The 57,114-nt window shown below is 69.8% G+C and carries 49 protein-coding genes, 1 tRNA gene and 1 pseudogene (1 of these 51 only partly in view); 20 read left to right on the top strand and 31 right to left on the bottom strand.

The window, feature by feature from the left end; genetic code table 11:
* A protein-coding gene (locus NFT33_RS01420) for an NAD(P)-dependent oxidoreductase (protein ID WP_251672672.1) crosses the window boundary here: on the bottom strand, nt 1-236 show its 5' end (the start). Its footprint begins 646 nt before the window's first position; only the first 236 of its 882 coding nucleotides appear in the window; it begins with the start codon at nt 234-236; its stop codon lies off the left edge, out of view.
* 5 nt (nt 237-241) lie between these two features.
* On the bottom strand, nt 242-1,747 hold the full coding sequence (gene lysS / locus NFT33_RS01415; RefSeq protein WP_251672671.1) for a lysine--tRNA ligase: 1,506 nt from the start codon (nt 1,745-1,747) through the stop codon (nt 242-244).
* Nucleotides 1,748-1,906: 159 nt separating this feature from the next.
* Between lysS and NFT33_RS01410 the strand changes: the two genes are divergently transcribed.
* From NFT33_RS01410 to NFT33_RS01345, 14 genes are all read left to right on the top strand, one after another.
* A complete protein-coding gene (locus tag NFT33_RS01410; protein ID WP_251672670.1) occupies nt 1,907-2,965 on the top strand; it encodes a Gfo/Idh/MocA family protein in 1,059 nt (352 codons plus the stop codon).
* 25 nt (nt 2,966-2,990) lie between these two features.
* Entirely contained in the window at nt 2,991-3,575 is a 585-nt protein-coding gene (locus NFT33_RS01405) for an acyltransferase (RefSeq protein WP_251672669.1), read from the top strand.
* A 3-nt stretch (nt 3,576-3,578) separates the two neighbouring features.
* Nucleotides 3,579-4,853, top strand: a complete 1,275-nt coding sequence (locus tag NFT33_RS01400) for an AAA family ATPase (RefSeq protein ID WP_220786936.1) — start codon at nt 3,579-3,581, stop codon at nt 4,851-4,853.
* On the top strand, nt 4,853-5,362 hold the full coding sequence (locus tag NFT33_RS01395) for a hypothetical protein (RefSeq protein ID WP_251672668.1): 510 nt from the start codon (nt 4,853-4,855) through the stop codon (nt 5,360-5,362). The genes NFT33_RS01400 and NFT33_RS01395 overlap by 1 nt, the downstream gene beginning before the upstream one ends.
* 4 nt (nt 5,363-5,366) lie before the next feature.
* Nucleotides 5,367-5,639, top strand: a complete 273-nt coding sequence (locus NFT33_RS01390) for a hypothetical protein (protein ID WP_251672667.1) — start codon at nt 5,367-5,369, stop codon at nt 5,637-5,639.
* A 90-nt stretch (nt 5,640-5,729) separates the two neighbouring features.
* Complete coding sequence (locus NFT33_RS01385; RefSeq protein ID WP_251672666.1) at nt 5,730-6,956, top strand: AAA family ATPase; 1,227 nt, start codon at nt 5,730-5,732, stop codon at nt 6,954-6,956.
* 3 nt (nt 6,957-6,959) lie between these two features.
* The gene (locus NFT33_RS01380) at nt 6,960-7,691 is read left to right on the top strand and encodes a retron system putative HNH endonuclease (RefSeq protein ID WP_251672665.1); all 732 of its coding nucleotides are present in this window, start codon (nt 6,960-6,962) and stop codon (nt 7,689-7,691) included.
* Nucleotides 7,692-7,702: 11 nt separating this feature from the next.
* Complete coding sequence (locus NFT33_RS01375; RefSeq protein WP_251672664.1) at nt 7,703-8,827, top strand: DegT/DnrJ/EryC1/StrS family aminotransferase; 1,125 nt, start codon at nt 7,703-7,705, stop codon at nt 8,825-8,827.
* An 11-nt stretch (nt 8,828-8,838) separates the two neighbouring features.
* Complete coding sequence (locus tag NFT33_RS01370) at nt 8,839-10,095, top strand: lipopolysaccharide biosynthesis protein (RefSeq protein WP_251672663.1); 1,257 nt, start codon at nt 8,839-8,841, stop codon at nt 10,093-10,095.
* Between the two features lie 11 nt (nt 10,096-10,106).
* Nucleotides 10,107-10,724, top strand: coding sequence for an acyltransferase (locus NFT33_RS01365; RefSeq protein WP_149505103.1), 618 nt, complete (start codon nt 10,107-10,109; stop codon nt 10,722-10,724).
* 1 nt (nt 10,725) lies between these two features.
* Complete coding sequence (locus tag NFT33_RS01360; protein WP_251672662.1) at nt 10,726-11,865, top strand: glycosyltransferase; 1,140 nt, start codon at nt 10,726-10,728, stop codon at nt 11,863-11,865.
* 20 nt (nt 11,866-11,885) lie between these two features.
* A complete protein-coding gene (locus NFT33_RS01355) occupies nt 11,886-13,133 on the top strand; it encodes a glycosyltransferase family 4 protein (RefSeq protein ID WP_251672661.1) in 1,248 nt (415 codons plus the stop codon).
* A gap of 88 nt (nt 13,134-13,221) precedes the next feature.
* Complete coding sequence (locus NFT33_RS01350; protein ID WP_251672660.1) at nt 13,222-14,661, top strand: flagellin; 1,440 nt, start codon at nt 13,222-13,224, stop codon at nt 14,659-14,661.
* Between the two features lie 39 nt (nt 14,662-14,700).
* Nucleotides 14,701-15,462, top strand: coding sequence for a class I SAM-dependent methyltransferase (locus tag NFT33_RS01345; RefSeq protein ID WP_251672659.1), 762 nt, complete (start codon nt 14,701-14,703; stop codon nt 15,460-15,462).
* Here NFT33_RS01345 and NFT33_RS01340 read toward each other — a convergent pair.
* The 4 genes from NFT33_RS01340 to NFT33_RS01325 all read right to left on the bottom strand — a co-directional run bounded on the left by NFT33_RS01340 (nt 15,449) and on the right by NFT33_RS01325 (nt 20,951).
* On the bottom strand, nt 15,449-16,906 hold the full coding sequence (locus NFT33_RS01340; RefSeq protein WP_251672658.1) for a TolC family protein: 1,458 nt from the start codon (nt 16,904-16,906) through the stop codon (nt 15,449-15,451). The two genes, NFT33_RS01345 and NFT33_RS01340, sit on opposite strands and share 14 nt — an antisense overlap.
* A 34-nt stretch (nt 16,907-16,940) precedes the next feature.
* Complete coding sequence (locus tag NFT33_RS01335) at nt 16,941-18,290, bottom strand: HlyD family type I secretion periplasmic adaptor subunit (protein WP_251672657.1); 1,350 nt, start codon at nt 18,288-18,290, stop codon at nt 16,941-16,943.
* Nucleotides 18,287-20,395, bottom strand: a complete 2,109-nt coding sequence (locus NFT33_RS01330) for a type I secretion system permease/ATPase (protein ID WP_251672691.1) — start codon at nt 20,393-20,395, stop codon at nt 18,287-18,289. Before NFT33_RS01330 ends, NFT33_RS01335 begins: the two co-directional genes overlap by 4 nt.
* Nucleotides 20,396-20,618: 223 nt before the next feature.
* Nucleotides 20,619-20,951 carry a YkgJ family cysteine cluster protein gene (locus tag NFT33_RS01325; protein ID WP_251672656.1) on the bottom strand — a complete coding sequence of 111 codons (333 nt, stop codon included), beginning with the start codon at nt 20,949-20,951 and terminating at the stop codon, nt 20,619-20,621.
* Nucleotides 20,952-21,028: 77 nt separating this feature from the next.
* On the opposite strand from NFT33_RS01325, the gene NFT33_RS01320 reads away from it, so the two are divergent.
* The 3 genes from NFT33_RS01320 to NFT33_RS01310 are packed head-to-tail and all read left to right on the top strand — an operon-like array spanning nt 21,029 to nt 24,740.
* Nucleotides 21,029-22,231: a DegT/DnrJ/EryC1/StrS family aminotransferase gene (locus tag NFT33_RS01320; RefSeq protein ID WP_251672655.1), complete on the top strand. Its 1,203-nt coding sequence runs from the start codon at nt 21,029-21,031 to the stop codon at nt 22,229-22,231.
* A 23-nt stretch (nt 22,232-22,254) separates the two neighbouring features.
* Nucleotides 22,255-22,851 (top strand): sugar transferase, encoded by a 597-nt coding sequence (locus NFT33_RS01315; protein WP_251672654.1) that lies wholly within the window; start codon nt 22,255-22,257, stop codon nt 22,849-22,851.
* A complete protein-coding gene (locus tag NFT33_RS01310; protein WP_251672653.1) occupies nt 22,848-24,740 on the top strand; it encodes a polysaccharide biosynthesis protein in 1,893 nt (630 codons plus the stop codon). Before NFT33_RS01315 ends, NFT33_RS01310 begins: the two co-directional genes overlap by 4 nt.
* On the opposite strand, the gene NFT33_RS01305 is transcribed toward NFT33_RS01310, so the two are convergent.
* Nucleotides 24,724-25,941 (bottom strand): putative bifunctional diguanylate cyclase/phosphodiesterase, encoded by a 1,218-nt coding sequence (locus tag NFT33_RS01305; protein ID WP_251672690.1) that lies wholly within the window; start codon nt 25,939-25,941, stop codon nt 24,724-24,726. The genes NFT33_RS01310 and NFT33_RS01305 overlap by 17 nt on opposite strands.
* Nucleotides 25,839-26,909 carry an RNA-guided endonuclease InsQ/TnpB family protein gene (locus NFT33_RS01300; RefSeq protein ID WP_251672652.1) on the bottom strand — a complete coding sequence of 357 codons (1,071 nt, stop codon included), beginning with the start codon at nt 26,907-26,909 and terminating at the stop codon, nt 25,839-25,841. The genes NFT33_RS01305 and NFT33_RS01300 overlap by 103 nt, the downstream gene beginning before the upstream one ends.
* A 25-nt stretch (nt 26,910-26,934) precedes the next feature.
* On the opposite strand from NFT33_RS01300, the gene tnpA reads away from it, so the two are divergent.
* Nucleotides 26,935-27,354, top strand: coding sequence for an IS200/IS605 family transposase (gene tnpA / locus NFT33_RS01295; RefSeq protein WP_251672651.1), 420 nt, complete (start codon nt 26,935-26,937; stop codon nt 27,352-27,354).
* Here the strand turns inward: tnpA and NFT33_RS01290 are convergent.
* Both NFT33_RS01290 and NFT33_RS01285 read right to left on the bottom strand, forming a co-directional pair.
* Entirely contained in the window at nt 27,318-28,469 is a 1,152-nt protein-coding gene (locus tag NFT33_RS01290) for a PAS domain-containing protein (RefSeq protein ID WP_251672650.1), read from the bottom strand. The two genes, tnpA and NFT33_RS01290, sit on opposite strands and share 37 nt — an antisense overlap.
* A gap of 78 nt (nt 28,470-28,547) precedes the next feature.
* Entirely contained in the window at nt 28,548-31,031 is a 2,484-nt protein-coding gene (locus tag NFT33_RS01285; protein ID WP_251672649.1) for a putative bifunctional diguanylate cyclase/phosphodiesterase, read from the bottom strand.
* A gap of 266 nt (nt 31,032-31,297) precedes the next feature.
* On the opposite strand from NFT33_RS01285, the gene NFT33_RS01280 reads away from it, so the two are divergent.
* A complete protein-coding gene (locus NFT33_RS01280) occupies nt 31,298-32,329 on the top strand; it encodes a GGDEF domain-containing protein (protein ID WP_251672648.1) in 1,032 nt (343 codons plus the stop codon).
* Here the strand turns inward: NFT33_RS01280 and uvrA are convergent.
* Nucleotides 32,310-35,237, bottom strand: a complete 2,928-nt coding sequence (gene uvrA / locus NFT33_RS01275; RefSeq protein WP_251672647.1) for an excinuclease ABC subunit UvrA — start codon at nt 35,235-35,237, stop codon at nt 32,310-32,312. The genes NFT33_RS01280 and uvrA overlap by 20 nt on opposite strands.
* Before the next feature lie 150 nt (nt 35,238-35,387).
* Here uvrA and NFT33_RS01270 point away from each other — a divergent pair, with 150 nt between their 5' ends.
* Nucleotides 35,388-36,134, top strand: coding sequence for a Crp/Fnr family transcriptional regulator (locus tag NFT33_RS01270; RefSeq protein WP_251672646.1), 747 nt, complete (start codon nt 35,388-35,390; stop codon nt 36,132-36,134).
* Nucleotides 36,135-36,140: 6 nt separating this feature from the next.
* Here the strand turns inward: NFT33_RS01270 and NFT33_RS01265 are convergent, their stop codons facing one another.
* From NFT33_RS01265 to NFT33_RS01170, 20 genes and pseudogenes are all read right to left on the bottom strand, one after another.
* A complete protein-coding gene (locus NFT33_RS01265; RefSeq protein WP_251672645.1) occupies nt 36,141-36,833 on the bottom strand; it encodes a DUF1294 domain-containing protein in 693 nt (230 codons plus the stop codon).
* A 75-nt stretch (nt 36,834-36,908) separates the two neighbouring features.
* A complete protein-coding gene (locus NFT33_RS01260; protein WP_246607801.1) occupies nt 36,909-37,499 on the bottom strand; it encodes a DUF3299 domain-containing protein in 591 nt (196 codons plus the stop codon).
* An 89-nt stretch (nt 37,500-37,588) separates the two neighbouring features.
* Complete coding sequence (locus NFT33_RS01255) at nt 37,589-38,863, bottom strand: ABC transporter permease (protein ID WP_251672644.1); 1,275 nt, start codon at nt 38,861-38,863, stop codon at nt 37,589-37,591.
* Nucleotides 38,860-39,553, bottom strand: a pseudogene (locus NFT33_RS01250) (ABC transporter ATP-binding protein). Before NFT33_RS01250 ends, NFT33_RS01255 begins: the two are co-directional and overlap by 4 nt.
* Nucleotides 39,550-40,131 (bottom strand): ZrgA family zinc uptake protein, encoded by a 582-nt coding sequence (locus NFT33_RS01245; RefSeq protein ID WP_251672643.1) that lies wholly within the window; start codon nt 40,129-40,131, stop codon nt 39,550-39,552. Before NFT33_RS01245 ends, NFT33_RS01250 begins: the two are co-directional and overlap by 4 nt.
* 43 nt (nt 40,132-40,174) lie before the next feature.
* Nucleotides 40,175-40,966: a GGDEF domain-containing protein gene (locus tag NFT33_RS01240; RefSeq protein ID WP_251672642.1), complete on the bottom strand. Its 792-nt coding sequence runs from the start codon at nt 40,964-40,966 to the stop codon at nt 40,175-40,177.
* A gap of 132 nt (nt 40,967-41,098) precedes the next feature.
* Nucleotides 41,099-42,091: a metal ABC transporter solute-binding protein, Zn/Mn family gene (locus NFT33_RS01235; protein WP_251672641.1), complete on the bottom strand. Its 993-nt coding sequence runs from the start codon at nt 42,089-42,091 to the stop codon at nt 41,099-41,101.
* Between the two features lie 5 nt (nt 42,092-42,096).
* Complete coding sequence (locus NFT33_RS01230; RefSeq protein ID WP_251672640.1) at nt 42,097-42,981, bottom strand: metal ABC transporter permease; 885 nt, start codon at nt 42,979-42,981, stop codon at nt 42,097-42,099.
* The gene (locus NFT33_RS01225; RefSeq protein WP_246607805.1) at nt 42,978-43,673 is read right to left on the bottom strand and encodes a metal ABC transporter ATP-binding protein; all 696 of its coding nucleotides are present in this window, start codon (nt 43,671-43,673) and stop codon (nt 42,978-42,980) included. Before NFT33_RS01225 ends, NFT33_RS01230 begins: the two co-directional genes overlap by 4 nt.
* 79 nt (nt 43,674-43,752) lie before the next feature.
* Nucleotides 43,753-44,286, bottom strand: a complete 534-nt coding sequence (locus NFT33_RS01220; RefSeq protein WP_149502233.1) for a Fur family transcriptional regulator — start codon at nt 44,284-44,286, stop codon at nt 43,753-43,755.
* A 125-nt stretch (nt 44,287-44,411) separates the two neighbouring features.
* Nucleotides 44,412-48,632, bottom strand: a complete 4,221-nt coding sequence (rpoC, locus tag NFT33_RS01215) for a DNA-directed RNA polymerase subunit beta' (RefSeq protein WP_251672638.1) — start codon at nt 48,630-48,632, stop codon at nt 44,412-44,414.
* Nucleotides 48,633-48,644: 12 nt separating this feature from the next.
* Complete coding sequence (gene rpoB / locus NFT33_RS01210; RefSeq protein ID WP_251672636.1) at nt 48,645-52,772, bottom strand: DNA-directed RNA polymerase subunit beta; 4,128 nt, start codon at nt 52,770-52,772, stop codon at nt 48,645-48,647.
* A gap of 341 nt (nt 52,773-53,113) precedes the next feature.
* Nucleotides 53,114-53,494, bottom strand: coding sequence for a 50S ribosomal protein L7/L12 (rplL, locus tag NFT33_RS01205; protein ID WP_037481639.1), 381 nt, complete (start codon nt 53,492-53,494; stop codon nt 53,114-53,116).
* A gap of 54 nt (nt 53,495-53,548) precedes the next feature.
* The gene (rplJ, locus tag NFT33_RS01200; RefSeq protein WP_149502227.1) at nt 53,549-54,070 is read right to left on the bottom strand and encodes a 50S ribosomal protein L10; all 522 of its coding nucleotides are present in this window, start codon (nt 54,068-54,070) and stop codon (nt 53,549-53,551) included.
* Between the two features lie 310 nt (nt 54,071-54,380).
* Nucleotides 54,381-55,088: a 50S ribosomal protein L1 gene (gene rplA, locus NFT33_RS01195; RefSeq protein ID WP_149502225.1), complete on the bottom strand. Its 708-nt coding sequence runs from the start codon at nt 55,086-55,088 to the stop codon at nt 54,381-54,383.
* 2 nt (nt 55,089-55,090) lie between these two features.
* A complete protein-coding gene (rplK, locus tag NFT33_RS01190) occupies nt 55,091-55,525 on the bottom strand; it encodes a 50S ribosomal protein L11 (protein WP_037481634.1) in 435 nt (144 codons plus the stop codon).
* 110 nt (nt 55,526-55,635) lie between these two features.
* Nucleotides 55,636-56,199, bottom strand: a complete 564-nt coding sequence (gene nusG / locus NFT33_RS01185) for a transcription termination/antitermination protein NusG (RefSeq protein WP_149502224.1) — start codon at nt 56,197-56,199, stop codon at nt 55,636-55,638.
* Between the two features lie 40 nt (nt 56,200-56,239).
* The gene (gene secE / locus NFT33_RS01180; RefSeq protein WP_149502221.1) at nt 56,240-56,623 is read right to left on the bottom strand and encodes a preprotein translocase subunit SecE; all 384 of its coding nucleotides are present in this window, start codon (nt 56,621-56,623) and stop codon (nt 56,240-56,242) included.
* Between the two features lie 126 nt (nt 56,624-56,749).
* Nucleotides 56,750-56,825 (bottom strand) — tRNA-Trp (locus tag NFT33_RS01175).
* A 16-nt stretch (nt 56,826-56,841) separates the two neighbouring features.
* Nucleotides 56,842-57,114: EF-Tu C-terminal domain-related protein (locus NFT33_RS01170; RefSeq protein WP_473964562.1), on the bottom strand; the 273-nt coding region annotated here is incomplete at its 5' end.

Below are 57,114 nucleotides of genomic sequence, written 5' to 3'. Positions count from 1 at the left end.
CCGCCCGGGCCGCACAGCACCTCGTCGACCTGCGCCGCGTCGACCACCGCGATGATCAGCAGCTCGCAGGACTCGGCCACCGCCGCCGGCGTCGGCAGCACCCGCGCGCCCGACTTCGCGGCGATGCGCTCGGGCACCTTGCGCAGGTCGCGCACGTTGACGCCGTGGCCGCGATCGATCAGGCGCTGCGCCAGCCCCAGGCCGATGTTGCCGATGCCGATGACGCCGATGTCCACGCGACTCAGCCCTCGCGGCGCAGCGCCGGGAACAGGATCACGTCGCGGATGCTGGGCGAGTCGGTCAGCAGCATGATCAGGCGGTCGATGCCGATGCCGCAGCCGCCGGCCGGCGGCATGCCGTATTCCAGCGCGCGGATGAAGTCGGCATCAAAGAACATGGCCTCGTCGTCGCCGGCCTCCTTGTTGGCGACCTGCGACTGGAAGCGCGCGGCCTGGTCCTCGGCGTCGTTCAGCTCGGAGAAGCCGTTGCCGTACTCGCGGCCGGTGATGAACAGCTCGAAGCGCTCGGTGATCGTCGGGTTGGTGTCCGACGCCCGCGCCAGCGGCGAGACCTCGACCGGATAGTCGATGATGAAGGTCGGCTGCCAGAGCTTCTCCTCGACCGCTGCCTCGAACAGGCCGAACTGCAGCTGCGACAGGCCCCAGTGCTTCGGCGGCTCCTCGCCGAGCGACTTCAGCCTGGCGTGGATCGCGTCGGCGTCGTCGGCCTCGGCTGGCGAGAGGCCGGCGTGCACCACCAGCGAGTCGCGCACCGACAGGCGGGCGAAGGGCTCGTCGAGGTGGACTTCCTTGCCGGCGTAGGTCACGCGGGCTGCGCCGGTGGCGGCGATCGCGGCCTGGCGCAGCAGGTTCTCGGTGAAGTCCATCAGGTCATGATGGTTCCAGTACGCCGCATAGAACTCCATCATCGTGAATTCCGGGTTGTGCCGGACCGAGATGCCTTCGTTGCGGAAGTTGCGGTTGATCTCGAACACGCGCTCGAAGCCGCCGACCAGCAGGCGCTTCAGATACAGCTCCGGCGCGATGCGCAGGAACATCTCCTGGTCGAGCGCGTTGTGGTGCGTGATGAAGGGCTTGGCGTTGGCGCCGCCCGGGATCGGATGCAGCATCGGCGTCTCGACCTCGAGGAAGCCGTTGTCGATCATGAACTCGCGGATGCTCGACACCGCCTTGGAGCGGGCGCGGAAGCGCGCGCGCGCGGCGTCGTCGGTGATCAGGTCGACATAGCGCTGGCGGTACTTCTGTTCCTGGTCGGTCATGCCGTGGAACTTGTCGGGCAGCGGGCGCAGCGCCTTGGTCAGCAGGCGGATCGAGGTGACCTTGATCGACAGCTCGCCGGTCTTGGTGCGGAAGAGCGTGCCCTCGGCGCCGAGGATGTCGCCCAGGTCCCAGCGCTTGAAGTCGGCCAGCTTCTCGGGGCCGACATTGTCCTGGGTGATGTAGAGCTGGATGCGGCCGGTGCCGTCCTGCAGCGTGGCGAAGCAGGCCTTGCCCATGACGCGCTTGAGCATCATGCGGCCACCGATGCAGGCGCTGATCGGCGCGGCCTCCAGCGCCTCGTTGTCACGGCCTTCGGCGGCGGCCAGCAGGTCGGCGGCGTGGTCACGCGGCTTGAAGTCGTTCGGGAAGGCGACGCCCTGGGCGCGGATCTGGCTGAGTTTCTCGCGGCGTTCGGCGATCAGCTGGTTGTCGTCGGCGGGAACGGGAGTGGGGGCGGCGTGGCTCATCGTCGGCTCGGCTCGGCCCGGCCGCGGCGGGCGCGGCAGGCGGGTGTCGTGTGGAGGGAAGGATTTCGCGGCGATTCTAGGCCCGCCCGGGCCGCCGCCTAAAATCGATCGACCGCCCCGCCGCCCCTTCGCGGCGCCTCTGCCGCCTGTTTTGCCACCATGACCGTCGCCTTCCCCATCACCGACCGCAAGATCCGCTTCGCCCTGGTGGGCTGCGGCCGCATCGCGAAGAACCATTTCGGCGCGCTGGCGCAGCATGCCGACCGCGCCGAGCTGGTGGCCGTCTGCGACAGGCTGCCCGAACGCGCCGCGGCCGCCGCCGCGCAGACCGGCGCACGCGCCTTCACCTCGCTGGAGGCGATGCTGGCTGAAGTCGATGCCGACATCGTCGTGCTGACCACGCCCAGCGGCCTGCATCCGCAGCAAGCGATCCGCGCCGCGCGCGCCGGCCGCCATGTGCTCTCCGAAAAGCCGATGGCCACCAAGTGGGACGAGGGCATGGCGATGGTGCGCGAGTGCCGCGACGCCGGCGTGAAGCTCTTCGTCGTCAAGCAGAACCGCCTGAACGCGACGATGCAGCTGCTCAAGAAGGCGATCGACGACAAGCGCTTCGGCCGCATCCACATGGTCACGGTCAACGTCTTCTGGACCCGGCCGCAGAGCTACTACGACGAAGCGCCGTGGCGCGGCCGCTGGGACATGGACGGCGGCGCCTTCATGAACCAGGCCAGCCATTACGTGGACATGGTCGACTGGCTGGTCGGCCCGGTCGACAACGTGCATGCCTACACCGCGACGCAGGGCCGCGACATCGAGGCCGAGGATTCGGGCGTGATGAGCCTGCGCCTGCGCGCCGGGGGACTCGCCAGCATCAACGTGACGATGCTGACCTACCCGAAGAACCTCGAGGGCTCGATCACGGTGCTGGGCGAGCGCGGCACGGTGCGCATCGGCGGCGTGGCGGTGAACGACATCCAGCACTGGGAGTTCGACACGCCCCGCCCCGAAGACGAGCAGATCAAGGCCGCCAGCTACGCCACCACCTCGGTCTACGGCTTCGGCCACCCGCTCTACTACGCCAACGTCATCGACACGCTGCGCGGCGAGGCCCATGCCGAGGTCGACGGCTACAGCGGCCTGCGCTCGCTGGAGGTGCTGATCGCCGCCTACCGCTCGGCGCGCGACGGCGTGCGCGTCGGCCTGCCGCTGGTGTTCTGATCCCCCCTCGATCCGGAGAACCGACATGGACGCACCCGCCTGGCACCACGACACCGCGATCATCGACGACGGCGCCCAGCTCGGGCCCGGCACCCGGGTCTGGCACTTCAGCCACGTCTGCGCCGGCGCGCGCATCGGCGAGAACTGCTCGCTCGGCCAGAACGTCTTCGTCGGCAACGACGTGGTCATCGGCTCGGGCGTGAAGATCCAGAACAACGTGTCGGTCTACGACGCGGTGACGCTGGAGGACGACGTGTTCTGCGGCCCCAGCGTCGTCTTCACCAACGTCTACAACCCGCGCGCGGCGGTGTCGCGCAAGAGCGAATACCTGCGCACCGTCGTGAAGCGCGGCGCCACGCTGGGCGCCAACTGCACGATCGTCTGCGGCACCACGGTGGGCGAACACGCCTTCATCGGCGCCGGCAGCGTGGTCAACCGCGACGTGCCGGCCTTCGCGCTGATGGTCGGCGTGCCGGCCAGGCGCATCGGCTGGATGAGCCGCCACGGCGAACGCCTGGGCCTGCCGGTGCGCGGCGAGGGCGAGGCCAGCTGTCCGGCGACGGGGGAGCGGTATCGGCTCGTCGGCGACGTGGTGATCATGGTGGAGTGACGGATGACGAACGACTCCCTAAACCCACAAGCAGCGCCTGCCATCACGAGCAAGCGGGCTCGCGTCACCAGACCGGCGGCCGCTCCTCGCCTGCAAATCGAGCATCTTGGGCCGATCCTGTCGGCCGATGTGACCTTCGGCGACCTGACCGTGATCGTCGGCCCGCAGGCTACTGGCAAAAGCATCTTTCTACAAACACTCAAGCTGCTGATCGACCGCGATCACATTCACGACACCTTCCGCCATCACAACGTCAATGTGGCAGGAAGGGCCGAAGCCTTCTTGGAAGGCTATTTTGGCGGCGGCATGGCCGGGGCCTGGAACGCGGAAACCTCCGCGCTGACCTGGAACGGCAAGAAGATCAACCTGCCGGACTATGCCTCGCCCGGAAAGGCGCCCAAGAGTCGCATCAAGCACGAACGGCTTTTTTATATTCCTGCGCAGCGCGTCATGAGTCTGCCAGGCGGCGTGTCTCAGAATTTCGGGCAGTTCAATTACGGCGATCCCTACACCCTTCGCGTTTTTAGCGATGCCGTGCATGACCTGATCCAGAACGAATTCGGTGCCCAGGGAGAACTGTTCCCCTCCCCGCGGAAGCTCAACAAGAGTCTGCGCACCCCGATCCACCAGCATCTTTTTGGTGGTGGCAAGCTACTGATCGACGAGTCGAACTTCACGAAGCGTCTGGCGCTGCAGCTGGATGGCCAGTCCAAAGCGCTAGGCTTCTTGTCTTGGTCTGCCGGTCAGCGCGAATTCACGCCGCTGCTGATGGGCCTATACTGGCTGTGCCAAGTCCCCAACCCTCAGCGCATGTCAGGCGCAAGCCAGGACGAGGTGATCGAATGGGTGGTGCTCGAAGAGCCGGAAATGGGCCTGCACCCCCAAGGCATCTCCGCCGTGCTGCTGCTGGTTCTGGAATTGATGCGGCGAGGCTATCGGGTCGTCATTTCGACCCATTCGCCGGTCGTGCTGGAAATGATCTGGGCCATACAGGAGTTCAAGCAGCTTGGAGCCACGGAAAAAGACATCCGCGACCTGTTCAGCCTGAAGGCAGAGGACTCCGCCAAGAAACTGGCTCAAGCCGCCCTGTCGAAGGATTACCGTGTCTACTTCTTCGACCGCCAGAGTCCAGTCCGGGACATCTCGGCGCTGGACCCGGGAGCGCTGGAGCAGGCCGAATCCGAATGGGGCGGCATCACCGGCTTCTCATCCCGCGTGAACGCCACCATCGCCACCGCCGTGAACCGCGCAGCAGTCCGCACCGGAACCTCGATCTGATGGCCACCCGTCGCCAAGCCAGCGCTCGATCCGGGCAAGCCCCGTCCGACTTCGAGCACGCCTGCCGCCATGCGGAACTGGAGCCGCAACCCGGGCTGAGCGCCGTCAAGGGTGAATACCGTCCGGGCGTGGCGCTGAAGCCAGGTCACCGCCACACGGCAAGCGTCGATCTGGATGCCTGCCTTCTGGCCAGCGAGCCCACGGCAGCCCGGTGGGACTACGGCATCGGCATGCGCGGTGAGTCGGGCCAGGAACGTCTGGTCTGGCTGGAAGCCCACCCGGCATCCAGCACAGGAGAAGTGCAGAAGATGCTCGACAAGCTGGCCTGGCTGAAAGACAAACTGAACCAGCCCGCCTTCGAGCCTTTGCGCCGTCTCGAACACGAGGTCTCGGCCTACCGCTGGCTGGCCATGACCGGGGCCATCCGCATCCTGCCCCACAGCGCGGAAGCCCGGCGACTCGCCAAGGCGGGCCTGTCGTCTCCTCAGCGACGAGTCGAGCTGCCCTGACGCCATGCCCCTTGCCACCGTGTTCAGCCCATGGCGCCGGCTCCTGATCCTGGCCGCCACCCTGGCGCTGGCCTTCTGGACCCAGACCCAGCTCGCGCTGGCCGGGCAGCGCTGGCACCGCGAGCGGCTTCACCAGTTCGTCGGCAGCCCCTTCCCCTCGGCAGACGAGCTGCAGGCGATGGACTGGGGCACGCCGCTGCTGCTGGCGCTGCTGCCCTGGGTCGTGGCGCTGCTCGGGCTCGGAGTGCGCCGCTGGCGGCGCCGGCGAGCCGCCTGAGCCAGTCGGATCGGGGCGCTCTGCAACAATCCTCGGGCGCCTGCTGCACGCGCCTTTTTCCTCCGCCTTCCTCCGCTCATCCACTGCGCCATGTACATCGACACGATCCGGCTGGAGAACATCCGCGGCTTCCGGGAGCTGGAGTTCAGCTTCGACCGCGGCCAGGGACAGTACGCCGGCTGGACGGTGCTGACCGGGGACAACGGGTCGGGCAAGAGCACGGTGCTGAAGGCGATGGCACTGGTCCTCGCAGAAAACATCCGGGCGGCACTACAGCCCAGCTTTCGCGGCTGGGTTCGCTCAGGAGCGGGCGACGGAAGAATCGAGCTACACGCCATCGCACATGGCAGCACAGGCCATCGGGCACACATCGAGATCGTCGAGCACCCTGCAAGAGTGGGCGGTGTTCTCATGCCAGACGCCATGGGTGTATTCGATTCGCATCCGATAGATGGGTTTTCCTGCGGGTACGGGCCATTTCGCAGAATCTCCCGGGCAGCGCCGGACATGTCCGACCTGATGACCGCGCCGGTCATCGAACGGTTTGTCACCTTGTTCCAGGAAACGGCATCGCTCGTAGAAGTTGATCGCTGGCTCCGCAATCTGAACTACAAGCGACTGGAACAGAAGCCTGAGGCCGAGGCCACGCTCGCCATCGTTCTCGAACTGCTCAACGACGATTTCCTGCCCAATCAGATCACCGTCGATCGGGTCGATTCCGACGGGCTGTGGCTGAAGGACCGCGAGGGAAATGCGCTGTCCTGGGCCGACATGAGCGACGGCTACCGCGCTGCGCTGGCCCTGCTCGCCGACATCCTGCGTCACATGGTCAACGCCTGCGGCACGGACGATCTGACCGGACGGGATGACGAGGGGCGGCTGTTCCTGAAACCGGCCGGCGTCGTGCTGATCGACGAGATCGACGCCCATCTGCATCCCGAGTGGCAGCGGGAGATCGGTTTCTGGCTGAAGCGCCATTTCCCGAACATCCAGTTCATCGTCACCAGCCACAGCCCGCTGATCTGCCAGGCGGCCGATCCGAACGGCCTGTTCGTGCTGCCCGAGCCCGGCAGCGACGAGCCGGCCCGGGCGCTGACGGCGGAGGAATATCAGGAGGTGATCTCGTCGCGGCCGGACACGATCCTGCGCTCCGCAGCATTCGGCTTGCAGAACACCCGATCGCCCGTGGCCGTCGAAGCCCGGTCGGCCTTTGCGGACCTGCGCACCAAGCAGCGCGCAGGCGGCAAGTTGACCCAGGCCGAACAGGTGGAACTGGAACGACTGCGCCAGTACATCAACCCGGACGAAGAGCCCTGAGCGATGCGCCGCCTCACGCGCCCGCCTCTGCCCGCCCGGACCAGCGCCTTTCTGGCCCGCTGCCAGGAACGCGCCGACAACGCGCAGGAACAACGCACCCTCGACATCGAACGCGAGTGGCGCAATGCCCGCCAGCGCAAGGCCCTGACTGGCGTGCTGGACACATTGCGCACCATGAGCGGCCCGCACTGGCGCTGCATGTACTGCACCGACTCGCACGGCTGCGACATCGAGCATTTCCGTCCCAAGAAGCACTACCCGACCCATGCGTTCCACTGGCTGAACCTGCTGCTGTGCTGCACGACATGCAACCGCAAGAAGGGCGACCAGTTTCCGATGCTGAATGGCGCCCCGCTGCTGATCGACCCGACCGTGGACGATCCATGGGAACACCTGGACTTCGAGCCGGAGTCTGGCCTGATCAAGGCACGCTACGATGCCCAATCGGATCAGCGCTCTCCGAAAGGGCTGGAAACCGTACGCCTGCTGGCACTGGACCGCCGGGAAGTGACGGTCGGACACAGCAAGACGTTTCGGCGCCTGAAAAGGACGGTCGAGCGCGCACTGGATGCCGGCGGATCCGCACCGGCACTCATCGCCGAACTGCTGGAGGAGGACGACCACGGCCTGCTGCCCTGGTGTTTCGGCGAGATCAGCCGAACCGTCGAGCCTCTCTCCGACTTGCGTCTCCAACAACCTGACACCTGGATGGCCTGCGAAGCGGCCTTTCGTTGAGCACACTGCCCATGCAATTCATCGACCTCAAGACCCCCTACGCCGCGCTGAAGACCGACATCGACGCGGCGATCCATCGCGTGCTCGATCACGGCCAGTACATCATGGGGCCGGAGGTGAAGGCGCTCGAGGCCGCGCTGGCGACGTTTGCCGGCACGAAGCACTGCGTGACCGTCTCCAGCGGCACCGAGGCGCTGCTGATCGCGCTGATGGCGCTGGGCGTGAAGGCGGGCGACGAGGTGATCACCACGCCCTTCACCTTTGCGGCAACCGCCGAGGTGATCGCGCTGCTGGGCGCGCAGCCGGTCTTCGTCGACATCGAGCCCGACACCTGCAACATCGACCCGCGACTGATCGAGGCGGCGATCACGCCGAAGACGCGCGCGATCATGCCGGTGAGCCTGTACGGCCAGGTCGCCGACATGACTGACATCAACGCGATCGCCGCGCGCCACGGCCTGCCGGTGGTGGAGGACGCGGCGCAGAGCTTCGGCGCCACCTACCAGGGCCGGCGCAGCGGCGCGACCAGCACGATCGGCTGCACCAGCTTCTTCCCGAGCAAGCCGCTGGGCTGCTACGGCGACGGCGGCGCGCTCTTCACCGACGACGACGCGCTGGCCCAGGCCGCGCGCGAGATCCGGGTGCACGGCCAGAGCGCGCGCTACACGCACACCCGCGTCGGCGTGGGCGGACGCATGGACACGATCCAGTGCGCGGTCGTGCTGGCCAAGCTGCCGCGCTTCGAGTGGGAACTGCAGCGTCGGCGCGAGCTGGGCGCGCGCTACCACGCGCTGCTGGCGCCGCTGGCCGCGCAGCATCCCGGCTTCGGCCTGCTGACCGTGCGGCCGGACCGCGACTGCGTCTGGGGCCAGTACACCGTGTTCGTGCCGGAGCGGGCCAAGGTGCAGGCCGCGCTGCAGGCCGCCGGCATCCCGACCGCCGTGCACTACCCGAAGCCGCTGCACCACCAGGCGGCCTACGCCGCCGGCTGCTGTCCCGACTGCTGCCCCGGCAGCCTGGACGCCGCCGCCCGCGTGATGAGTCTGCCGATGAGCCCGGACCTGACCGAGGCCGACCAGGACCGCGTCGTCGCGGCGCTGGCCGAAGCGCTGGCCGGGCTGGCCGCGGACGCCTGAGCCGGTCCGAGATGAGCGAGTCTTCCGCGCCGCCGGCCGGTCGGGCCCCGGCCGGACTGCTGCGCGCCAGCCTGCTGCTGCTGCTGGGCAGCGCCGCGGCCCAGGCCATCCCGCTGCTGCTGGGCCCGCTGCTGACGCGGCTCTACAGCCCGGAGGAGTTCGGCCGCTTCCAGCTCTTTGCCTCGGTGGCGACCAATCTGGCGGTGCTGGGCTGCGGCCGCTACGAGTTCGCGCTGCCGCTGGCCCGCGACGAGGCCGAGGCCCAGGCGCTGCGCCGGCTGTGCTTGCGCCTGCTGATGGCGCTGACGCTGCTGTGCGTGCCCGGCGGCGCGCTGGCCGCCTGGCATCAGGACGAGCTGGGCTGGCTGGCGCTGCCGGCGGCGGTGGCCAGCGCCAGCCTGGCCTCGCTGGCCACGCTCTGGGCCACGCGCGAGCAGCGCTTCGCCGACATGGCCGCGGCGCGCTTCAGCCAGCACACCGGCACGACGCTGGTGCAGCTGCTGCTGGGCTGGCTGCACTGGGGCGTGGGCGGGCTGATCACCGGCAGCATCGCCGCGGTGGCGGGCGCGATCGCGCTGCTGCGGCTGCCGCTGGGCGGACTGCGCCACACCCCGGCGCCCGAGCGCACGCTGGAGCGCGAGATGGCGCGCCGGCACCGCGAGTTCCCGCTGCTCAACACCCCGCATGCCTTCGCCGGCGCGCTGCAGGACACGCTGGCGGTGGCGCTGATCGCCGCCCAGCTCGGGCCGGCGGCAGCCGGCTTCTGGGCGCTGTCGCTGCGCTATCTGAAGGCGCCGGCCACGCTGGTGGGCGGCGCGGTGTCGCAGGCGCTCTATCCGAAGCTGGTCGCCGCCGGCGGCAGCACGCCGGCGGCCCGCACGATGGTGCGCCGGGTGATGGCGGTGCTGCTGGCCGGCGGCGCCGCGCTGGCGCTGGCGCTGCATCTGCTCGCACCGGCGCTGTTCGGCTGGTTCTTCGGCGCGCAATGGCGCCCGGCCGGCGAGCTGGCGGCGGTGCTGGCGCCCTACATCGGCGTGCACTTCGTCGCCGCGCCGCTGGCAGTGGTGACCATGGCCTGGCAGGCCCAGGGCTGGGCGCTGCGCCTGGCGCTGGTCGGGCAGATCGCCTTCGTCGGCGCGCTGGCGCTCGGGCTGCATCTGGGCGGGCTGCAGGGCGCCGGCCAGGCGGTGTCGCTGGCGATGCTGCTCTACTTCGGCTTCTACTTCTGGCGGCTGGCCACCTGGCCGGTTGCGGAGACCCCGCGATGAACACCCTGGCGCTGCGCGCTGCCCTCAACCGCTGGCGCCGCCGCCTGCTGTGGCCGCTGCGGTTCCGCATGCTGTTCGGCGAACGCTCGCACGGGCGCGACCTGCCGCACACCCGCATCGCGCCGTCGACCTGCATCGAGCACGAGCACGGTCTGCGCCTGGGCGACCATGTCTTCATCGGCCACTTCAACCTGATCGAGGCCGGCGCCGGCGTGACGATCGGCGACGGGGTGCAGATCACCAGCCACTGCGCCATCGTCACCCACAGCTCGCACCGCAGCCTGCGCCTGCTCGGGCCCGCCTTCGCGACCTGGGCCGGACCGGGCGAGCGCCCGGGCTGGATCGCCGCGCCGGTGGAGATCGGCGCCTGGAGCTACATCGGTCCGCACTGCGTCATCGAGGCAGGCAGCCGGATCGGCCGCGGCAGCGTGGTGCGCGCCGGCACCCGGGTGAGGGGTTCGTTTCCGGATTTCGCGGTCCTGGAGGGCAGCCCGGCGCAAGTGGTCGGCGACAGCCGCGACGGGGATGAGACACTGCTGCAACGACATCCGCAATGCAGGGAGCATCACGCCGCCTGGACCGCCGCACCGGCGCCCGGCCCGGCTGACGACGACACACACCGCCGCTGACATGGCCCGACGACTGATCCGCGACCTTCCCGAAGCCCTGCCAGAGACCGACCCGCCTGCCTACGGCCGCTGGCGCCATGTGCTGATCGGCGACGCCGAGAGCCCGCACCTGCTGAAATGGGCGCGCGCGCTGGCGCCGCAGGTCGACCTGTGGGTGGCCTCCAGCCGCGGCTTCGCGCCGGGCTTCGACACGCTGGTGCCCGAGCGCTGCCGCTTCGCGCTCGGCGAGGACACCCGCCACGGCGGCGGCAATGTCGGCGTGCTGCGCCGGCTGCCCGAGCTGGGCCGCTGGCTGCAGCGGGTCGACGCCGACTGGCTGCACCCGCACTACCTGACCTCGCACGGCACGCTGACGGTGGCGGCGAAGAAGGGCTGGAAGCTGCGCGGGCAGATCTGCGCCTCGGCCTGGGGCAGCGACATCCTGGTCACGCCGCAGCGCGGGCCGCACTACCGCTGGATCACCTCGCAGGTGCTGCGCGCCAGCACGCTGACCACCAGCGACTCCGAGCACATGGCCGCGCAGATGCGCCAGCTCGGCGCCGCCGAGGTGCAGGTCTTTCCCTTCGGCCTGGAGCGCATGCCGCCGGTGCCGGTGCGCAAGGCGCCGTGGACCTTCTTCGCCAACCGCGGCCTGGAGCCGATCTACCGCCCGGAGCGGGTGATCTCCGCCTTCGCGACCCTGGCCAGCGCCTTCCCCGAGGCGCGGCTGACGGTGGCCAACGACGGCTCGCTGCGCGGCGCGCTCGAGGCGCGCGTGGCCGAGCTGGGCCTGTCGCGCCATGTGGCGTTCGTCGGCCGGCTGGACGCGGTAACGCAGCAGCGCCACTACGAGCAGGCGCAGTGGTACCTCAGCCTGCCCTCGAGCGACTCGGTGGCGGTGTCGGTGCTGGAGGCGATGGCCAGCGGCTGCATTCCGATCCTGTCGGACCTGCCGGCCAACCACGAGCTGGTGCGCTCCGGCCACAACGGCCTGATCCTGACCGACACCCCGATCGAGCTGATGAACCTGCCGACGCAGCTCGCGCCGCTGCTGCCGCAGGCGCTGGAGATCGGCCGCGACAATCACGAGTGGGTGCGGCTGCACGGCCAGTTCGCGCCGGCGGTGGTCGGCCTGCTCGACCGCATGGCCGAGCTGATGTGAGCCGCCGTCCCCGGAGCCCGATGAATCTTCTCTACCTGAACCACTATGCCGGCGCGCCCGCGCTCGGCATGGAATTCCGTCCCTACTATCTCGCGCGCGAATGGGTGCGCCTGGGCCACCGGGTGCAGATGGTGGCCTGCGCGACCTCGCATGTGCGCGCCACCGCACCCACGCCCCGAGGCCGCCCGGTCGAGCAGCCCGAGCACCAGGACATCGACGGCATCGACTACCTGTGGTTTCCCGGCCCGCCCTACCAGGGCAACGGCCTGGGCCGGGTCAAGAACATCTGGGCCTTCCTGAACCAGGTCTGGCGCGCCGCGCCGGGCATCGCCCGGCATTTCCGCCCGGATGTGGTGATCGCCTCCAGCACCTATCCGATGGACATCTGGGTGGCGCGCCGCCTGGCCCGGCTGGCCGGCGCGAAGCTGGTCTTCGAGGTGCACGACCTCTGGCCGCTGTCGCCGATCGAGCTGGGCGGCATGTCGCCGCGCCATCCCTTCATCCTGATGTGCCAGAAGGCCGAGGACGATGCCTACCGCGACGCCGACGTGGTCGTGTCGATGCTGCCGAAGGTGCACGAGCACATGGCCGGGCGCGGCCTGGACCTGCGCAAGCTGCACATCGTGCCCAACGGCATCACGCTCGACGAGTGGGACGGCGCGCCCGAGCCGCTGCGCGAGGATGTCGCCGGCGCGGTCGCGGCGGCGCGGGCCGCCGGGCGCACGGTGGTGGGCTACGCCGGCTCGATGGGCCTGCCCAACGCGCTCGACACGCTGCTGGACGCGGCCAAGCGGCTGCGCGATGCCGGTGCCGCGATCGCCTTCGTGATGGTCGGCGGCGGCCACGAGCGCGATCGCCTGGCCGAGCGGGTGCGCACCGAGGGCCTGGAGGCCAGCGTCACGATGCTCGCGCCGATCCCCAAGCGCCAGATCCCGAGCTTCCTGGCCGGCATCGACATCGCCTACATCGGCTGGCAGCGCGTGCCCATCTACCGCTTCGGCATCGCGCCGAACAAGCTGATGGACTACATGATGGCCGGCTGCGCGGTGCTGCACTCGGTCGAGGCCGGCAACGACCCGGTCGCGGAGGCCGGCTGCGGCCTGACGGTGGCGCCGGAGTCGCCGGACGCGGTGGCCGAGGGACTGCGCCGGCTCGCCGCGCTGCCCGCGGCCGAGCGCCGCGCGATGGGCGAGCGCGGCCGCGCCTTCGTGATGGCGAACCACACCTATCCGGTGCTGGCGCAGCGCTTCATCGACGCGGTGCGCTGAAGCCGGCGCGCGGCGGCCCCGGATTCAGGATCGGATTCTGGATCTGATCCACGGCTCACCGGGGGCCGGCGGCGCCTAGCATGCGCGGATGGCCCGTCTCTCCGCGATGATGTCGGTCGCGCAGGCCGGCCTGACTCGCCTGCCTCCGGAGCAGGAGCGCCTGCGGTCGCTCGAGCGGCTGGCCACCGGCCTGCGCATTCACCGCGCCGGCGACGATGCGGCCGGCCTGGCCATCTCCGAGCGGCTGACCGCGATGCTGCGCGCCCGAGGCGCGATCGGCCGGGGCCTGAACGAGGCCATCGGCCGGGTCCAGCAGGCCGACGATGGCCTGGGCCGCATCGCCGAACTGCTTCAGCAGGGCCGCGAGCTGGCGCTGGCGGCCGCCAACGGCAGCCTCGGCGACGACGATCGGGCCGGGCTGCAGCAGGGGCTGCGCACGCTGATCGACCAGATCGACGCCACGGCCGCCGGCACGCGGCTGTTCGGCCACAGCCTGCTGAGCGCACCACGGACCTCGGGGCTCACGCCGACCCTGGACGAGGTCTTCGGCCAGACCGGACGCACCCTGTCGCTGAGCTCGGGCCTCAGGCCGCTGGCCTATCTTCCCGCCGGCATGCGCAATGTGCAGGTGGAGATCGACGCGCTGGGCGCCGACGACGACCTGCAGGTCTTCACGCCCGACGGCCGCCATGTGCTGGGCACCGGCCTGCATGACATCGGCTGGCGCCAGAACGGCATCGGCACCGCCGCGCAGCTCGAAGGCCAGGTGATGCTGCGCGCGCTGGGCTTCGAAGCCGGTGCACGACTCGAGGCCGGCGCGCTGCTCGACGGCCGCAGCGGCTTTGTCGACCCCGGCCCGCCGGGCGGGGTGCCGGCCAGCCTGATGAGTACCAGCCTGGGCGGCATGACCCTGGGCTACAGCGGCGACGGCGACCACCATGACGGCACGCCCGACGACGGCCAGGTCAGCGGCCCCTGGCGCCGCGAGACGCTGACGGTCGGCGAGGTGACGCAGCCGCTGCTGCTGATGGTGACCGGCGCCGGCCGCTTCGAGGCCCGCGCCAGCTGGTCGGATGCGCAGGAGGTCGACCGCACGATCGACCGCTCGCGGCTGGAGGTGCTGCTGCAGGCCGATCCGGGCCAGCCAGCGCAGCGCCTGTCGCTGGAGGTGCTGCCCGCCGACAGCGGATCGCTGGGGCTGGCCGGCGTCGGCCTCGCCAGCCGGGAGGCCGCCGAGGCCAGCCTGGCGGCGCTCGACCAGGCGATCGGGCGGGTCAGCCAGCACCGCGGCCGCTTCGGCGCCCTGCACGGCCGGCTCGAACGTGCGCTCGATCTGGGCGAGAGCGCCTCCAGCACCGCCCTCGCGGCACGGGGCCGCATCCTGGATGCCGACATGGCCGCCGAGCTGGGCACGCTCACCCGCCAGCAGGTGCTGGCCCGGGCCAGCCAGGCGCTGCGCAGCCAGGCCGCCGCCCTGCCCCGCCAGGTGCTCGGTATCCTGCTGGGGGCGGGGTCCGGGACATCCTGATCTCGCCGGCCGACCGCCGCCGTGGCAGCATGCGCAGCCATGGCCCTCCCCCCTCTTCCCGACGCCCGCGCCGATGGCGAGACTGCCCGCATCGAACAGCGCTACGCCCGCCGCGCCGCCGCCGGCCTGGCCGACCGCTACAGCCTGCTGCAGCCCGATGTCTGGCAGACGGTGCAGGAGCGCCAGCGCGCGATGCTCGGCCTGTTCTCCCGCCATGGCTGGCATGACCTGGCGCAGCCGCGGGTGGTCGAGGTCGGCTGCGGTGCCGGCGGCAATCTGCTGGAGCTGCTGCGCGCCGGCTTCCGCCCCGAGCATCTGTGCGGCATCGAGCTGCTGGCCGAGCGTCATGCCGAGGCCCGCGCGGTGCTGCCCGCCGGCGTGACGCTGCATCTGGGCGACGCCTGCGCCGCGCCGCTGCCCGAAGCCGGCGCCGACCTGGTGCTGCAGTCGACCGTCTTCTCCTCGCTGCTGGACGATGCCTTCCAGCAGCGCCTGGCCGACACGATGTGGCGCTGGGTGCGGCCCGGCGGCGCGGTGCTCTGGTACGACTTCACCTGGAACAACCCGCGCAACCGCGATGTGCGCGGCGTGCCGCTGGCGCGGATGCGGGCGCTCTTTCCGCACGGCCGCATCGAGGCGCAGCGCCTGACGCTGGCGCCGCCGCTGGCACGCGCAGCCTGCCGCCTGTCGCCGTCGCTCTATCCGCTGCTGAACATGCTGCCGCCGCTGCGCACGCATGTGCTGGCGTGGATCGGCAAGCCGGTCAGCACACCCGTCAGCGCGCCCGTCAACGCACGGTAACGGCGCCGGCCGGCGCCTCCACCTGCTGCATCACCCCGGCCGCGGCCAGCAGCCGCAGCCGCGCCGCATGCCAGCCGGCCAGCGCGCGCACCTGCTCGAGCCGGGCCTCGGCCAGCAGCGACTGGCTGGAGAGCAGCTCGGAGATGTCGGCCACGCCCTTGTCGTAGCGGCGCGCGGCGCTGGCGCTGGCGGCCTCGGCGGCCTGCGCCAGCTCGGCGGCGGCCGGCAGGGTGCGCCGGGCGGAGAGCGCGTCGGCATGGGCGCGCAGCACCTCGAGCGCGACCTGCTGGCGCGCCTGCTCGAGCTGGGCCTCGCTCTGCGCGAGCTGCGCCTGCGCGCCGCGGATGCGGTAGGTGTGGCCGAAGCCGTCGAACAGCGGCAGCGTCAGCCGCAGGCCGTAGGTGGTCACGCGGCTGCCGCTGGCATAGAGCCCCTGGTCGGGCTGGCCGTCGACATGGCGGGCGGCACTGGCGTCCAGCGTCGGCAGCCCTTCGGCGCGCACGCTGCCGACCCGCAGCCGGGCGATCTGCAGCCGCGCCTGCGCCGCCAGGATCGACGGATGGCGCGCCCGCGCCTCGTCGAGCCAGCGCGACAGGTCCTCGGTCTCCTCGTCCTGAGCAGGGTCGAGCTGTGCGGGCAGGCGCAGCGGCGTGCCATCGGCCAGCCCCATCAGGCTGGAGAGCGTGAGCTGCGCGCGCCGCGCCTCGCCGCTCGCGCGCTCCAGCGCGAGCTGCGCACGGGCCAGCTGGGCGCGGGCCTGCAGCACATCGCTGCCGGCCACCAGGCCGTGGCGTTCGCGCCGCTGCGCGGTGTCGAGCGCCTCTCGCGCCTGCGCTCTGGCCTGCTCGCGCATCGTCACCATCGCCTGCGCGGTGATCGCCTCGAAATAGGCCGAGACCAGCGCCGCCATCAGCCGCTGCACCAGCGCATCGCGGGCCGCACCGGCGGCGGCCAGCAGCCGCTGCGCCCCGTCGCGGGCACCGGCGCGGGTGCCGAAGTCGAACAGCCGCCAGTTCAGCGCCAGGCTGCGGGCGGTGCTGGCCTGGTCGACCGACTGGCCGCTGCGGGTGGACAGCGTGGTGGTCGACTGCCGCGACACGCTCGCCTGCAGCCGCGGCCAGAAGGCGGCGCGGGCCTCGCCCAGCGCGGCCGCCTGGGCCTCGATCTCGGCCTGGGCCTGGGCCAGCTGGGGATGCCGGCACAGCGCCAGCGCCAGCGCATCGGCCAGCGACAGCGGCGGCGCGCCCTCGGACGGCTCGGCGCAGACCGGCGGCGGCACGGCCATCGGCCCGGCAAGCATCGGCACCTGCAGCGGATCGTGCAGCAGATCGGGCACCGAGGGTCCGGGCGCGACGCGCAGCAGGTCGGGCGGCTCGAGGGAGGCGGCAGACCGCGCGGCGCCCGGCAGCACCGCCAGAGCGCCCTGCAGCAGGGCGGCGGCCACGAGCGGGGCCCGATGACGGGGCTGGCGGATCGGCTCAGCGCTCACGCAGGCTCTCCCGACCCTGCTGCAGCAGCGGCGACAGCACATATTCGATCAGGCGCCGGTCGCCGGTGCGGATCTCGGCGCTGCCGCTCAGGCCGGGCGTCAGCGGCACCGCCCGGCCGTCGACCTGCAGCACCGGCTGCTCCAGCGTGATGCGCACCGCATAGACCGGACCGCGCTTCTCGTCCTGCACCGCATCGCGCGAGACCTGCGCGACCACCGCCGGCACGGTGCCGTACTTGGTGTAAGGGAAGGCGTCGATCTTGACCTGCGCCGGCTGGCCCTCGCGCACGAAGCCGATGTCGCGGTTCTCGACCCGCACCTCCATCTCGACCTGCGCCTGGGTCGGCACGATCTGCATCAGCGGCTGCGCCGCCGGCACCGCGCTGCCGACGGTGTGCACCGCCAGCTGCTGCACCGTGCCGTCGACCGGCGCCACCAGACGCAGCAGCTCGCCCTGGGTTCGCGCCCGATCGAGCTCGGAGCGCGCGGCGTCGATCTGGCGCTGGCCCTCGACCCGGCTGTCCTGCGCGGTGCGGCGCATCTCGGCGGTCAGCGCCCGCTGCTGCGCGCGAATGACCGCCAGCTGGCCGGCGATCTCCACGCGGGCCTGCTCGCGCTCCATCCAGGCATGGCGCGAGACATCGCCGCTCTGCAGCAGCTCGGCATGGTCGCGGGCGCGCTGCTCGGCCAGCGGCAGCGCCTGGGCCAGACGGCCGGCGTCGGCCTCGAGCCGTGCCAGCCGGCTGCGGTACTCGCTCCACTGGTCCTGCAGATGCTGCTCGGCCAGACGCTGCTGCAGCGGATCCAGCACCGACAGCGGCGCCAGCCGGGGCGCGCCGGCGCCAGGGCGCTCCAGCGCGGCCAGCAGGGCGGTGGCGCGCTCCACCTGCGCCTGCGCCTGTGCCAGGGCCTGCGCGGCGCGCCGGCCCTCGCTGTCGCTCAGGCGGGTGTCGAGCTCGACCAGCAGATCGCCGGCCTTCACCACCCGGCCTTCCTCGACATGCAGCGCATGCACGCGCGCCGTCTCGACCGCCGCCAGCGTCTTGGTCTGGCCGCGCGGTACGATGCGGCCCTGGGCATTGACGACGATATCGGTGCGCCCGATCACCGACCAGGCCAGCAGCGCCAGCACCAGCAGCATCAGCAGCCGCGCGGTCCAGCGCCCCGAGGGCGAGACCGGCCGCGCCTGCAGCGACAGCGCTGCGGGCAGGAATTCGGCCTCCTCGGCGGTATGCGCCGGCGGCGTGAGCTCGCGGCGATGCGACCAGGCATGGGCCCAGGCGCGGCGATAGCGGCCGAGCAGCTCGCCCCAGGCCTGCAGACGGTGGCGCAGGCTCATGCCGCACCTCCGTGCTGCAGGCCGTGCAGATGGGTGTAGATGCCGCGCGGATTGCGCAGCAGCTCCTCATGACTGCCGACCTCGGCGATCTGGCCGCGCTCCATCACCACGATGCGGTTGGCGCCACGCACCGCCGAGAGCCGGTGCGCGATGATCAGCACGGTGCGCCCCTGGCAGATCAGGCGCATGTTGTCGTGAATGATCTTCTCGCTCTCGTAGTCGAGCGCGCTGGTGGCCTCGTCGAAGATCAGGATGCGCGGATTGGTGATCAGCGCACGCGCGATGGCGATGCGCTGGCGCTGCCCGCCCGACAGGCCCGTGCCGTGCTCGCCGACGACCGTGTCGTAGCCCTCGGGCAGCTCGCAGATGAACTCGTGCGCGCCGGCCAGCTTCGCCGCCTGCATCACCAGCTCGATCGGCGCGGCGGGATGGGCCAGCGCGATGTTGTCGCGCACCGAGCGGTTGAACAGCGTGTTCTCCTGCAGCACCACGCCGATCTGCTGGCGCAGGCTGGGCGTGTCGATGATCGCCAGGTCCTGGCCGTCGACCAGCACCCGGCCGCGGTCGGGCACATAGAGGCGCTGCACCAGCCGGGTCAGCGTGCTCTTGCCCGAGCCGGAGCGCCCGACGATGCCGATCACCTCGCCCGGACGCACCTTCAGCGACACCTGGCGCAGCACGTCGGCGGCGTCGGGGCGGTAGCGGAAGGAGACCTGGTCGAACTCGATCGCGCCCTGCAGCCGCGGCAGCCGCGTCTTCTGGCCCGCGACCTCGGGATGCGTATTCAGGATGTCGCCGAGCCGGCTCATCGAGATGCCGACCTGCTGGAAGTCGTTCCAGAGCTGCGCCAGCCGCAGGATCGGGCTCGACACCTGGCCGGCGAGCATGTTGAAGGCCACCAGCTCGCCCACCGTGAGCTGCTTGTCGATCACCAGCGTGGCGCCGATCCACATGATCGCCGCGGTCACCAGCTTGCTGGTCAGCGTGACGCCGCCGCCGGCCACCGTGGCCACGTTCGTCACCGCCAGCCCCGACGAGACATAGGCGGCGAGCTGCTGGTCCCATTTCTGGATCCAGCGCGGCTCCACCGCCATCGACTTGACGGTGTCGATGCCGCTGATCGTCTCGACCAGGAAGGACTGGTTCTCCGCGCCCTTGTTGAACTTGTCCTCCAGGCGGCGGCGGATGACCGGCGTGAACACCAGCGACAGCAGCAGATAGACCGGAATCGAGGCCAGCACCACCAGCGTCAGCGTCACGCTGTACCCGAACATCACGCCCAGGAAGACGAAGGAGAACAGCAGGTCCAGCACCAGCGTCATGACATTGCCGGTCAGGAAGCTGCGGATGTTCTCCAGCTCGCGGATGCGCGCCACCGAGTCGCCGACCCGGCGCGACTGGAAATAGGCCAGCGGCAGGTTCAGCAGGTGGCGGAACAGCCGCGCGCCCAGCTCCACGTCGATCTTGCTGCTGGTGTGCGCGAACACCCAGGTGCGGATGCCCGACAGCAGCGCCTCGAACACCATCGCGCAGATCAGGCCGATGGCGATGACGTTGAGCGTCTGCATCGCGTGGTTGACCAGCACCTTGTCCATCACGACCTGGAAGAACAGCGGCGTGGCCAGACCGATGAGCTGCAGCACCAGCGAGATCAGCAGGATCTCCGCCAGCAGCCGGCGGTACTTGACCACCGCCGGAATGAACCAGGTGAAGTCGAACTTCGCCATCTGGCCGGAAAAGCTCGCCTTGCTGGTGAACAGGATCAGCTCGCCGGTCCAGGTGCGCAGCAGCTCCTCGAGCGCGATGACCGCCGGCGGCTCGCCCGCGCGCTGGATCAGCACCCGGGTGCTGCCCGGCAGCTCGGTGCCGGCCGGCAGCGCGGCCGTGCCCTCGATGCGCGCGACGACGAAGAAGCGCCCGGCCGCATCGCGCGCCACCGCCGGCAGCGGCGCACGCGCCAGCCGGCGCGGATCCTGGCGCACCGCCCGCGCGTTCAGCCCGAGCTGCTGCGCCGCCAGCAGCAGGCGCTGCAGGTCGAAGGGCTCGCGGCCATGCTGGTGACGCAGTTGCGCCTCGTCGGCGGCAATGCCGTGCAGCGCCGCCATCGCCAGCAGCGCCCACAGGCCGGAGTCGGGCGCAGGCGCAGCATGAGCCGCAGGAGCAGCAGAGGCTGCAGAGACGTCAGGAAGCGGGACGGAGGCGGCGGAAGTCATCACGGAGCAGGCGCGGGGCGGAGCGAGCAGCGCGGATCATGCCGCGCCTCGGCGGAAATGGAAAAGCCGCCAGGTGCGCCTGCGTACCCGGCCCGCGCGACGTGGCGCTCACGCGTCAGGTCAAGGACATCTTCCCGGAAAGCGCCGGCAGCCCGTGCGCCGCACGCGCCCTCAGGCAGCGCTCCTCGCCGGGCTGCAGCTCGTGGCAGGGCGAGGGTCTCTGCGGGTAGATGGTGCAGCCGACCTCGCGCCCGATCTCGCCGGCCAGCGCGACGCAGCGCACGCCGCCGGCGCGCTGGCCGGTGCCCTTCATGCAGCTCATCCAGGGATTGATCGCTTCGGTCAGTGCCTCGGGCAGGCCGAGGGACTCGGCCTCGGCCCAGTAGAAGGACACGCGAAAATGGGCGCAGCAGGCGCCGCAGCTCTGGCAGGGATTGAAGTCGGCCATGGGACGCGAACTTATCACCGTTCGGAACTGCATTAGCATCGGCGGTTCCCGCCGCATCCCCCGAAGCCCTGCCGCCGATGTCCTCGCCCACCGCCCCGTCCGATCCGACCCCACTGCCCTTCCTGCCCTTCGCGCTGCCCGAGATCGGCGAGGACGAGATCGCCGAGGTGGTCGACACGCTGCGCCACGGCTGGGTGACCACCGGCCCGAAGGCACGCCGCTTCGAGCAGGACTTCGCCGCCTTCCTGGGCGACGCCGGCCCGGTGCCGGGCCTGGAGGCGATCGCGGTCAACTCGGCCACCGCCGGGCTGCACCTGGCGCTCGAGGCCGTCGGCGTCGGCCCCGGCGACGAGGTCATCACCACCACCCACACCTTCACCGCCAGCGCGGAGGTGGCGCGCTATCTGGGCGCCGACGTGCGCCTGGTCGACATCGACCCGGCCACGCTGTGCATCGACCCCGCCGCCATCGAGGCCGCCATCACCCCGCGCACCCGGGCGATCGTGCCGGTGCACTTCGCCGGCCGCGCCGCCGAGATGGGCGAGATCCTGGCGATCGCGCGCCGCCACGGCCTGAAGGTGGTCGAGGACGCCGCGCACGCGCTGCCCACCACGCACGCCGGCCAGATGATCGGCACGCTGGCCAGCGATGTCACCGTCTTCAGCTTCTACGCCAACAAGACCATCACCACCGGCGAGGGCGGCATGGCGGTCACGCGCGATGCGCAGCTTGCCGCGCGCATGAAGGTGATGCGTCTGCACGGCATCAACCGCGACGCCTTCGACCGCTTCACCGCCAAGGTGCCGAGCTGGTACTACGAGATCGTCGCGCCCGGCTTCAAGTACAACCTGACCGACATCGCCGCGGCGCTGGGCATCCATCAGCTGAAACGTGCGCGCGAATTCCGCGACGCGCGCGCCCGCATCGCCGCGCACTACGACACGCTGCTGGCCGATCTGCCGCTCATCCTGCCGCCGCAGCCCGCCGCCGGCGATCTGCACTCCTGGCACATCTACGTGCTGCGCCTGCGCGAGGACGCGCCGGTCGGGCGCGACGCGGTGATCGAGGCGCTGTTCGCCGCCGGCATCGGCAGCAGCGTGCACTACATCCCGCTGCACCAGCAGCCCTACTGGCGCGAGCGCTACGACCTGCGCGCCGAGGACTTCCCGCACAGCCAGAAGGCCTACCTGGCCACCTTCAGCCTGCCGCTGTATTCGCGCATGACGCTGGCCGACGCTGAGCGGGTGGCCGCGGTGCTGCGCGGCGTGCTGGCACGCTGAGCGCCGGGCGGTCTGCGCACGACATGGCCAAGCGCCTGCTCGACCTGCTGCTGGCCGGCTGCGGCCTGATCGTGCTCTCGCCGGTGCTGCTGGCGATCGCGCTGGCGATCCGGCTGGACTCGCCCGGGCCGGTCTTCTTCCGCCAGGTGCGGGTCGGCCGCCACGGGCGCGAGTTCCGCATCCACAAGTTCCGCACGATGACGCACGCGCCGCAGGACCGCGGCCCGCAGCTCACCGTGGGCCAGGATGCGCGCATCACCCGCGTCGGCGCGCTGCTGCGCCGCACCAAGCTCGACGAGCTGGCGCAGCTGATCGATGTGCTCGAGGGCGCGATGAGCCTGGTCGGCCCGCGGCCCGAGGTGCCGCGCTATGTGGCGCTCTATCCGGCCGGGCTGCGCGAGAAGGTGCTGTCGGTGCGCCCCGGCATCACCGACTTCGCCTCGATCGAGTACCGCGACGAGAGCACGCTGCTGGCACGCAGCACCGACCCGGAGCGCACCTACCGCGAGGTGGTCCTGCCGGCCAAGCTGGCATTGCAGGCACGCTACGTCGACGAGGCGGGCGTGCTGACCGACCTGAGGCTGATCCTGCGCACGCTGCGCGCGATCCTCGAACGATGAGCTGGCACACCCTCGACACCCTGCTGACCCGCATCCGGCCGCACCGCGAGCCGCTGGCCCTGGCGATCGACGCCGCGGTCATCGCCGCGTGCTGGAACATCACCTACCTGTTCCGCCTCGGCTTCGAGCGCGGGTGGAGCGCGCGGCCCTCCTACGACGGCTGGGTGCTGGCCGGGCTGCTGGCGCTGTACGTCACGGTGTTCGCGCTGCTGAAGGTGCCCAAGGGCATGTGGCGCTTCTCCGGCTTCGGCGAGGTGCAGCGGCTGACCTTCGCCTGCGCGATCGCCGGGCTGCTCGGCGCGGTCGGCGTACTGATGGCGCAGCTGGTGCAGGTGCCGCGTGCGGTGCTGGCGCTGCATCCGGTCGTCAGCCTGATGGGGCTGGCGATGGTGCGCATCGGCTACCGCATGCTCTACGAGCACATGCGCGGGCGCCTGTCCGGCTCGATGCACGAGACGAGACGCGCCCTCGTGCTGGGCGCCGGCGACGCCGCCAAGCTGCTGATGGCCGGCATCCAGCACCACGGCTGGGTGGTGGTCGGCCTGCTCGACGACAACCCGCGCAAGCTGGGCGCGCGCATCGGCGGCGTGCCGGTGCTGGGCGATCTGGAGAGCGCGCCGCGCTGGGCCGAGGTGCACGGCATCACCCACCTGATCGTGGCGATGCCCTCGGCCTCGGCGGCGCAGCGCCGCCGCGCGCTCGACCTGGCGGCCGCCACCGGCCTGCCGGTGGTGACGGTGCCGACCGCCGCAGAGCTGCGCGAGGGCCAGGCGGTGGCGCAGGTGCGCGACATCGAGCCCGAGGACCTGCTCGGGCGCGTGCCGGTGCAGCTCGACGAGGGCGGCATCAGCGAGTGCCTGTCGGGCAAGGTGGTGCTGATCACCGGCGCCGGCGGCTCGATCGGCTCGGAGCTGTGCCGGCAGGTGGCGCGCTACGGGCCGCTCAAGCTGGTGCTCTACGAGCTGAGCGAGTTCGCGCTCTACCGCATCGAGCAGGAGCTGGGCGAGCTGTTCCCGCACATCCCGCTGGTGCGGCTGGTCGGCGACGTGCGCGACCCCGAGCACCTGGCCGCCACCTTCGCGCGCCTGCGCCCGCAGGTGGTCTTTCACGCCGCCGCCTACAAGCATGTGCCGCTGATGGAGGAGGACAACGCCTTCTCCGCGCTGCGCAACAACACGCTGGGCACCTGGCGCGCGGCCAGCGCGGCGGCCGCGGCCGGCGTCGAGCGCTTCGTGCTGATCTCGACCGACAAGGCGGTCAACCCGACCAACGTGATGGGCGCGACCAAGCGCGCCGCCGAGATGGTGATCTCGCGGCTGGCCGCGCGCATGGCCGCCGGCGAGGGCCGCACCCGCTTCATGGCGGTGCGCTTCGGCAACGTGCTGGGCTCGTCGGGCAGCGTGATCCCGAAGTTCAAGGAGCAGATCGCCCGCGGCGGCCCGGTCACGGTGACGCACCCGGACATCACCCGCTTCTTCATGACCATTCCCGAGGCCGCGCGGCTGGTCGTGCAGGCCGGCGCGATCGGCGAAGGCGGCCAGGTCTTCGTGCTCGACATGGGCGAGCCGGTGAAGATCGTCGATCTGGCGCGCGACCTGATCCGCCTGAGCGGCCACACACTGGCCGAGATCCCGATTGCCTTCAGCGGGCTGCGCCCGGGCGAGAAGCTGTTCGAGGAGCTGCTGGCCGATGCAGACGCGACGCTGCCGACGCGCTTCGAGCGGCTGCGCATCGCGCGGCTGGATGCGTCGGCCAGCTCGCTCGACGAGGTGCAGCTGCTGCTGGACTGGGCCGCCGGCCGCTCGAGCGCGCCCGACGACGAGGTGCGCGAGCGCCTGGCGCGGCTGGTGCCCGAGTACCGCCCGGCGCGGATCAGGTCGGCAGGCTGAGCGGCACGGCAGCGAGGGTGACGGGGCTCGAGCGCATGCGCTCGCGCAGCAGCTTCGCCTCGAGCGGCCGGCCCAGCAGATAGCCCTGCAGGCGCTCGCAGCCGCACAGCCGCAGCGCCTCGCGCTGTTCTGGCGTCTCCACGCCTTCGGCCAGCGTGGCCATGCCGGTGGCCTGGCCGAGCTGCACGATCAGCCGCACGATCGCCTCGGCCTGCTGCGCCCGCGGCCCATCCCCGCCCAGCACGGTCACGAAGCTGCGATCGATCTTGAGCAGGTCGACCGGCAGCTCGGCCAGCTGCGCCAGCGAGGAATAGCCGGTGCCGAAGTCGTCGAGCGCGATCGACACGCCCAGCAGGCGCAGCGCGTGCAGCTGCTCGCGTGCGCGACGGGCGTCCTGCATCAGCACCGTCTCGGTCACCTCCAGCTCGAGTCGATCGGCGGACAGACCGGTGTCGGTCAGCGCCGAGCGCACGCTGTCGACCAGCGCATCGCCGCGCAGCTGCAGCGCCGAGAGATTGACCGCCAGCCGCATCGGCTCGGGCCAGCCGGCGGCCTCCTGGCAGGCGCGGTGCAGCACCCAGTCGCCCAGCAGGGCGATCAGGCCATGCTCCTCGGCCAGCGGCACGAACTCGGCCGGCGAGATCCAGCCCCGCACCGGATGGCACCAGCGCAGCAGGGCCTCGGCCCCGCTGATCCGGCCCTCGGCCAGATCGAACTGCGGCTGGTAGTGCAGCATCAGCCGGCCGGCCTCGGCATGTTCGCCGGCGGGCGCGCGCAGCAGCAGGCCCAGATCGCGGACCAGGCCGTGGCGACGCATCAGCTCGGCGCGCATCGGCGCATCGAAGGTGCGCGCGACATCGCGACCGGCCGCCTTGGCGGCATACAGCGCCAGATCGGCATCCTGGAACAGGCGATCGGCATCGGGATGAAGCACATCCCAGGAGGCGACACCCAGACTCGCCCGCACCTCGACGGCGGCCTGCTCGTCCTGCCAGACCGGGTGCAGCGCCTGCAGCAGGGCCTGCGCCATCGCCTCGCGCTCGGCCACCGGGTGGGAGCGGTCGATCAGCAGGGCGAATTCTTGACATCCTCCCCGCCCTAAAGGACGGGGATTCCTCCTGCGAGACGCGCATGTCCGCGCGCAGCGATGTTCAGGGCAGCGTTCACGTCGCGGTGGTGTTCCGCGCCGCAGTCGCAGCATGTCCATCGCCTCATTCGCAGACCTGTCCTACCTTTCGGACTGCTGGCGGGAATGACCCCGCAGCTCGAACAGGTCTGGGTTGTGTAGGCTTCATTCACCTCTTCGAACACGATGCCGGCCTGATGGCTCTTGTATTCCAGCATCGTCTTCAACATCGACCATCCGGCGTCCAGCGTGGACTTCGCCATCCTGGTCTTCACCATCGCACCGGCCTGCACGTTCCCGACGAAGATCGCCGCGTTGCGCGCGACCAGCCCCGTCGAGAACTTGTGCATCGCGTCCTTGCGCGTGTTGGCGATCTTCGCGTGGATCGCGCGCACCCGGTCTTTCTTGCGCGCCCGCTGGGCGATCCCCAGCGCGCCCTCATGCTTGCGGTACAGGCCGGACGCCAGCTCTTCGCCGTCCGAGCACGTCGCCGTGGTCTTCAGGCCGAGGTCGATCCCCACCAGACCGGTGCCGGCCGACTTCGGCACGTCCACCTTGACGCACACGTTCAGGTACCACCTGCCGCGCGCATCCTGCGAGAACGATCCGGCGCGCAGATCGAACCGGCTCAGGCCGTAGCTGTCCCACAGGCTGAACTTGTGCCCAAGGAAAGCGATCTGCCCGGCCTTGTACTTCGCACCGCCCGCCTTGAACGGTACCCAGCCCAGCGAATACTTCGCCGACTTCGGGTTCGACACCCGCCAGTTCAGCCGGGCTCGTCTGAACTGCTTGCGCCGGGTGGCGTACTCCTCGCACACCAGTTGCACCGTGGCACTGCCGATGCGCACGCCTTCGCACTTCGAGTACCCGGCCGTGAGCTTCTGCAGGTCGAACCCACTCAGCCACTCGCGGCGCTCGCGGATCGCCCGGCTGCTCGTCTCGTTACAGTAGTTCCACACCTGATTCACCTCGCGCGCCATCAAGGACAGCACGGCGGCGTGCTTGTCCTTGATGCGCAGCTTGAGGGTCTTGGTGGCTTCCATGAAATCACTGTAGCACAATTGGTCTATGACACAAGAAACTGACTATCGACGGGGCAGACACTGCGTTTTTGCCATTCATGCCCACTTGGTCTTCGTGACCAAATACAGGCGCGGAGTGTTCCGACAAGAGCACCTCGACCGCCTTCATCGCATCCTTGGCGACGTGTGCAAAGACTTCGATGCCGAGCTGATCGAGTTCAACGGCGAGCGCGATCACGTCCACCTGCTCATCAACTACCCGCCGAAGGTCGCGTTGAGCGCGCTGGTGAACAGCCTGAAGGGGGTTTCATCGCGCCTGTTGCGCAAGGAATTCGGGGACTTCCATCCGTGGCTGAAGCGCCGGGGCGTCTTGTGGTCCCCGTCCTACTTCGCCGCGTCTTGTGGTGGAGCGCCAATCGAAATCCTGCGTCAGTACATCGAACAGCAGCAAGCCGTTCCGGCTTGAACGCTCGACCCCGGGCTGAACCCCGGGGCTTGTCGCTTCGTCCGGGTCAGCACATCGGTGTGGGCCAGACGCTGCAGCTCGCGCGACTGCTCGCGCAGCAGCGTGACATCGCGCACCACGCCGCGCCAGCTGACGATGCGCGCCTCGGCATCGAGCAGCGGCACGCCGCTGACCGTCCAGTGCTGCCAGGCGGTCTGCAGCAGCTGGCGCGAGGGCAGACGCAGCGCCAGCGCCCGGAAGGGTTCGGGCTCCGACAGATGCCGGGCCAGCTGATCGCTGCCCTCGGCATCGCGCAGCAGCTCGATCAGGACACGGCCGATCAGCAGATGGGCATCGCTCACGCCCAGCGCCTGCGCCATGCGCGAGGAGATGCGTCTCAGCCGGCCGCGGGCATCGGTCTCCCAGAGCCAGTCATCGGCGTGATGCTCGAAGTCGCGCAGCAGCAGGTCGAGCGCATGGCGCTCGCGCCGGGCGGTGGCCTCGGCCTGCAGCCGGTGGCGCACGCTGCGCCCGATCGCGTTCAGCGACACCATCACCAGCACAGCCATCAGCAGCGTCAGCGGCACCGAGACATCGCGCACCAGGCCGTCGATCTGCAATACGCCCAACAGCACGCCGGCCGAGGTCACCAGCGTCCAGCCCATGCCGCCCCAGCGCAGCGGCGCCCCGGCCATCGCGCCGATCGGGATCGCGGCGCAGGCGATCATGCCCAGCAGATAGCGCCGCTCCGCATCGACCTGCGGATAGATGAAGACCGAGATGCCGGCAAACATCAGCCCGGTCAGCATGCTGTGGCCGATCAGGCGCCAGCGCACCGCCGGCTGCGCCAGCCGAGCCAGCGGCCAGCCCAGGCTGCGCAGCACATCGAGCAGCTGCAGCAGCCCGGCCGCCGCCAGGCCGACCGGCCACAGCAGCATCCAGCGCTGCGCCCCGCTCATCACCGGATGCACCAGCCACAGCACCAGCAGCCCGATGCCGATCGAGCTGCCGGCCGCCATCACCGCCATGCGCAGCACCGCCTGCATCAGCCGCCCCTGCTCGAGCCCCAGCCCGTCGGCGTCAGCCCAGCCGGACCGGTCGCCGATCAGCGTGGAGCGGGATTCGGCAGCAGGCATGGAGCAGGTGAGCAGCGAATGAAAAATGACAAATGACAGGAGACAAAACAGGAACGGAGCCGGGCAAGGCGGCGCGGATTATCGCGATTCCGGCACGGAAACGACCGAGGACCACTCCCCGGTCGGTCGCGTCGCGGCCACACGGCGTGTGGCTTCCTTCACATCCAGTGCCGCAGCGAACAGATAGCCCTGCACCTGGTCGCAGCCATGACGGCGCAGCACCTCCAGCTGTGCCGGGGTCTCGACGCCCTCGGCCAGCGTCTTCATGCCCAGCGCCTGGCCGAGCTGCACGATGGTGCGCAGGATCTGGTCGGCCTGCGGCCCGCCCCCGTCCAGCGCGACGACAAAGCTGCGGTCGATCTTCAGCGTCGTGATCGGATAGGTGCGCAGCGACGACAGCGAGGAATGCCCGGTGCCGAAGTCGTCCAGCCCGAGCCGGATGCCCAGCGTGCGCAGCGCCTGCATCCGGGTGCGCGCGCTGGCCGGATCGGCCAGCACCGCGGTCTCGGTGATCTCCAGCTCCAGGCGCCGCGGCGCCAGCCCGGTCTCGGCCAGCACCTCGGAAACGGTGCGCACCAGATGACGTCCGGCGAACTGCACGCCCGACACATTCACCGCGATCTTGGTGTCGCCGCCCCAGCGGGCCGCGTCATGGCAGGCCTGGCGCAGCACCCACTCGCCCAGCGCGACCACCAGCCCGGTCTCCTCGGCCACCGGCACGAAATCCGCCGGCGAGATCCAGCCGCGCTGCGGATGGCGCCAGCGCAGCAGCGCCTCGAAGCCGGTCAGCCGGCCGTCGGCGACATCATGCTGAGGCTGGTAATGCACGCTCAGCCAGCCGCAGGACGGCTCGGGCTGGCGCTCGCCGCCGCGTGCGAGCCGGCGCCGCGCCGCCTCCAGGGCCTGACCCAGCTCCTGGATGACCAGATGCCGGCCGGCCATGCGCTCGCCCATCGCCGCATCGAAGAGCCGCACCATGTCGCGCCCGGCCGCCTTGGCCTCGTACAGCGCGATGTCGGCCTGCTGCAGCAGCCGTGCCGCGCGGGTGCCCGGCCCGTCCCAGGCCGCGGCGCCCAGGCTGGCGCGGATCTCCACCCACAGCGTCTCGTGCTGCCAGGGCTCGCGCAGCGCCGCCAGCAGCGCCAGCGCCAGATCCTCGCGCTCGACCGTCAGCATCGGCCGCTCGACCAGCAGCGCGAACTCGTCGCCGCCCAGCCGGGCCAGCACTCCCTCGGGCCCCAGCACATCCAGACCGCGCTCCTCGAGCACCGCACGCAGCCGCCGCGCCACCTCCTGCAGCAGCAGATCGCCCACCAGATGGCCGAAGTGATCGTTGACCGTCTTGAAGTTGTCCAGATCCAGCAGCAGCAGCGACAGCGGGCTGTCATCGTCCGCACCGGGCACCGGCGGCGCCCGGCGGGCCAGCGCCTGCACCGCGGCCTCGGCGCGCTGCTGCAGCACGTGGCGGTTGGCCAGACCGGTCAGGGTGTCGGTGCACGCCAGCCGCTCGAGCTCGCCGGACTGCTGGCGCAGCAGCGTCACATCGCGCACGATGCCGCGCCAGCCGGTCTGCAGCCCGAGTGCGTCGAGCACCGGCACGCCGCTGATCGACCACCAGCTCGGCGGGCGGCCGGGCCGGCTCACCGCCACCTCGATGCCGCGAAAGGGCTGGCCCGACTGCAGCGCCGCCATCAGCGCCATCAGCTCGGCCGGCATGCGGGCATCGATGCGGCCGCGAAAGCCCTGGCGCATCGCCAGCGAGGCGCCGCCCTCGCCGCTGCGCAGCACCTGCACCAGATCCTGCCCGACCAGCACCTGCGGCGCCTTCAGGCCCAGCTCGGCGGCCATGCGTGGCGCCACCTGCCACAGCCGGCCGGCCCGGTCGCCGCTCCAGGTCCAGGCGTCGGACTGGGTCTCGAAGTCGCGCAGCAGCATCGAGATGGTGTGCTCGCCGCGGGCCGCCTCGCTCTGGGCCTGCAGCCGCGCCAGCAGCGTGCGCGACACCCCGCGCACCGAGACGCTGACCAGCAGCCCGATCAGCACCAGCAGCGCGAAGGCCACCGAGAACACCGGCGTGCCCACCACCAGCAGCGCCAGCAGCGCGCCCACACCGAGCGTGCCGGCCCACAGCGCCGAGAGCACCGGCAGCGCCGCCAGCTCGATGGCGCCGGCGCACAGCGCCCCGCCCAGCATCACGCCGACCAGGAACTGGCCCTCGCGGGCCATTTCGGGAAAGGCCTGCACCGCCAGCATCGCCAGCAGCAGACTGAACAGGCTCACCGGCCAGCCCAGGCGCAGCAGCGCCAGCGTCGAGCGCAGCGCCTCGTCGTCACGGCGATCGAGCCGGCGCATGTCCAGATGCCAGACCAGCGCCAGCAGCGTCTGCAGCGCCGCCCAGGGCAGGATCCGCGCCGGTCCGAGCGCCTCGGCGCACAGCCAGGCCGCCACCGCCGTCAGCAGCAGCAGCGAGGCCGTCATCCGGGGCACGATCTGCAGCACCCCGCGCACCTGCTGCGCACGCCAGGGCGCCTGCGGCAGCTCGTCTGGCCGGGAGCGGCTCATTTTCGGTTCGACAGCTTCGACAGGTTCGACATTCATCGGACGAAAATTCTCGAGCTCCGCGCGCGAGCCACCCAGGTCGGAATGCTCGGGCAGCGTCACGCACCGATCCCGGCCCTCCAGACGCGGGGGCCACGGAACCGGATCGATGATCGCCGGGAAAAGTAACGCTTTTCCGCCTCGGCCGCCCTGATTCCGGCTGAAATCGCCCGCACCGCACGCCGATGACCCCGGGACATCACGTCCGGATGGCGAGAGGCGCCAAGACCATGAAGAACACCGAGAACGTCGAGCGTGCGGCGGACATCGTCCGCGACGCACTGAACCTCATGCGCAAGCACAGCGTGCCGATGCATCCGGTCAACTACGCGGTCTGGCATGCCTACGCCAGCGGCGAGAACCTCGATCTGCGCAACGCGATCGACCGCTACATGCTGCAGCACCTGCATCTCGACGATGCGGTGACCGAGGCGCTCTACCGCCGGCATGTGATCGGCAGCAGCGCCGATCCGGCCCTGCTGCAGCGCATGAGCGAGCGCATGAGCAGCGCGCTGGGCCAGGCGGCCGAATCCGCAGCCCGCGCCGGCGACCAGACCGCCGCCTACGGCAGCTCGCTGTCACGCTTCCAGGACGGTCTGGCCGGCCAGGCGCTGCCGGGCCTGGAAGAGATTCTCGCCACCACCCGCCAGATGCAGGCGGCCATCCAGGCCCTGCAGCGCCAGCTCGGCGACAGCCGCCAGGAGATCGGCCAGCTGCGCGACGAACTCGAGCGGGTGCGCCAGGAGAACCTGACCGACACGCTGACCGGTCTGCCCAACCGCCGCGCCTTCGAGCAGCGCCTGGCCGCCTGCATGACGCTGGCCGCCAGCGCCGGCATGAACAGCCACGCGCCCTGCCTGCTGATGCTCGACATCGACCACTTCAAGCGGGTCAACGACAGCTACGGCCACGGCACCGGCGACCAGGTGCTGTGCACGGTCGCCGCGGCGCTGCAGGCCGGCACGCCGGACAACGCGCTGGCCGCACGCATCGGCGGCGAGGAGTTCGTGATGCTGCTGCCGGCCATGCAGCTGCAGAGCGCCCGGCTGGTGGCCGAGCAGCTGCGCCAGAAGGTCGCCTTGCTGCGCACCCCGGCGCGCAGCAAGACCGGCGCCGAGCTGCAGGTGCAGGTCACCGTCTCGATCGGCCTGACCTCGCTGCAGCGCGGCGAGACCGGCCGCCAGTTCATCGAGCGCGCCGACCAGGCGCTCTACCAGTCCAAGCACGGCGGCCGCGACCGCATCACCGTGCGGATGGGCTGAGCAGCGGCCGCAGGAAGCGCCCGGTGTGGCTGCCCGCGCACGCGGCGATGTCCTCGGGCGTGCCGGCCGCCAGCAGCGTGCCGCCGCCCGAGCCGCCCTCCGGGCCCATGTCGAGCAGCCAGTCGGCGGTCTTGATGACGTCCAGGTTGTGCTCGATCACCACCACCGTGTTGCCGGCCTCGCAGAGCTGGTGCAGCACCCGCAGCAGCAGCTCGATGTCGGCGAAGTGCAGACCGGTGGTCGGCTCGTCGAGGATGTAGAGCGTGCGGCCGGTGTCGCGCTTGGACAGCTCCAGCGCCAGCTTCACCCGCTGCGCCTCGCCGCCTGACAGCGTGGTCGCCGACTGGCCCAGGCGGATGTAGCCCAGGCCGACGTCCATCAGCGTCTGCAGCTTGCGCGCGATCGAGGGCACCGCCGAGAAGAACTCGCGCGCATCCTCCACCGTCAGCTCCAGCACCTCGGTGATGTTCCTGCCCTTGTAGAGCACCTCCAGCGTCTCGCGGTTGTAGCGCTTGCCCAGGCAGGTCTCGCAGGGCACGTAGACATCGGGCAGGAAGTGCATCTCCACCTTGATGACACCGTCGCCCTGGCAGGCCTCGCAGCGCCCGCCCGCGACGTTGAAGCTGAAGCGCCCGGCGCCGTAGCCGCGCTCGCGGGCGGTCGGCACCTCGGCGAAGAGCTCGCGGATCGGGGTGAAGAGGCCGGTGTAGGTCGCCGGGTTGGAGCGCGGCGTGCGCCCGATCGGGCTCTGGTCGACGTTGATGACCTTGTCGAAGTGGCCCAGGCCCTCGATCTCGTCATGCGCCTCGGGCTCCTGGTGGCTCTGGTAGAGCTGGCGCGAGACGGCGGCGTAGAGCGTGTCGTTGATCAGCGTGCTCTTGCCCGAGCCGGACACGCCGGTCACGCAGGTCATCAGTCCGACCGGGATCTCGGCGGTCACGCCCTTGAGGTTGTTGCCGCGGGCGTTGCGGATGCGCAGCACGCGCGGCGCGCCGTGCTCGTCCTTCAGGAAGGGCCGGCGCTGCCGGGGCACCTCGATGCGCAGCACCTGCGCCAGATAGCGGCCGGTGGGCGAGTCCGGCGAGGCGGCGACCTGCTCAGGCGTGCCCTGCGCCATCACCTGCCCGCCGTGCACGCCGGCGCCCGGCCCCATGTCGACCACATGGTCGGCGGCGCGGATCATGTCCTCGTCATGCTCGACCACCAGCACCGAGTTGCCCAGGTCGCGCAGGTGCTTCAGCGTGCCGATCAGGCGCTCGTTGTCGCGCTGGTGCAGGCCGATCGAGGGCTCGTCGAGCACATACATCACGCCGGTCAGGCCCGAGCCGATCTGGCTGGCCAGGCGGATGCGCTGCGCCTCGCCGCCGGAGAGCGTGTCGGCGCTGCGGTCCAGGCTCAGGTAGTTCAGGCCGACATCGTTGAGGAAGCGCAGCCGCGCGCGGATCTCGCGCACCACCTTGTCGGCGATCTCGGCCTTGGCGCCCTGCAGCCGCAGCGCATCGAAATAGCGCTGGCACTCGGCCAGCGTCGCATGCTCGACCTGGTAGATGGCGCGCGCGGGCTGGCCGTCGGCATCGACCAGCAGCACATGGCGCGCCTCGCGCCGCAGCCGCGAGCCGCCGCAGTCCGGGCAGGACTTGTTCGACATGAAGCGCGCCAGCTCCTCGCGCACCGCCGACGAGTCGGTCTCGCGGTAGCGGCGCTGCAGATTGGGCAGGATGCCCTCGAAGGGATGCGCGCGCCTGACGCTGCGCTTCTTGCCGGCCGCGCCCTCGGCGGCGTAGGTGAAGCTGATCTCCTCGTCGCCGGAGCCATGCAGCACCACCTGGCGATGCTCGGGCGCCAGGTCCTCGAAGGCGTCCTCCAGGTCGAAGCCGTAGTGGGCCGCGACGCTCTCCAGCATCGAGAAGGTGTAGGCGTTGCGCCGGTCCCAGCCCTTGATCGCGCCGCTGGCCAGGCTCAGCGACGGGAAGGCCACCACCCGCTCCGGGTCGAAGACATCGACATGGCCCAGGCCGCCGCAGCTCGGGCAGGCGCCCACCGGCGAGTTGAACGAGAACAGCCGCGGCTCCAGCTCGGCCAGCGAGTAGCTGCAGACCGGGCAGGCGAACCTGGCCGAGAACAGATGCTCGGCGCCGGTGTCCATCTCCAGCGCCAGCGCGCGGCCGTCGGCGATGCGCAGCGCCGCCTCGAAGCTCTCGGCCAGGCGCTGCTGGACGTCGGGGCGCACCTTCAGGCGGTCGAGCACCACGTCGATGTCGTGCTTCTCGGTCTTCTTCAGCGCCAGCGCCGGCACGTCGGCCGCCTCGACGATGCGCCCGTCGATGCGGAAGCGCACATAGCCCTGCGCCTGCATCGACTCGAACAGCTCGACGAACTCGCCCTTGCGGTCGCGCACCACGGGCGCGAGCACCATCAGCTTGGTCTCCTCCGGCAGCGCCAGCACCGCGTCGACCATCTGGCTGACGCTCTGCGCCTGCAGCGGCAGGCCGTGGTCCGGGCAGTGCGGCGTGCCGGCGCGGGCGAAGAGCAGGCGCAGGTAGTCGTGGATCTCGGTGATCGTGCCCACCGTCGAGCGCGGGTTGTGGCTGGTGGCCTTCTGCTCGATCGAGATCGCCGGCGACAGGCCCTCGATCACGTCGACATCGGGCTTGTCCATCAGCTGCAGGAACTGGCGCGCGTAGGCCGAGAGGCTCTCGACATAGCGGCGCTGCCCTTCCGCGTAGAGCGTGTCGAAGGCCAGGCTGGACTTGCCCGAGCCCGACAGCCCGGTGATGACGACCAGCGCGTTCTTCGGCAGGTCGAGGTCGATGTTCTTCAGGTTGTGGGTGCGGGCGCCCCGCACCGAGATCAGCGACGACAGGCGCGCAGGCGGGAACGGGGGAACAAGCGGATCAGCGGACGACATGGGGCGACAGGCGGCGAGCGGCGGCAGGAAGGCAACCGGCCATCATAGCGACAGCCCTGCCCCTGCCGACCCTGGGGACGCTGACCGCAGGCCCGGGAACGCGAGATACTCCGAGCGGTACAACCTGACCCCGGAAAGAACACAGCCACCATGGGACAGCCCCTTCCGATTGCCGTGACGAGCACGCAGGCCTCCGGCACGTACCGCCCGCAGGCGGAAGTCTGCGCCTCCTGCAGCGTGCGCCAGTTCGCGCTGTTCGGCGCGCTCGACGAGGCGGCGCTGGCGCAGATCCACTACCGCATCGCCGACATCCGCCTGGAGCCGGGGCAGACACTGTATTCGGCGCAGGACAGCGGCAGCGCGGTCTTCACCGTGCGCCGCGGCGTGCTGCGCATGGAGCGCAGCAGCGAATCGGGCGAGCGGCGCATCCTGCGCCTGGCCGGACGCACCGACCTGATCGGGCTGGAATCCATCCTGCACCAGACCTACGCGGCCGACGCGGTGGCCTGCACCGAGGTCGAGGTCTGCCGCATCCCGCGGGTGCTGATCGACGAGCTGTCGGTGGCGCACCCCGGCCTGACGCGCGACCTGATGAAGCGCTGGCAGCGCGCGCTCGACGATGCCGACGAATGGCTGACCGAGCTGGCCCGCGGCCCGGCGCGCCACCGCATGCTGCGGCTGCTGCTCAAGCTCAGCGAATACGGCGAGGACGACGGCCGGCTGTGGCTGCCCACCCGCCAGGAAATGGGCGCGATGCTCGACATGACCTTCGAGACCGCCAGCCGGCTGGTCTCGGCGCTGCGCCGCGAAGGCGTGCTGAAGTCCGTCGACGGCCGCCAGGCCCGGCTGGACATGGACGCGCTGATGGCGGCGCTGAGGGAAGACGGGGAGCGTTGAGCCGGATCAGATCCGCAGCCCCTTCCACGCCAGCCACGACAGCGCGACCAGCTGCACCACCACCGTCAGGTGAAAGGCGGCGCGGAAGGACGGCTTGACCGACTTGTGGCGCAGCAGGTGATGCGCGGCGATCGCGCCGGGCCAGCCGCCGATCAGGCCGAAGGTCAGCAGGGTCGATTCCGGGGTTCGCCAGCGCCCGGCCTGCGCGGCGGACTTGTCGGCGGCGTAGAGCGCGAAGCACAGCAGGCTGGCCGCGGCATGCCAGGCCCAGATCCAGCCGGGCAGGCGGTGCGTGGCGGTGGCGACGATCAGCACCAGCAGCAGTGCCGCGATCGACAGGCCGGCCACCCGCAGTGACGGACCGCCGCGCTGCGCCCGCTCGGACCGGGAGGCCGCGGTGCGTTGCGGCCGGGCCGCTCTGGCCTCGTCGGCGTTGCGGCGGCGCTGCTCGACGGCGCCGGCCGGCAGCGCGTCCACCGTCGGCCAGCCGTGCAGCGGCAGCACGCCTGCGGCCTGCGCGCGGCCGTCACGGCCGCGTTCGGTCTCGAAGCTGACCTCCACACCCGGCGCCGGACGCTGCACCTGGCGCAGCTGGCAGGCGCTGGCATGCACGAAGAGGTCCGGCCCGCCGTCATGCGGCCGGATGAAGCCGAAGCCCTTGCCATCGTCCCAGCGCTGGATGACGCCCTGTCGTCGCATGCTCTTCCTCCTGATTGCGATCAATTTTCCAGATCCGGGAGGATAGCGAAGAGGCGGGCCTCGCCCTGCCCCGGCTCAGCGCGGCGTCACCGGCGGCTCGACATACTTCTCGACCACCGCACCATCGACGGTGTAGCCGCTGACGCCCATGTCGGTGTCGCGGCGCTCGGTGCGCAGGGTGCCGGTGATCCAGACCGTGTCCATGCTGCGCAGGCCCTTGGCGGGAATGGCGGCCTTGACATGCACGATCTGGTTGGCCGGCGGCGGCGGCGAATGGATGCAGGCGCCGAAATACGGCACCAGCAGGAACTCCTTCCACTCGCCGGCCTGGCCTTCCAGAGGCACCAGATAGCCGGGCAGGCGCACCTTCTGGCCGTTGAGTTCGGGACGGGTGGGTGCGGCGTCCCAGATCTCGCGCACCTCGCGCAGCAGCGCGTCGGCCTTGGGATCGCCATCCTGGATGCGCGACAGGTCGCCACGGTTGCGCAGCCTGGCGGCCGGATCCCAGCCCGCCGGGACCATCTCCTCCCACTTGAGCTGGCGCACCGGAGCCGCCTTGGCGGACTTGGCTGCGGCGGCCGGCTTCGGCTCGGTGGCGCGGGCCGGCAGCGTGCCCAGCAGCACGGCGCCCGCGACCAGCGCCAGCGCCAGCCGCGCGGCCTTCATCGTCGTTCTCGTTGTCGTTCTTGTCGATCGCATCACAGCAGTTCTCCTGTCGATTCCTGGAGTGTCGGCGGGGACGGGCCTCGCCCGCTCTAGGCGCGCGGCGACAGCCCGTCGGCCAGCGACAGCCGGTAGGCCCGCCAGCCCGGCACCAGGCTGGCCAGCCAGCCGCCCAGCAGCAGCGCGCCCATCAGGCGCATCTCGTCGGGCCCCGGCCAGCGCGCGTGCAGCACCAGCCCCCAGTGGGCCTGGACGAGGTCGCCCAGCAGCGCGATCGCGCCGGCCGAGGCCAGCGCGCCCAGCAGCACGCCGCACAGCGTGACCAGCGCGCCCTCCACCGCCAGCAGCGCCAGCACCTGGCGCGGGCCGGCGCCGACCGAGCGCAGAATCGCCAGCTCGCGCCGGCGCGCGTCCAGACCGGCCAGGATCACCGCGACCAGCCCGGCCAGGCTGACCACCGCCACCAGCACGCTGACCGCCTGCAGCGCACGCTCGCCCGCGCCCAGCACCTCCCACAGCTCGTCGAGCGCCACGCCGGGCAGCACCGCCATCAGCGGCTCGTCGCCGTAGCCGCGCACCCAGCGCTGCACCGAGAACACCGCCGCGCGGCTCTTCAGCCCGACCAGCACCGCGGTCACCGTGCGCGGCGTCAGGTCCTGCGCGGCGGCGGCCTCGGCCGACATCTTCGCGCCGGGCATCGGCGCGCCGGCGATCCAGTCGATGTGGATGGCCTCGATGCCGGAGAGCGGGATGTGCACCGAGCGGTCCACCGGCGTACCGGTGCGCGCCAGGATGCCGACCACGGTGAAGGGCTTGTCGGCATGGTCGTTGGCGGCGAAGGCGCCGTCGCCGTGGCTCAGCACCAGGCGCTGGCCCAGGCGATAGCCCAGCCGCTCGGCGACCTCGGCGCCGATCACCGCCTCGAAGACATGGCCCGCGCCGTCGCCGAAGGCCCGCCCGGCCGCCAGCACCAGCGACTGGCGCTCGCCATAGCGGAAGTGCGTGAAATAGGCCGGCGTCGTGCCGACGACTGCAAAGCCCCGGTGGCTGTCGCCCAGCGCGATCGGCACCGTCCAGGCCACCTGGCGCTGCGCGGCCAGCGCCTGCACGCTGTCCCAGCCGATGTTGTTGGTCGCGCTGCCGACCCGGAAGACCGCGTAGAGCATCAGCTGGACCGCGCCGGTGCGCGGGCCGACGATCAGGTCGGTGCCGGAGACCGCCTGGGCGAAGTTCTGCCGCACGTCCTGCCTCAGGCGCTCGATGCCCATCAGCAGGAAGGTCGACAGCGCGATCGACAGCACGATCAGCGCCAGCACGAAGCGCCGGCTCCAGGCGCTGCGCGCGGCCAGTCCGAGCAGCGCGCTCATCGCTCGGCTCCGGGGCGGGCGGCGCGGTTCAGCGCCGGCAGGTCGATCTGGCGCGCGAAATGCCCGGCCAGCCGCGCGTCATGGCTGACCAGCACCAGCGCGCTGCCGGCCTCGCGGCAGCTCGACAGCAGCGCGTCGACGAAGCGGTCGCGGGTGTCCTCGTCCAGCGCCGAGGTCGGCTCGTCGGCGATCACCAGCTCGGGCCGCCCGGCCAGCGCGCGCGCGCAGGCCACACGCTGCTGCTGGCCGACCGAGATCTGCGCGGCCGCGCTTCCACAGCGAGGCGTCCAGCCCGAGCCGCGCCAGCCACTGCTCGGGCTCGTCGGCGCCGGCGCAGCGCGCGCGCCGCCGCGCCGAGAAGCGCAGCGGCAGCCGCACGTTGTCGATCACCGAGAGATAGGGCAGCAGGTTGAACTGCTGGAAGATGTAGCCGACATGGTCGGCGCGCAGCCGGTCTCGCCGCGCCGCGGACTGCGTGCGCCAGTCCTGGCCGAGCAGCGCGACGGTGCCGGCGTCGGCCACCAGCACACCGGCCATCAGCGACAGCAGCGTGCTCTTGCCGCAGCCGCTGGGGCCGCGCAGGAAGACCGCCTCGCCGGCAGCCAGATCGAAGGCCGGCACATCGAGCGTGTCGACCGCCGCGCCGGGCCAGCGGTGGCGCAGGTCGCGCAGCGACAGCAGCGGGCTCATCGGCCCCAGCGCAGCACCCGCGCCGGACGCTTGAGCACCGACTTGAACTGCCCCGCCGGCGTGACGATCTCCGCCTCGACCCGGGCGATGCGGCGATGGCGGTCCAGCAGGCCGCCCAGGTCGATCGAGGTCAGCGCCTGCGGCTGGGCGCAGCGCAGCACGAAGGTCGCGTCCAGATCGGCATGCTCGCCCTTGGCCGCGCCGCCGGCCTGCAGCACCGGCGCATCGACGGTGGCCGACACCGGCTGGCACTGCGCCGCCGCATCGGGCGCGAACAGGCCCTGGCCGGCGCGCAGATGCTCGAGCAGCGCCTGCGCGGCCTTCTTCTCGGCCTCGGTGCGCGGCGCGCGCTCGAAGCCGAGCAGGCTGTCGAGCGGCGCCTCCAGGCCGATCGTCAGTTCCTGGCCCTCCAGCGCGATCTCCAGTGCGATGCGCCCATGCTCATGCGCGCCATGCCCGGCCGGCGCATGGGCATGGGAATGCGCATGTGCGCCGGCAGCGACGGCCGCCGCCGGCAGCAGCGTGGCCAGGCCCAGGCCAGACATCAGGGCGGACAGGACAAAGGAGCGCAGGTTCATGGGGCAGGAGCTTCCGTGATGGAGATGAAGACGGGATGAGGACTCAGGACGGCAGCGGTGCGGCACAGGCCACCCGGTCGCGGCCCTCGCGCTTGGCGCGGTGCAGCGCCTCGTCGGCACGCGACAGCAGCTGCGGCAACGAGGCGCAGTCCGGCGCCAGCACCGCCACGCCGATGCTGACCCGCGCCGACACCACCGCACCGTCGGGCAGCACGATGCGCTGCTCCGGCAGCGCGCGGCGCAGCCGCTCGGCCACCGTCAGCGCGCCGTCCAAGCCGGTGCCCGGCAGCATCAGCGCGAACTCCTCGCCGCCGTGGCGGCCGCAGAGATCGTGCTGGCGCAGCGGCCGGTGACACTGCTCTGCCACCACCTGCAGCACCCGGTCGCCGGCCGCCTGGCCGTGGGTCGCGTTGATCTGCGCCAGCCGGTCGATGTCGACCAGCAGCAGCGCCAGCGGCGTGCCATGGCGCAGCGCCAGCCCGACTTCGCGCTCGGCGCGGTCGAAGAAGTGGCGCCGGTTCAGCACCCGGGTCAGATCGTCCTGCGGACTGAGATCGAGCAGGCGCACCCGCTGGTGATCCAGCAGCGCCAGCAGGTCGAACAGCAGCAGGGCCAGCGGCGGCAGCAGCAGCGCCGGCACCAGCAGCAGCGCGGCCAGCACCTGCAGCGGCGGCACAGGCCAGCCGAGCAGCGGCTCGGCCGCCAGCGCCAGCACGGCGGCCGGCGGCAGGCAGAACAACAGCCCGGCCAGCACCAGCCTCAGGCAGGCGCGGCGACGGTTGTGCGCCAGCAGGTGATGGCGCAGGCGACGGATCAGGGGGGATTCGGCAGACATGGCAGGACGCCCGGAAGCGCGCACGGCACGCGATGCCGCCGATATCGTCGCCCGGCTCGGACGCCTGAACCATGTCGGGGTTCGCCGGCCGCATGTCTGCCTGATCCTGCTCGGTGCCCGGCCCCGGCGGGCTCAGCGCGACGCCGCCGCCGGCCCGCGCAGGCCTGCCAGCAGCGTCGCGGCGTTGTGCGACATCATCTTCAGATAGCTGTCGGCCACGCCACCGGGCGCCGACAGCGCATCCGAATGCAGCGTGCCGCCCACCACCGCGCCGGTCTCGCGCGCGATGCGCTGCACCATCCGGGCATCGGAGACGTTCTCGACGAAGACCGCGCGGATCTGCTGGCGCCGGATCTGGCGGATCAACCGGGCGATGTCGGCGGCCGAGGGCTCGCTGTCGGTGTTCCAGCTCTGCGCGGCCAGGAACTCGAGGCCGTAGGCGGCAGCGAAATAGCCGAAGGCGTCATGCGAGCTGACCACCCGGCGCTGCTGCGGCGCCAGCGTGGCGAAGTCGGCGCGAATGCGCCGGTCCAGCGCCGCCAGTTCGGCATCGTAGGCCGCGGCGCGGCGGCGCAGCAGCTCGGCCTGGGCCGGCCGCGCCGTCACCAGCGCATCGCGGATGCGCGCCACATAGTGGCGGGCGTTGGCGATGTCTTGCCAGGCATGCGGATCGGGCGCACCGCCGCCGCTCTGGGCAGAACCCTGTCCATGGCTGTGGCCATGTGCGTGACCAGCATGGTCATGTCCGGCCTCGACCGGCGCGGCGCGGGGCTTGAGGCCGTCGCTGCAGGTCAGCACCGGCCCGCGGTAGCCGGCCGAGCCGATCAGCCGGGTCATCCAGCCCTCGAAGCCCAGGCCGTTGACGATGACCAGATCGGCCTGGGCCAGACGGCGCACATCCGCCGGCGAGGGCTGGAAGACATGCGCGTCGGCATCCGGCCCGACCAGCGCCGAGACCTCGGCCACCGGACCGGCGACCTGCGCGGCCAGATCGGCCAGGATGGAGAAGCTCGCCACCACCCGCAGCGGCCGGTCGGCGGCGGCGGCCGGCCGAAGCGCAGTGCCGAGCAGCGCCGCCATCGCCCCCAGCGAGGCGCGGCGAGTCAGGTCAGAAGAATCAGGCATGGACATCAGCAGCAGGAAGCGCCCCGCCGCAGCAGGCCGTCATGACGGCCGAAGAGCAGCGACAGCACATAGATCACCCCGGCGACCAGCACGATGGCCGGCCCCGAAGGGAGGTCGGCGTGAAAGGACAGCAGCAGTCCGATCCAGCCCGAGAACATCGCGATCAGCGCCGCCAGCAAGGCCAGCGGCGCCAGGTCGCGCACCCAGAAACGTGCGGCGATGGCTGGCACCATCATCAGGCCGACCGCCATCAGCGTGCCCATGGCCTGGAAGCCGCCGACCAGATTGGCCACCGTCAGCACCAGCAGCACGCCGTGGCTGAGGGCGCCAGGGCCGCCCACCGAGGCCAGAAAGCCGGCATCGAAGCTCTCGACCACCAGCGGCCGGTACAGCAGCGCCAGCAGCATCAGCGTCACGCTGGCGATCGAGGCCACCAGCAGCAGCGCCGCGTCATCGACCGCCAGCACGCTGCCGAACAGCACATGGATCAGGTCGACGCTGCTGCCGCGCATCGAGATCAGCAGCACGCCCAGCGCCAGCGCAATCAGGTAGAAGGCGGCGAAGCTGGCGTCCTCGCGCTGGTGGGTATGGCGGGTGACCGCGCCGGCCAGCAGCGCCACCGCCAGCGCGGCCACGAAGCCGCCCAGCCCCATCGCGGTGACCGACAGGCCGGCGATCATGTAGCCGACCGCTGCGCCGGGCAGCAGCGCATGGGCCATCGCGTCGCCCAGCAGGCTCATGCGGCGCAGCACCAGCAGGCAGCCCAGCGGCGCGGCGCCCATCGACAGCGCCACCACCGCCACCAGCGCGCGGCGCATGAAACCGAACTCGGTGAAGGGAGAAAACAGCAGGTCCTGCAGCGCCTGCAGCACGCCGGCACCCTCGCTCATGCAGCGCAGGCGCCCAGCAGCTCGGCCGTGGCACCCCAGGCCCAGCGGCGCCGGCCGTCGAGCTGCAGCATCCGGTCGAAATGGGCCTGCACCTGGGCCTGGTCATGCAGCACCGCGACCACCGCCCGGCCCTGGTCGCGCCAGTCGCGCATCAGCGCCAGCAGGTCGGCGGTGGTGGCCTCGTCGACCGCGTTGAACGGCTCGTCGAGCAGGATCAGGTCGGCATCCTGCAGCAGCAGCCGCGCGAACAGCACCCGCTGGAACTGGCCGACCGACAGATCGGAGATCGGCCGCTGCGCGCAGCCGAGCAGCCCGACGGTGGCCAGCGCCTCGTCGACCTCGCGGCGCAGTCCGCCGCCCAGTGCCTTCCACAGGCCGATGCGCGACCAGGCGCCCAGCGCGACCACATCGCCGACGCGGATCGGAAACTGCCGGTCCAGCACCGACTGCTGCGGCAGGTGCGCCACCCGCAGTCCGGCCGCACGCTCCAGGCGCCCGGCCACCGGCGCCAGCCGCCCGGCCAGCGCCTCGACCAGCGTGCTCTTGCCGGCCCCGTTCGGGCCGGTCACCGCGGTCAGCGTGCCGCGCTCGAAGTTGCCCGACAGCGCCGAGACCACCTCGCGGCCGCCTCGCGCGAGCGTCAGCCGATCCAGCCTCAGCAGCACGCCGCCCGCCGGCACCGGAGCGCTCACATCAGCGCCCAGTCCACCGCCAGCCACAGCAGCAGCACCAGCACGGCCGCCCCCGCGCAGCGGCTCAGCGCCGAGGCCATCAGCATCGCCGGCTCCCGCGGGCATGTGCAGCCGGGTCAGCGGCAGGGCGAGGTTCATCAGCGTGGACAGCATCGTGGCAATCGTGGGAATCGGCGCCGGGGGCGCAGTCGACGCACAGGCCGTGCAGCGTCAGGTCATGGCGTGCGACCCGGAAACCGGGCGGGGCCAGATCGTCCATCGTGCCCGGGCAGGCATGAATCGGAAAGACGCGGCGGCAGGCGGTGCAGTGGAAATGATGGTGGTGGTGATCGCGAGCGTCGTGGCCATGCTCGCCGGCATGGCGGCTGCGGACGCAGACCGCCTCGTAGCGAGCGGACTGGCCCGGCAGATCGACCTTCAGCACCTCGCCGGCCTCGAGCAGCGCGGCGAGCTGGCGGTAGACGGTCGAGAGGTTCAGCGTCGGCACGCTGCGCTGGCCCAGCGCGCACAGCTCGGCCGGCGAGAGCGCGCGGGCGCTGTCGCGCAGCGCCTGCATCAGCGCATCGCGCTGGCGGGTCTGGCGTTCGCGGCCGGCAGAGGACAGGGCAGGCATGAGTCGGATGCTAATGCAAAAGCATTTGCAACAACAGCCAGGCACAAAAAAACCCCGGAGCCAGGATCAGGCTTCGGGGTTCTTCGCAGCGGAGAGATCTGCGGGCCCGAAGGCCCGGTTCAGTCTCAGACCTGCGGCGGCACCTCGCCACCGGCGGCTTCGGCATCGACCGCAGCCAGCGCTTCCTGCGCCTCCTGCAGCGCGATCGCACGGCGCTCGTTCTCGTCCATCTCGTCCTTGGCCTTGCGGGCCTGGTGGTAGGCGAGACCGGTACCAGCCGGGATCAGGCGGCCGACGATGACGTTCTCCTTCAGGCCGCGCAGCTCGTCGCGCTTGCCCATGATCGCCGCCTCGGTCAGCACCCGGGTGGTTTCCTGGAAGGACGCCGCCGAGATGAACGAGTCGGTGGAGAGCGACGCCTTCGTGATGCCCAGCAGCACGTCCGAGTAGGTCGCCGGCAGCTTGCCCTGCCTGCGCATCTCGTCATTGGTGCCGAACAGCTCCGAGCGCTCGACCTGCTCGCCGACGATGTAGTGCGTGTCGCCCGAGTTCGTGATCTGCACGCGACGCAGCATCTGGCGAACGATCACCTCGATGTGCTTGTCGTTGATCTTCACGCCCTGCAGACGGTAGACGTCCTGCACTTCGTCGACGATGTAGCGCGCCAGTTCCTCGACGCCCAGCAGACGCAGGATGTCCTGCGGATCGGCCGGACCGTCGACGATCGACTCGCCCTTGTTGACCACCTGGCCTTCGTGCACCAGGATGTTCTTTTCCTTCGGCACGAGTTCCTCGTAGACGCGGCCTTCCGGATCGGTGATCTGCAGGCGCACCTTGCCCTTGGTCTCCTTGCCGAAGGACACCGTGCCGGTGATCTCGGCCAGGATGCCCTTGTCCTTGGGCGAGCGCGCCTCGAACAGCTCGGCCACCCGCGGCAGACCGCCGGTGATGTCGCGGGTCTTCTGGCCTTCGACCGGGATGCGCGCCAGCACTTCGCCGGGCATCACGTCCTGGCCGTCGCGGACCTGGATCAGCGCGCCGATGGGGAAGCCGATCGTCACCGAGTGGTCGGTGCCGGGGATCTTCACTTCCTGGCCGGCGAAGTCCAGCAGCTTGACCTGCGGGCGCACCACCTTGGCCGAGCCGCGGCGCTTCGGGTCGATGACCACCAGCGTCGACAGACCGGTCACCTCGTCCACCTGCTTGGCCACGGTCACGCCTTCCTCGACGTTCTCGAAGCGCATCTTGCCGGCGAACTCGGTGATGATCGGACGGGTCAGCGGATCCCAGTTGCCCAGGATGGTGCCGGCCTTGATCGTCTGATCGGCCTTGATGTTCAGCGTGGCGCCGTACGGCACCTTGTGGCGCTCGCGCTCGCGGCCGTGCGGGTCGGAAATGATGATCTCGCCCGAACGCGAGATCACCACCAGCTCGCCCTTGGCGTTGGTCACATAGCGCATCGTGCTGTTGAAGCCGATGATGCCCTCGGACTTGGCCTCGACGCTGGAGGCGACCGCCGCACGCGACGCCGCGCCACCGATGTGGAAGGTCCGCATCGTCAGCTGGGTGCCCGGCTCGCCGATCGACTGCGCTGCGATGACGCCGATGGCCTCGCCCTGGTTGACCAGGCCGCCGCGGCCGAGGTCACGGCCGTAGCACTTGGCGCAGATGCCAAAACGGGTGTCGCAGGTCAGCGAGGTGCGGACCTTGACTTCGTCGGCGCCAGCGGCCTCGAGCACGTCCATCGCGTCCTCGTCGAGCATGGTGCCCTTGGTGACCAGGACTTCCTGGGTCTCGGGGTGCAGCACGTCGACGGCGGTCACGCGGCCGAGGATGCGGTCGCGCAAGCTCTCGATCACCTCACCGCCTTCGACCAGCGCACGCATCGCCAGGCCGTTCTCGGTGCCGCAGTCGTCCTCGATGACCACCAGATCCTGGGTCACGTCGACCAGACGGCGGGTCAGGTAGCCCGAGTTCGCGGTCTTCAGCGCCGTATCCGCCAGGCCCTTACGAGCACCGTGGGTCGAGATGAAGTACTGCAGAACGTTCAGGCCTTCGCGGAAGTTCGCGGTGATCGGCGTCTCGATGATCGAGCCGTCCGGCTTGGCCATCAGGCCGCGCATGCCGGCGAGCTGGCGGATCTGGGCGGCGGAACCCCGCGCGCCCGAGTCGGCCATCATGTAGATGGAGTTGAACGACTCCTGGTCCACTTCCTTGCCGTGGCGGTCGATGGTCTTCTGCTTGGACAGCTGACTCATCATGACCTTGCCGACCTCGTCACCCGTCTTGCCCCAGATGTCGACGACCTTGTTGTAGCGCTCGCCGGAGGTCACCAGACCGGAGACGTACTGCTGCTCGATCTCCTTGACCTCGTTCTCGGCCTTCTCGATCAGCTCGTACTTCTGCTTCGGCACCAGCATGTCGTCGATGGCGATCGAGATGCCGGCGCGGGTGGCCAGACGGAAGCCGCTCTGCAGCAGCTTGTCCGCGAAGACCACCGTGTCCTTCAGACCGCACTTGCGGAACGAGGTGTTGATCAGGCGCGAGATCTCCTTCTTCTTCAGGGCCTTGTTCAGGTTGCTGAACGGCAGGCCGCGCGGAAGGATCTCCGACAGCAGGGCGCGACCGACGGTGGTCGAGACCAGCTTGGTCTCGGGCACCCATTCGCCAGTGGTCTTGTCCTTGCTGTACTCGGTCAGGCGGACGTTGATCTTGGCGGTCAGCTCGACCACGCCGTTGTCCAGCGCGCGCAGCACTTCGCCGACATCGGAGAAGACCATGCCTTCGCCCTTGCCGTTGATGCGCTCGCGGGTCGCGTAGTACAGACCCAGCACCACGTCCTGCGACGGCACGATCGACGGCTCGCCCGAGGCCGGGAACAGCACGTTGTTCGACGCCAGCATCAGGGCGCGCGCTTCCATCTGCGCCTCGATCGACAGCGGCACGTGCACAGCCATCTGGTCACCGTCGAAGTCGGCGTTGAAGGCCGAGCAGACGAGCGGATGCAGCTGGATCGCCTTGCCTTCGATCAGCACCGGCTCGAAGGCCTGGATGCCCAGGCGGTGCAGCGTCGGCGCCCGGTTCAGCATGATCGGATGTTCCTTGATGACTTCCTCAAGGATGTCCCAGACCACCGGCGTGCCGGACTCGACTTCCTTCTTCGCCTGCTTGATCGTGGAGGCGATGCCCATCGCTTCCAGACGGCTGAAGATGAAGGGCTTGAACAGCTCCAGCGCCATCAGCTTGGGCAGACCGCACTGGTGCAGCTTGAGCGTCGGGCCCACGGTGATGACCGAACGGCCCGAGTAGTCGACGCGCTTGCCCAGCAGGTTCTGGCGGAAGCGGCCCGACTTGCCCTTGATCATGTCGGCCAGCGACTTCAGCGCGCGCTTGTTCGCGCCGGTCATCGCCTTGCCGCGGCGGCCGTTGTCGAGCAGGCTGTCGACCGCCTCCTGCAGCATCCGCTTCTCGTTGCGGACGATGATCTCCGGCGCCTTCAGCTCGAGCAGACGAGCCAGGCGGTTGTTCCGGTTGATGACGCGGCGATACAGGTCGTTCAGGTCGGAGGTCGCGAAGCGGCCGCCGTCCAGCGGCACCAGAGGACGCAGGTCCGGCGGCAGCACCGGCAGGACCTCCATGATCATCCAGTGCGGCTTGATGCCCGACTTCTTGAAGGCCTCCATCACCTTCAGGCGCTTGGAGTTCTTCTTGACCTTCAGCTCGGAGCCGGTCATGTCGCCGCGCAGGCGCTCGATCTCGACGTCGAGGTCCATCTCCTCGAGCAGCTGCTTGATGCCCTCGGCACCCATCAGCGCGACGAACTCGTCGCCGTACTCGCGGCGCTTCGCGTCGTAGTCGTCCTCGCTCATGATGCTGAACTTCTTCAGCGGGGTCATGCCGGGGTCGACGACCACGTAGGCTTCGAAGTACAGCACGCGCTCGATGTCGCGCAGCGTCATGTCGAGCACCAGGCCCAGACGGCTGGGAAGCGACTTCAGGAACCAGATGTGCGCGCAGGGTGCGGCCAGGTCGATATGACCCATGCGGTCACGGCGGACCTTGGTCTGGGTGACTTCGACGCCGCACTTCTCGCAGATCACGCCGCGGTGCTTCAGGCGCTTGTACTTGCCGCACAGGCACTCGTAGTCCTTGATCGGGCCGAAGATCTTGGCGCAGAACAGGCCGTCACGCTCCGGCTTGAAGGTGCGGTAGTTGATCGTCTCGGGCTTCTTCACCTCGCCGAACGACCACGAGCGGATCTTCTCCGGGCTGGCCAGCCCGATGCGGATCGCGTCGAAGTGTTCGTCGGGCGTGAATTGCTTGAAAAGGTCGAGCAGTCCCTTCATGCATGTACTCCTTTAGTTGCGCTCGAGCTCGATGTCGATGCCGAGCGAACGGATTTCCTTGACCAGCACGTTGAACGATTCCGGCATGCCGGCGTCGATCGAGTGCTCGCCCTTGACGATGTTCTCGTAGACCTTGGTGCGGCCGTTCACGTCATCGGACTTCACGGTCAGCATTTCCTGCAGCACATAGGCTGCGCCATAGGCCTCGAGCGCCCACACTTCCATTTCACCGAAGCGCTGGCCGCCGAACTGCGCCTTGCCGCCCAGCGGCTGCTGGGTGACGAGCGAGTACGGGCCGGTCGAGCGGGCGTGCATCTTGTCGTCGACCAGGTGGTGCAGCTTCAGGACGTGCATGTAGCCCACGGTGGTCGGGCGCTCGAAGCGCTCGCCGGTGCGGCCGTCATGCAGGTAGGCCTGGGTGCGGGTCGGGGTCAGGCCCTTCTTCGCCGCCAGATCATCCGGGTAGGCCAGCTTGAGCATGCCGCGGATTTCCTCTTCCTTCGCGCCGTCGAAGACGGGGGTCGCGAACGGCACGCCGTTGGAGAGGTTGCGCGCCATCGACACGACCTCGTCGTCCGACAGCTGCTCGAGTTCGACCGGACGGCCGCCGTTCTGGTTGTAGATCTGGTCGAGGAACTGACGCAGCTCGGCCACCGCGGCCTCCTGCTGCAGCAGGTCGCCGATGCGCTGGCCCAGGCCCTTGCCGGCCCAGCCCAGATGCACTTCCAGCACCTGGCCGACGTTCATCCGCGAGGGCACGCCCAGCGGGTTGAGCACGATGTCGGCAGGCGTGCCGTCGGCCATGTAGGGCATGTCCTCGATCGGAACGATCTTCGACACCACACCCTTGTTGCCGTGACGGCCGGCCATCTTGTCGCCAGGCTGCAGGCGGCGCTTGACGGCCAGGTAGACCTTGACCATCTTCAGCACGCCCGCGGGCAGCTCGTCGCCCTGCGTGAGCTTCTTGCGCTTCTCTTCGAACATCAGGTCGAAGCTGTGGCGCGTCTGCTCCAGCGAGTTCTTGATCGACTCGAGCTGGTTGGCGACCTCGTCCTCGGCCGGACGGATGTCGAACCAGTGGTACTTCTCGACATCGGTCAGGTAGGCCTTGTCGATGACCGTGCCCTTGACGATCTTGCGCGGGCCGCCGTTGGCGACGCGGCCGGTCAGCAGCTTCTCGATCCGCGCGAAGGCGTCGGCCTCGACGATGCGCAGCTGGTCGTTCAGGTCCAGGCGGAAGCGCTTGAGTTCATCGTCGATGATCTGCTGGGCGCGCTTGTCGCGCTGGATGCCTTCACGGGTGAAGACCTGCACGTCGATGACGGTGCCGGAGGTGCCCTGGTCGACGCGCAGCGAGGTGTCCTTCACGTCGGACGCCTTCTCGCCGAAGATCGCGCGCAGCAGCTTCTCTTCCGGGGTCAGCGTGGTCTCGCCCTTCGGCGTGACCTTGCCCACCAGCACGTCGCCGGGGCTGACCTCGGCGCCGATGTAGACGATGCCCGACTCGTCCAGGCGCGAGAGCTGCTGCTCGGACAGGTTCGGGATGTCGCGGGTGATGTCCTCGGGGCCCAGCTTGGTGTCGCGGGCCATGACCACCAGCTCCTCGATGTGGATCGAGGTGTAGCGGTCCTCGGCGACCACGCGCTCCGAGATCAGGATCGAGTCTTCGAAGTTGTAGCCGTTCCAGGGCATGAACGCGACGAGCATGTTCTGGCCCAGCGCGAGTTCGCCCAGGTCGGTCGATGCGCCGTCGGCGATCACGTCACCGCAGCCCACCACGTCGCCGCGATTGACGATCGCGCGCTGGTGGATGTTGGTGTTCTGGTTGGAACGGTGGTACTTGATCAGGTTGTAGATGTCGACGCCGACCTCGCCCGCGACCGTCTCGGCGTCGTTGACGCGGATGACGATGCGGTTGGTGTCGACATAGTCCACCACGCCACCGCGGCGGGCGGTCACGACGGTGCCCGAGTCGACCGCGGCGACGCGCTCGACACCGGTGCCCACCAGCGCCTTCTCGGGGCGCAGGGTCGGCACGGCCTGACGCTGCATGTTGGCGCCCATCAGCGCGCGGTTCGCGTCATCGTGCTCCAGGAAGGGCACCAGCGAGGCCGCGACCGAGACGATCTGCGTCGGCGCCACGTCCATGTACTGGACACGCTCCGGCGAGACGAACATCGATTCGCCCTTCTCGCGCGCCGAGACCAGCTCGTCGGACAGGCGGTTGTTCTCGTCCAGGCTCGCGTTGGCCTGGGCGATGACGTACTTGCCTTCCTCGATCGCCGACAGGTAGTCGATCTGGGTGGTGGCGACACCATCCTTCACCCGGCGGTACGGCGTCTCCAGGAAGCCGTACTCGTTCAGGCGCGCGAACAGGGCCAGCGAGTTGATCAGGCCGATGTTCGGACCTTCCGGGGTCTCGATCGGGCAGACGCGGCCGTAGTGGGTGACGTGAACGTCGCGCACCTCGAAGCCGGCGCGCTCGCGGGTCAGACCGCCCGGACCCAGCGCGGAGACACGACGCTTGTGCGTGATCTCCGACAGCGGGTTGGTCTGGTCCATGAACTGCGACAGCTGCGACGCACCGAAGAACTCCTTCAGCGCCGCGGAGATCGGCTTGGAGTTGATCAGGTCGTGCGGCATCAGGGCTTCGGTCTCGGCCTGGCCCAGACGCTCCTTGACCGCCTTCTCGATGCGGGCGAGGCCCGAGCGGTACTGGTTCTCGGCCAGTTCGCCCACGCAGCGCACGCGGCGGTTGCCCAGGTGGTCGATGTCATCGACCTCGCCATTGCCGTTGCGCAGGTTCACCAGGATCTTGACCACGTCGAGGATGTCCTCGTTGGTCAGGGTCATCGGGCCGTCCGAGGTGCCGCGGTCGACGCGCGCATTGAACTTCATGCGGCCGACGCGCGACAGGTCGTAGGTGTCGGCCGAGTAGAACAGGCGGTGGAACAGCGCCTCGACGGCGTCTTCCGTCGGCGGCTCGCCGGGGCGCATCATGCGGTAGATGGCCACGCGCGCGGCGAACTGGTCGGCCGTCTCGTCGTTGGCCAGCGTCTGGCTGATGTACGGGCCCTGGCTCAGCTCGTTGGTGAACAGGCACTGCAGGTCGCGGATGCCGGCCGAGCGCAGCTTCTTCAGCAGCGACTCGGTGATCTCGTCATTGGCCTTGGCCACGATCTCGCCGGTGTCCGGATCGACCATGTTGCGCGCGACGATGCGGCCCACCAGGAAGTCTTCCGGCACGCTGATGAACTGCGTCTGCGACGCGTCGAGCTGGCGGATGTGCTTGGCGGTGATGCGCTTGTCCTTCTCGACCACCACCACGCCGTTCTTGTCGGTGATGTCGAAGCGCGCGACCTCGCCCTTCAGGCGCTCGGCCACGAATTCCAGCTGCGCGCCGGAATCCATCAGGCGGAAATTGTCGAACTTGAAGAAGTTCGCCAGGATCTGCTCAGGGTTCAGGCCGATTGCCTTGAGCAGGATGGTCACCGGCATCTTGCGACGGCGGTCGACGCGGAAATAGAGGATGTCCTTCGGATCGAACTCGAAGTCCAGCCACGAGCCGCGGTACGGAATGATCCGCGCCGAGAACAGCAGCTTGCCCGACGAGTGGGTCTTGCCCTTGTCGTGCTCGAAGAACACGCCGGGAGAACGGTGCAGCTGCGAGACGATCACGCGCTCGGTGCCGTTGACGATGAAGGAGCCGTAGTCGGTCATCAGGGGCACTTCGCCCATGTAGACCTCCTGCTCCTTGATCTCCTTGACCACCTTGGACTGCGAGGTCGAGGCCTCGCGGTCATAGATGATCATCTGCAGACGAGCACGCACCGCCGCGGCGAAGGTCAGACCCCGCTGCTGGCACTCGCGCACATCGAACGGAGGCTTGGCGATGTTGAACTCGAGGAACTTCATCTCCACGAACCCGTTGTGCGAAACAATCGGGAACGCGGACAGGAAGGCCGCCTGCAGGCCTTCCGGCTTGCGCTTCTGCGGGGGGACATCCTTCTGCAGGAAAGCGACGTAGCTGTCCTTCTGCATCGTCAGCAGATAGGGAACGTTCAGCACGCTCGCGCGCTTGCCGAAGCTCTTGCGGATCCGCTTGCGCTCGGTGTAGCTGTAGGGGGTTGCTTGCGCCATCAATCACTCCGTGTCGAAGGCCGCCGCCGGGCCAGGGCGGTCGGCTCGTTCGGCCGAAAATCGGGACGACTGGCACCAGGCCTTGCGCCTGAAGCTTGGTGGCTGGCCACTACCAGCCGCTGGCGGACAACCGGGGCGTTGCACCCCGGCCCGACCAAACCTGTTCTCCGCAGTCGGGTCAGAGAACACTTGAAAAAGCCTTCCAGGGTAACGCGGAAGACGCTTTCAGGTGTCGACTGTCCGAAAAGACCCTGAGTCGAGAAAAATCAAGCACAAAAAGGCTGGCCCTTGCCGGACCAGCCTTCTCGGCGATTCGGAATGCGCGTGAAGCGCACGCCGGATTACTTCAGCTCGGCCTTGGCGCCGGCTTCGACCAGCTTCTTGACAGCGGCTTCGGCGTCGGCCTTGGCAATGCCTTCCTTGACGTTCTTCGGGGCGCCATCGACCAGGTCCTTGGCTTCCTTCAGGCCCAGACCGGTCAGTTCGCGCACGGCCTTGATGACGGACACCTTGTTGGCGCCGGCTTCCAGCAGGACGACGTTGAACTCGGTCTTCTCTTCAGCGGCCGGGGCGGCGGCGCCACCGGCAGCGCCGCCGCCGGCGACGGCGACAGCAGCGGCGGACACGCCGAACTTCTCTTCAACGGCCTTGACCAGGTCGTTCAGTTCCAGGACGGTCATCGTGTCCAGGGCAGCCAGGAAAGCGTCTTTGTCGAATGCCATGATGGGCTCCTAATACTTGAATGCAGTGAATGCGAGAGAAAAGATCGTCGGGAATCAGGCGGCAGCTTCGGCAGCCGGCGCTTCGGCGCCGCCGCCCTTCTGCTTGGCCACTTCCGCGATGACGCGAGCCAGACCGGAGATCGGCGTCTGCAGCAGACCCAGCAGCTGGGCCAGCAGGACTTCCTTGCTCGGGACGTTGGCCAGGGCCTTGACTTCATTGGCGTCAAGGGCCTTGCCACCGTAGGCGCCACCCTTGATGACCAGCTTGTCGTTGGTCTTCGAGAAGTCGGCGACCACCTTGGCGGCGGCGACGGCGTCTTCGGAGAAGCCGTAGATCAGCGGACCGACGAACTGGGCTTCGGCCGCCTCGAACGGGGTGCCTGCGACAGCACGGCGAGCCAGCGTGTTCTTCAGGACATGAAGATACACACCCTTCTCGCGCGCCTGCTTGCGCAGTGCATCCGTCTGGGCGACGGTCAGGCCACGGTACTCGGCCAGCACGAGGGTCTGGGACTTGCCGGCTTGCGCGGACACTTCCTCGACAACGGCTGCTTTCTCGTTGCGATTGAGACTCAAGGTCTACTCCTTCAAACGCGACCCTCGGGCAGGCCCTCGGATCGCACCTCATTGCAGCGACCTGGCCGTTCAGGAGCCCGGCACCACCACAAGGGCGACGACGGACGGAACTTCACGGCGGGTACGCCATCTGCGCTGGCCGACGACCGGGACGGATCCCGGGCGCCGATTAAGCGGCGAAGCGCCAGCGGTCTTGGATGACCTGCACCGCATCGCTGCGGTGCAGCCCACCAAATTCAGGACAGCGATGCCGCCAGACTCGCGACATCGCCGGAGGCCGCGAAGGGCCCCTGGAATCCTCTTCGGCCGATCAGGCCGCGGCGGCGGCGTTGATGCTGCCGACGTCGACGCGGACACCCACGCCCATGGTCGACGACACCGCGACCTTGCGCAGGTAGACGCCCTTGCTCGAGGCCGGCTTGGCCTTGTTCAGGGCTTCCAGCAGCGCCTGCAGGTTGCCGCGCAGCTTCTCGTTGTCGAACGAGCGACGGCCGATCGTGCCGTGGATGATGCCGGCCTTGTCGACGCGGAACTGGACCTGGCCAGCCTTGGCGTTCTTGACGGCGGTGGCGACGTCCGGGGTCACGGTGCCGACCTTCGGGTTCGGCATCAGGCCGCGCGGGCCCAGGATCTGGCCCAGCTGACCGACCACGCGCATCGCGTCCGGCGAGGCGATGACCACGTCGAAGTTGATGTTGCCGGCCTTGACCTCGGCGGCCAGGTCGTCCATGCCGACCACGTCAGCGCCGGCAGCCTTGGCTTCCTCGGCCTTGGCGCCTTGCGTGAACACGGCGACGCGCTTGGTCTTGCCGATGCCGTTGGGCATCACGACCGCGCCACGCACGACCTGGTCCGACTTCTTCGCATCCACGCCCAGCTGGACGGACACGTCGATGGACTCGTCGAACTTGGCGGTGGCGCACTCCTTCAGGAGGGCCAGCGCGTCATCGATGACGTACAGCTTGGTCGTCTCGACCTTGCCTTGCAGTGCCTTCTGGCGCTTCGTCAGCTTTGCCATGATCAGAGCCCTTCCACGTTGATGCCCATCGAGCGGGCCGAGCCGGCGATGGTCTTGACTGCGGCGTCCAGGTTGGCGGCCGTCAGATCCTTGACCTTGATCTTCGCGATCTCTTCGAGCTGCGCACGGGTCAGCTTGCCGACCTTCTCGACGTGCGGGCGCGACGAGCCACGCTCGATCTTCGCGGCCTTCTTCAGCAGCGCCGTTGCCGGCGGGCTCTTGATGATGAAGGTGAAGGACTTGTCGGCGAAGGCGGTGATCACCACCGGCAGCTTCATGCCCGGCTCGAAGCCCTGCTGGGTCTGCGCGTTGAACGCCTTGCAGAACTCCATGATGTTCAGACCACGCTGACCGAGCGCGGGACCGATCGGGGGCGAAGGATTGGCCTTGCCCGCCGGAACTTGCAGCTTGATGAAGCCGACGATCTTCTTTGCCATGATGGCTCCTCGAGTTCTAGCGCCCGCCTCGCGGCAGGCTCCTCGTCACTGGATGAAGCGGAAGGTGCTGATGCGCCTGTCCGCAACGGATGAGTCCGGACCTTTCGGCCTCAGACCTTCTCGACCTGATGGAAGTCGAGTTCCACAGGCGTCGCACGACCGAAGATCGTGACCGACACCCGCAGCTTGTTCTTGTCGTAGTTGACTTCCTCGATGACGCCGTTGAAGTCGGTGAACGGACCGTCCTTCACGCGCACCACCTCGCCCACTTCCCATTCGACCTTGGGCCGCGGCTTCTCGATGCCTTCCTGCATCTGGCTGACGATCTTCATGACCTCGTCTTCCGAGATGGGCACCGGACGGTTCTTGGCGCCACCGACGAAGCCGGTGACCTTGCTGGTGTTCTTGACCAGATGCCAGGACTCGTCGTCCATGACCATCTCGACCAGCACATAGCCGGGGAAGAAGCGGCGCTCGGTCACGGCCTTCTTGCCGTTGCGCATCTCGACCACTTCCTCGGTCGGAACCAGGATGCGGCCGAACTTGGCTTGCATGCCCGAACGCTCGATGCGTTCGCGCAGGTTGCGCTCCACTGCCTTTTCCATGCCGGAGTAGGCGTGGACCACATACCAGCGCATCGGCGTGGCAGCGGGAGAAGTCGTGATGTCGCTCATCTTGTCAGTCACCTTGCTCGTTACCGCGTCGTGCCGGAATTCAGCGCTTCCAGCCCAGGATCAGGTCGTACAGCACCCATTCCAGGGTCTTGTCGGTGAACCACAGGAAAAGCGCCATCACCACGACGAAGGCGAAGACATAACCGGTCATCTGGCCCGCTTCCTTGCGGGTCGGCCAGACCACTTTCTGGAATTCACGCACCGACTCGCGCCCGTAGGCGGTCAGTGCCTTGCCCTGCTCGGACGTGAAGAACACCGCCACCGCCCCACCCAGCAAGACCAGCAGCGCGGCCCACTGCGCCAGCGCACCCTGGGCCGCCAGCAGATAGAAGGCCACCAGACCGCCCAGCAGCAGCAGCGCCGCAGCGATCAGCCGAGACTTGTCGGCCTGGGTGATCACGGTTTCGACTTGGGGAGTGGTCATCAGTTTCACTTTGCCCTCGACCGAAACCGATCGGGACCCATGAGCAGGAAAGCCCGCCGGGGCGTCTATACGTCCCGCGGGCTGGAAGTCAGGCTTGGTTTGCCGCTGCTGTTCAGCGCACGGCGGTGGCAGGGGCAGAGGGAATCGAACCCCCAACCTTCGGTTTTGGAGACCGACGCTCTGCCAATTGAGCTATACCCCTGCAGCCTGACTCAGTCTTAGGCGATGATCTTGGCAACCACGCCGGCGCCGACGGTGCGGCCGCCTTCGCGGATGGCGAAGCGCAGACCTTCTTCCATGGCGATCGGGGCGATCAGCTTGACTTCGATCGACACGTTGTCACCCGGCATGACCATTTCCTTGCCTTCCGGCAGCTGGATGGCGCCGGTGACGTCGGTGGTGCGGAAGTAGAACTGCGGGCGGTAGTTGTTGAAGAACGGGGTGTGGCGGCCGCCTTCGTCCTTCGACAGCACGTAGACCTCACCGGTGAA

Source organism: Sphaerotilus sp. FB-3, from assembly GCF_023706025.1.
GTDB classification, from domain to species: domain Bacteria; phylum Pseudomonadota; class Gammaproteobacteria; order Burkholderiales; family Burkholderiaceae_C; genus Sphaerotilus; species Sphaerotilus sulfidivorans.
The sequence above is the reverse complement of the archived record's forward strand: the minus strand, read 5'-3'. Positions and strand labels throughout refer to the sequence as shown.

Excerpts from the sequence above, each read along its gene's own strand:
- uvrA (WP_251672647.1), bottom strand. The coding sequence starts at position 35,237 with ATGTCGTCCGCTGATCCGCTTGTTCCCCCGTTCCCGCCTGCGCGCCTG.
- tnpA (WP_251672651.1), top strand. The coding sequence starts at position 26,935 with ATGACACAAGAAACTGACTATCGACGGGGCAGACACTGCGTTTTTGCC.
- NFT33_RS01220 (WP_149502233.1), bottom strand. The coding sequence starts at position 44,286 with ATGCCTGCCCTGTCCTCTGCCGGCCGCGAACGCCAGACCCGCCAGCGC.
- NFT33_RS01320 (WP_251672655.1), top strand. The coding sequence starts at position 21,029 with ATGTCCTCGCCCACCGCCCCGTCCGATCCGACCCCACTGCCCTTCCTG.
- NFT33_RS01390 (WP_251672667.1), top strand. The coding sequence starts at position 5,367 with ATGCCCCTTGCCACCGTGTTCAGCCCATGGCGCCGGCTCCTGATCCTG.
- NFT33_RS01290 (WP_251672650.1), bottom strand. The coding sequence starts at position 28,469 with ATGCCTGCTGCCGAATCCCGCTCCACGCTGATCGGCGACCGGTCCGGC.
- NFT33_RS01265 (WP_251672645.1), bottom strand. The coding sequence starts at position 36,833 with ATGCGACGACAGGGCGTCATCCAGCGCTGGGACGATGGCAAGGGCTTC.
- NFT33_RS01380 (WP_251672665.1), top strand. The coding sequence starts at position 6,960 with ATGCGCCGCCTCACGCGCCCGCCTCTGCCCGCCCGGACCAGCGCCTTT.
- NFT33_RS01260 (WP_246607801.1), bottom strand. The coding sequence starts at position 37,499 with ATGAAGGCCGCGCGGCTGGCGCTGGCGCTGGTCGCGGGCGCCGTGCTG.
- rplL (WP_037481639.1), bottom strand. The coding sequence starts at position 53,494 with ATGGCATTCGACAAAGACGCTTTCCTGGCTGCCCTGGACACGATGACC.
- NFT33_RS01335 (WP_251672657.1), bottom strand. The coding sequence starts at position 18,290 with ATGAGCCTGCGCCACCGTCTGCAGGCCTGGGGCGAGCTGCTCGGCCGC.
- NFT33_RS01235 (WP_251672641.1), bottom strand. The coding sequence starts at position 42,091 with ATGCCTGATTCTTCTGACCTGACTCGCCGCGCCTCGCTGGGGGCGATG.
- rplK (WP_037481634.1), bottom strand. The coding sequence starts at position 55,525 with ATGGCAAAGAAGATCGTCGGCTTCATCAAGCTGCAAGTTCCGGCGGGC.
- lysS (WP_251672671.1), bottom strand. The coding sequence starts at position 1,747 with ATGAGCCACGCCGCCCCCACTCCCGTTCCCGCCGACGACAACCAGCTG.
- NFT33_RS01240 (WP_251672642.1), bottom strand. The coding sequence starts at position 40,966 with ATGTCTGCCGAATCCCCCCTGATCCGTCGCCTGCGCCATCACCTGCTG.
- NFT33_RS01230 (WP_251672640.1), bottom strand. The coding sequence starts at position 42,981 with ATGAGCGAGGGTGCCGGCGTGCTGCAGGCGCTGCAGGACCTGCTGTTT.
- rpoC (WP_251672638.1), bottom strand. The coding sequence starts at position 48,632 with ATGAAGGGACTGCTCGACCTTTTCAAGCAATTCACGCCCGACGAACAC.
- rplA (WP_149502225.1), bottom strand. The coding sequence starts at position 55,088 with ATGGCAAAGCTGACGAAGCGCCAGAAGGCACTGCAAGGCAAGGTCGAG.
- secE (WP_149502221.1), bottom strand. The coding sequence starts at position 56,623 with ATGACCACTCCCCAAGTCGAAACCGTGATCACCCAGGCCGACAAGTCT.
- NFT33_RS01310 (WP_251672653.1), top strand. The coding sequence starts at position 22,848 with ATGAGCTGGCACACCCTCGACACCCTGCTGACCCGCATCCGGCCGCAC.
- NFT33_RS01395 (WP_251672668.1), top strand. The coding sequence starts at position 4,853 with ATGGCCACCCGTCGCCAAGCCAGCGCTCGATCCGGGCAAGCCCCGTCC.
- NFT33_RS01330 (WP_251672691.1), bottom strand. The coding sequence starts at position 20,395 with ATGGCGGCGCTGCACGGCATTGCCGCCGACGAGGCGCAACTGCGTCAC.
- NFT33_RS01325 (WP_251672656.1), bottom strand. The coding sequence starts at position 20,951 with ATGGCCGACTTCAATCCCTGCCAGAGCTGCGGCGCCTGCTGCGCCCAT.
- NFT33_RS01315 (WP_251672654.1), top strand. The coding sequence starts at position 22,255 with ATGGCCAAGCGCCTGCTCGACCTGCTGCTGGCCGGCTGCGGCCTGATC.
- NFT33_RS01350 (WP_251672660.1), top strand. The coding sequence starts at position 13,222 with ATGGCCCGTCTCTCCGCGATGATGTCGGTCGCGCAGGCCGGCCTGACT.
- rpoB (WP_251672636.1), bottom strand. The coding sequence starts at position 52,772 with ATGGCGCAAGCAACCCCCTACAGCTACACCGAGCGCAAGCGGATCCGC.
- NFT33_RS01255 (WP_251672644.1), bottom strand. The coding sequence starts at position 38,863 with ATGAGCGCGCTGCTCGGACTGGCCGCGCGCAGCGCCTGGAGCCGGCGC.
- NFT33_RS01400 (WP_220786936.1), top strand. The coding sequence starts at position 3,579 with ATGACGAACGACTCCCTAAACCCACAAGCAGCGCCTGCCATCACGAGC.
- NFT33_RS01280 (WP_251672648.1), top strand. The coding sequence starts at position 31,298 with ATGAAGAACACCGAGAACGTCGAGCGTGCGGCGGACATCGTCCGCGAC.
- NFT33_RS01405 (WP_251672669.1), top strand. The coding sequence starts at position 2,991 with ATGGACGCACCCGCCTGGCACCACGACACCGCGATCATCGACGACGGC.
- NFT33_RS01300 (WP_251672652.1), bottom strand. The coding sequence starts at position 26,909 with ATGGAAGCCACCAAGACCCTCAAGCTGCGCATCAAGGACAAGCACGCC.
- NFT33_RS01375 (WP_251672664.1), top strand. The coding sequence starts at position 7,703 with ATGCAATTCATCGACCTCAAGACCCCCTACGCCGCGCTGAAGACCGAC.
- nusG (WP_149502224.1), bottom strand. The coding sequence starts at position 56,199 with ATGAGCGACATCACGACTTCTCCCGCTGCCACGCCGATGCGCTGGTAT.
- NFT33_RS01285 (WP_251672649.1), bottom strand. The coding sequence starts at position 31,031 with ATGAGCCGCTCCCGGCCAGACGAGCTGCCGCAGGCGCCCTGGCGTGCG.
- NFT33_RS01270 (WP_251672646.1), top strand. The coding sequence starts at position 35,388 with ATGGGACAGCCCCTTCCGATTGCCGTGACGAGCACGCAGGCCTCCGGC.
- NFT33_RS01370 (WP_251672663.1), top strand. The coding sequence starts at position 8,839 with ATGAGCGAGTCTTCCGCGCCGCCGGCCGGTCGGGCCCCGGCCGGACTG.
- NFT33_RS01305 (WP_251672690.1), bottom strand. The coding sequence starts at position 25,941 with ATGCTGCGACTGCGGCGCGGAACACCACCGCGACGTGAACGCTGCCCT.
- NFT33_RS01345 (WP_251672659.1), top strand. The coding sequence starts at position 14,701 with ATGGCCCTCCCCCCTCTTCCCGACGCCCGCGCCGATGGCGAGACTGCC.
- NFT33_RS01245 (WP_251672643.1), bottom strand. The coding sequence starts at position 40,131 with ATGAACCTGCGCTCCTTTGTCCTGTCCGCCCTGATGTCTGGCCTGGGC.
- NFT33_RS01355 (WP_251672661.1), top strand. The coding sequence starts at position 11,886 with ATGAATCTTCTCTACCTGAACCACTATGCCGGCGCGCCCGCGCTCGGC.
- NFT33_RS01385 (WP_251672666.1), top strand. The coding sequence starts at position 5,730 with ATGTACATCGACACGATCCGGCTGGAGAACATCCGCGGCTTCCGGGAG.
- NFT33_RS01410 (WP_251672670.1), top strand. The coding sequence starts at position 1,907 with ATGACCGTCGCCTTCCCCATCACCGACCGCAAGATCCGCTTCGCCCTG.
- NFT33_RS01360 (WP_251672662.1), top strand. The coding sequence starts at position 10,726 with ATGGCCCGACGACTGATCCGCGACCTTCCCGAAGCCCTGCCAGAGACC.